Annotated in this window: 42 protein-coding genes, 1 tRNA gene, 2 pseudogenes and 1 riboswitch; of the genes and pseudogenes, 24 read left to right on the forward strand and 21 right to left on the reverse strand. The window is 70.9% G+C overall.

The features are described 5' to 3' along the window. The 8 genes from RT323_RS08415 to RT323_RS08450 all read left to right on the forward strand — a co-directional run. The coding region (locus RT323_RS08415) for a phosphotransferase (RefSeq protein WP_313407002.1) at window positions 1-465 on the forward strand (465 nt) is incomplete at its 5' end. Beyond that, entirely contained in the window at window positions 462-1,118 is a 657-nt protein-coding gene (gene aat / locus RT323_RS08420) for a leucyl/phenylalanyl-tRNA--protein transferase (protein WP_313407005.1), read from the forward strand. The genes RT323_RS08415 and aat, both read left to right, overlap by 4 nt. Window positions 1,119-1,214: 96 nt before the next feature. Continuing rightward, window positions 1,215-1,493, forward strand: coding sequence for an HU family DNA-binding protein (locus RT323_RS08425; protein ID WP_313407008.1), 279 nt, complete (start codon window positions 1,215-1,217; stop codon window positions 1,491-1,493). A 71-nt stretch (window positions 1,494-1,564) separates the two neighbouring features. Then, window positions 1,565-2,635 (forward strand): type II CAAX endopeptidase family protein, encoded by a 1,071-nt coding sequence (locus RT323_RS08430; RefSeq protein ID WP_313407010.1) that lies wholly within the window; start codon window positions 1,565-1,567, stop codon window positions 2,633-2,635. A 230-nt stretch (window positions 2,636-2,865) separates the two neighbouring features. Next, the gene (locus RT323_RS08435) at window positions 2,866-3,258 is read left to right on the forward strand and encodes an ATP-binding protein (RefSeq protein ID WP_313407013.1); all 393 of its coding nucleotides are present in this window, start codon (window positions 2,866-2,868) and stop codon (window positions 3,256-3,258) included. Window positions 3,259-3,295: 37 nt separating this feature from the next. Then, entirely contained in the window at window positions 3,296-4,135 is an 840-nt protein-coding gene (locus RT323_RS08440) for a DUF5926 family protein (RefSeq protein WP_313407015.1), read from the forward strand. Window positions 4,136-4,221: 86 nt separating this feature from the next. Beyond that, the gene (locus RT323_RS08445) at window positions 4,222-4,932 is read left to right on the forward strand and encodes a beta-phosphoglucomutase family hydrolase (RefSeq protein WP_313407017.1); all 711 of its coding nucleotides are present in this window, start codon (window positions 4,222-4,224) and stop codon (window positions 4,930-4,932) included. Then, window positions 4,929-7,436 carry a glycosyl hydrolase family 65 protein gene (locus RT323_RS08450; protein ID WP_313407020.1) on the forward strand — a complete coding sequence of 836 codons (2,508 nt, stop codon included), beginning with the start codon at window positions 4,929-4,931 and terminating at the stop codon, window positions 7,434-7,436. The genes RT323_RS08445 and RT323_RS08450 overlap by 4 nt, the downstream gene beginning before the upstream one ends. Before the next feature lie 7 nt (window positions 7,437-7,443). Here RT323_RS08450 and RT323_RS08455 read toward each other — a convergent pair whose 3' ends face one another. Then, the gene (locus RT323_RS08455; protein ID WP_313407023.1) at window positions 7,444-9,054 is read right to left on the reverse strand and encodes a YegS/Rv2252/BmrU family lipid kinase; all 1,611 of its coding nucleotides are present in this window, start codon (window positions 9,052-9,054) and stop codon (window positions 7,444-7,446) included. A gap of 110 nt (window positions 9,055-9,164) precedes the next feature. Here RT323_RS08455 and serS point away from each other — a divergent pair, with 110 nt between their 5' ends. From serS to RT323_RS08475, 4 genes are all read left to right on the forward strand, one after another. Then, window positions 9,165-10,448, forward strand: a complete 1,284-nt coding sequence (gene serS / locus RT323_RS08460) for a serine--tRNA ligase (protein ID WP_313407026.1) — start codon at window positions 9,165-9,167, stop codon at window positions 10,446-10,448. Continuing rightward, window positions 10,449-11,234, forward strand: coding sequence for an HAD family hydrolase (locus RT323_RS08465; RefSeq protein WP_313407029.1), 786 nt, complete (start codon window positions 10,449-10,451; stop codon window positions 11,232-11,234). Between the two features lie 229 nt (window positions 11,235-11,463). Continuing rightward, entirely contained in the window at window positions 11,464-13,434 is a 1,971-nt protein-coding gene (acs, locus tag RT323_RS08470; RefSeq protein ID WP_313407031.1) for an acetate--CoA ligase, read from the forward strand. Between the two features lie 69 nt (window positions 13,435-13,503). Continuing rightward, the gene (locus RT323_RS08475) at window positions 13,504-13,929 is read left to right on the forward strand and encodes a phage holin family protein (RefSeq protein ID WP_313407032.1); all 426 of its coding nucleotides are present in this window, start codon (window positions 13,504-13,506) and stop codon (window positions 13,927-13,929) included. Here the strand turns inward: RT323_RS08475 and RT323_RS08480 are convergent. The 4 genes from RT323_RS08480 to nth are packed head-to-tail and all read right to left on the reverse strand — an operon-like array spanning window position 13,907 to window position 17,263. Next, complete coding sequence (locus RT323_RS08480; protein ID WP_313407034.1) at window positions 13,907-14,719, reverse strand: hypothetical protein; 813 nt, start codon at window positions 14,717-14,719, stop codon at window positions 13,907-13,909. The two genes, RT323_RS08475 and RT323_RS08480, sit on opposite strands and share 23 nt — an antisense overlap. Beyond that, window positions 14,719-15,924 carry a MarP family serine protease gene (locus tag RT323_RS08485; RefSeq protein WP_313407037.1) on the reverse strand — a complete coding sequence of 402 codons (1,206 nt, stop codon included), beginning with the start codon at window positions 15,922-15,924 and terminating at the stop codon, window positions 14,719-14,721. The genes RT323_RS08480 and RT323_RS08485 overlap by 1 nt, the downstream gene beginning before the upstream one ends. Next, window positions 15,888-16,535 carry a CoA pyrophosphatase gene (locus tag RT323_RS08490; RefSeq protein WP_313407039.1) on the reverse strand — a complete coding sequence of 216 codons (648 nt, stop codon included), beginning with the start codon at window positions 16,533-16,535 and terminating at the stop codon, window positions 15,888-15,890. The genes RT323_RS08485 and RT323_RS08490 overlap by 37 nt, the downstream gene beginning before the upstream one ends. Further along, the gene (gene nth, locus RT323_RS08495; RefSeq protein ID WP_313407042.1) at window positions 16,532-17,263 is read right to left on the reverse strand and encodes an endonuclease III; all 732 of its coding nucleotides are present in this window, start codon (window positions 17,261-17,263) and stop codon (window positions 16,532-16,534) included. Before nth ends, RT323_RS08490 begins: the two co-directional genes overlap by 4 nt. Window positions 17,264-17,326: 63 nt before the next feature. Here nth and RT323_RS08500 point away from each other — a divergent pair, with 63 nt between their 5' ends. Together RT323_RS08500 and RT323_RS08505 are read left to right on the forward strand one after the other, a co-directional pair. After that, window positions 17,327-18,022 (forward strand): Crp/Fnr family transcriptional regulator, encoded by a 696-nt coding sequence (locus RT323_RS08500; RefSeq protein WP_313407045.1) that lies wholly within the window; start codon window positions 17,327-17,329, stop codon window positions 18,020-18,022. Between the two features lie 4 nt (window positions 18,023-18,026). Then, a complete protein-coding gene (locus RT323_RS08505; protein ID WP_313407046.1) occupies window positions 18,027-18,665 on the forward strand; it encodes a maleylpyruvate isomerase family mycothiol-dependent enzyme in 639 nt (212 codons plus the stop codon). Window positions 18,666-18,672: 7 nt separating this feature from the next. Here the strand turns inward: RT323_RS08505 and RT323_RS08510 are convergent, their stop codons facing one another. The 4 genes from RT323_RS08510 to RT323_RS08525 are packed head-to-tail and all read right to left on the reverse strand — an operon-like array spanning window position 18,673 to window position 20,860. Continuing rightward, window positions 18,673-19,434: an MBL fold metallo-hydrolase gene (locus RT323_RS08510; protein ID WP_313407049.1), complete on the reverse strand. Its 762-nt coding sequence runs from the start codon at window positions 19,432-19,434 to the stop codon at window positions 18,673-18,675. Beyond that, window positions 19,431-20,243 carry an NUDIX hydrolase gene (locus tag RT323_RS08515; RefSeq protein WP_313407051.1) on the reverse strand — a complete coding sequence of 271 codons (813 nt, stop codon included), beginning with the start codon at window positions 20,241-20,243 and terminating at the stop codon, window positions 19,431-19,433. Before RT323_RS08515 ends, RT323_RS08510 begins: the two co-directional genes overlap by 4 nt. A gap of 1 nt (window position 20,244) precedes the next feature. Further along, a complete protein-coding gene (locus tag RT323_RS08520; protein ID WP_313407053.1) occupies window positions 20,245-20,703 on the reverse strand; it encodes a RidA family protein in 459 nt (152 codons plus the stop codon). A gap of 1 nt (window position 20,704) precedes the next feature. Continuing rightward, entirely contained in the window at window positions 20,705-20,860 is a 156-nt protein-coding gene (locus RT323_RS08525) for a DUF4177 domain-containing protein (RefSeq protein ID WP_153302903.1), read from the reverse strand. A 74-nt stretch (window positions 20,861-20,934) separates the two neighbouring features. On the opposite strand from RT323_RS08525, the gene RT323_RS08530 reads away from it, so the two are divergent. Next, window positions 20,935-21,915: an ArsA-related P-loop ATPase gene (locus RT323_RS08530; protein ID WP_313407061.1), complete on the forward strand. Its 981-nt coding sequence runs from the start codon at window positions 20,935-20,937 to the stop codon at window positions 21,913-21,915. Window positions 21,916-21,968: 53 nt separating this feature from the next. Further along, on the forward strand, window positions 21,969-23,111 hold the full coding sequence (locus RT323_RS08535; protein WP_313407098.1) for an ArsA-related P-loop ATPase: 1,143 nt from the start codon (window positions 21,969-21,971) through the stop codon (window positions 23,109-23,111). 3 nt (window positions 23,112-23,114) lie between these two features. On the opposite strand, the gene RT323_RS08540 is transcribed toward RT323_RS08535, so the two are convergent. Then, the gene (locus RT323_RS08540; protein WP_313407063.1) at window positions 23,115-23,372 is read right to left on the reverse strand and encodes a WhiB family transcriptional regulator; all 258 of its coding nucleotides are present in this window, start codon (window positions 23,370-23,372) and stop codon (window positions 23,115-23,117) included. Window positions 23,373-23,613: 241 nt separating this feature from the next. Between RT323_RS08540 and RT323_RS08545 the strand changes: the two genes are divergently transcribed. After that, entirely contained in the window at window positions 23,614-25,803 is a 2,190-nt protein-coding gene (locus tag RT323_RS08545) for a transglycosylase domain-containing protein (protein ID WP_313407065.1), read from the forward strand. A gap of 5 nt (window positions 25,804-25,808) precedes the next feature. Here the strand turns inward: RT323_RS08545 and RT323_RS08550 are convergent, their stop codons facing one another. Genes RT323_RS08550 through RT323_RS08560 form a run of 3 tightly spaced genes read right to left on the reverse strand, consistent with a single transcriptional unit; the run spans window position 25,809 to window position 28,003 of the window. Then, the gene (locus RT323_RS08550; protein WP_313407068.1) at window positions 25,809-26,270 is read right to left on the reverse strand and encodes a GatB/YqeY domain-containing protein; all 462 of its coding nucleotides are present in this window, start codon (window positions 26,268-26,270) and stop codon (window positions 25,809-25,811) included. A 36-nt stretch (window positions 26,271-26,306) separates the two neighbouring features. After that, window positions 26,307-27,068: an ABC transporter permease gene (locus tag RT323_RS08555; RefSeq protein WP_313407069.1), complete on the reverse strand. Its 762-nt coding sequence runs from the start codon at window positions 27,066-27,068 to the stop codon at window positions 26,307-26,309. Then, window positions 27,065-28,003: an ABC transporter ATP-binding protein gene (locus tag RT323_RS08560; protein ID WP_313407071.1), complete on the reverse strand. Its 939-nt coding sequence runs from the start codon at window positions 28,001-28,003 to the stop codon at window positions 27,065-27,067. Before RT323_RS08560 ends, RT323_RS08555 begins: the two co-directional genes overlap by 4 nt. A 98-nt stretch (window positions 28,004-28,101) precedes the next feature. On the opposite strand from RT323_RS08560, the gene RT323_RS08565 reads away from it, so the two are divergent. The 4 genes from RT323_RS08565 to RT323_RS08580 all read left to right on the forward strand — a co-directional run bounded on the left by RT323_RS08565 (window position 28,102) and on the right by RT323_RS08580 (window position 30,835). Beyond that, entirely contained in the window at window positions 28,102-29,226 is a 1,125-nt protein-coding gene (locus RT323_RS08565; protein ID WP_313407073.1) for a histidine kinase, read from the forward strand. Beyond that, a complete protein-coding gene (locus tag RT323_RS08570) occupies window positions 29,223-29,819 on the forward strand; it encodes a response regulator transcription factor (RefSeq protein WP_313407075.1) in 597 nt (198 codons plus the stop codon). Before RT323_RS08565 ends, RT323_RS08570 begins: the two co-directional genes overlap by 4 nt. Before the next feature lie 23 nt (window positions 29,820-29,842). Beyond that, window positions 29,843-30,745 carry a metallophosphoesterase gene (locus RT323_RS08575; protein WP_313407078.1) on the forward strand — a complete coding sequence of 301 codons (903 nt, stop codon included), beginning with the start codon at window positions 29,843-29,845 and terminating at the stop codon, window positions 30,743-30,745. A 16-nt stretch (window positions 30,746-30,761) separates the two neighbouring features. Beyond that, a tRNA-Pro gene (locus RT323_RS08580) sits at window positions 30,762-30,835 on the forward strand. A gap of 56 nt (window positions 30,836-30,891) precedes the next feature. Here RT323_RS08580 and RT323_RS08585 read toward each other — a convergent pair. Continuing rightward, complete coding sequence (locus RT323_RS08585; protein ID WP_313407080.1) at window positions 30,892-31,488, reverse strand: TetR/AcrR family transcriptional regulator; 597 nt, start codon at window positions 31,486-31,488, stop codon at window positions 30,892-30,894. Window positions 31,489-31,569: 81 nt separating this feature from the next. Between RT323_RS08585 and RT323_RS08590 the strand changes: the two genes are divergently transcribed. The 3 genes from RT323_RS08590 to RT323_RS08600 are packed head-to-tail and all read left to right on the forward strand — an operon-like array spanning window position 31,570 to window position 35,527. Continuing rightward, window positions 31,570-33,060 (forward strand): carotenoid oxygenase family protein, encoded by a 1,491-nt coding sequence (locus RT323_RS08590; RefSeq protein WP_313407082.1) that lies wholly within the window; start codon window positions 31,570-31,572, stop codon window positions 33,058-33,060. A 48-nt stretch (window positions 33,061-33,108) separates the two neighbouring features. Then, window positions 33,109-35,064 carry an acetoacetate--CoA ligase gene (locus tag RT323_RS08595; RefSeq protein ID WP_313407084.1) on the forward strand — a complete coding sequence of 652 codons (1,956 nt, stop codon included), beginning with the start codon at window positions 33,109-33,111 and terminating at the stop codon, window positions 35,062-35,064. After that, window positions 35,054-35,527, forward strand: a complete 474-nt coding sequence (locus RT323_RS08600; RefSeq protein WP_313407085.1) for a GNAT family N-acetyltransferase — start codon at window positions 35,054-35,056, stop codon at window positions 35,525-35,527. The genes RT323_RS08595 and RT323_RS08600 overlap by 11 nt, the downstream gene beginning before the upstream one ends. Window position 35,528: 1 nt before the next feature. Here the strand turns inward: RT323_RS08600 and RT323_RS08605 are convergent, their stop codons facing one another. The 7 genes and pseudogenes from RT323_RS08605 to RT323_RS08630 all read right to left on the reverse strand — a co-directional run. Beyond that, window positions 35,529-36,563 carry an aspartate-semialdehyde dehydrogenase gene (locus tag RT323_RS08605; protein WP_313407087.1) on the reverse strand — a complete coding sequence of 345 codons (1,035 nt, stop codon included), beginning with the start codon at window positions 36,561-36,563 and terminating at the stop codon, window positions 35,529-35,531. After that, the gene (locus tag RT323_RS08610; protein ID WP_313407089.1) at window positions 36,560-37,849 is read right to left on the reverse strand and encodes an aspartate kinase; all 1,290 of its coding nucleotides are present in this window, start codon (window positions 37,847-37,849) and stop codon (window positions 36,560-36,562) included. The genes RT323_RS08605 and RT323_RS08610 overlap by 4 nt, the downstream gene beginning before the upstream one ends. Window positions 37,850-38,062: 213 nt before the next feature. Then, complete coding sequence (recR, locus tag RT323_RS08615; RefSeq protein WP_313407091.1) at window positions 38,063-38,659, reverse strand: recombination mediator RecR; 597 nt, start codon at window positions 38,657-38,659, stop codon at window positions 38,063-38,065. A gap of 63 nt (window positions 38,660-38,722) precedes the next feature. Beyond that, on the reverse strand, window positions 38,723-39,037 hold the full coding sequence (locus tag RT323_RS08620; protein WP_313407093.1) for an SMR family transporter: 315 nt from the start codon (window positions 39,035-39,037) through the stop codon (window positions 38,723-38,725). Between the two features lie 10 nt (window positions 39,038-39,047). Beyond that, a riboswitch (guanidine-III (ykkC-III) riboswitch) is annotated at window positions 39,048-39,112 on the reverse strand. A gap of 19 nt (window positions 39,113-39,131) precedes the next feature. After that, window positions 39,132-39,731 carry an anthranilate synthase component II gene (locus tag RT323_RS16720; RefSeq protein WP_396172174.1) on the reverse strand — a complete coding sequence of 200 codons (600 nt, stop codon included), beginning with the start codon at window positions 39,729-39,731 and terminating at the stop codon, window positions 39,132-39,134. A gap of 171 nt (window positions 39,732-39,902) precedes the next feature. Further along, window positions 39,903-41,843: pseudogene (locus RT323_RS08625) on the reverse strand (aminodeoxychorismate synthase component I); the annotation flags it as partial. After that, window positions 41,818-42,402 (reverse strand): annotated as a pseudogene (locus tag RT323_RS08630) (DNA polymerase III subunit gamma/tau); the annotation flags it as partial. The pseudogenes RT323_RS08630 and RT323_RS08625, both read right to left, overlap by 26 nt.

A 42,402-nucleotide genomic window follows, 5' to 3' on the forward strand; every position in this document is an offset into this window, starting at 1 on the left:
CCGCCCGAGCGGACCGGCCGGGTCGCGCCCGAGGTCGCGGACCAGCTGCGGGCGCGGCGCGGCGAGCTCGCCGACGCGTGTGGGCTCCTGGCCGAGTCCCCGGTCCCGTCCACCTGGCAGCACGGCGACCTCCACCAGGACAACCTGCGCGACACCGGCGACGGGATCGCGTTCTTCGACCTCGGCGACGGCATGTGGTCCCACGCCGTCGAGGTCCTGTGCGTCCCCCACGGGGTCGTGACGGACACCGGCGGCATCGACTGGGCGGACGTCGCGAGGGCCTGGTGCGAGGTCTGGGAGGTCGAGCGTCCGCACTTCGACGAGCTGTGGCGCGCCTCGGGCTTCACGCACGCGGTGAACCGCGCGGTGACGTGGCACCGCGCCCTCGCGACGGCGACCACCGAGGAGGTCCTCGAGTGGGGCAACGCCGTCGAGCACCACCTGACCTCGATGCTGGACGCATGATGCCCGTTCCCCTGCCGCCGTCCCCGTGGGCCTTCGAGCCGAGCGAGTGGCCGGACGACGACTGCATCGCCGGCGGCGCCGACCTCGAGCCCGAGACCTTGGTGGACGCCTACCGGCGCGGAGCGTTCCCGATGCCGCACGGGCGGCGGCTGCTGTGGTGGTCGCCCCTGGAACGCGGGGTGCTGGGGCCCGGCGACCTGCGGGTCTCGCGGTCGCTGCGCCGGTCGATGCGCGACTTCACGATCACGGTCGACACCGACTTCGAGGCCGTCATCGACGCCTGCGCGGATCGCCGCCGACCGGGTCGGTGGATCAACGCCGCGATCCGATCGGCCTACGTGCGACTGCACGACCTGGGCTATGCGCACAGCGTCGAGACCCGCGACGAGGACGGCGCGCTGGTGGGCGGGCTGTACGGCATCGGTGTCGGCTCGCTGTTCGCGGGCGAATCAATGTTCCACCACCGCACCGACGCCTCCAAGGCCGCTCTCGTGGCCCTCGTCGAGCGCATGTCGGCGCTGCCGGACTGGCTCGTGGACACGCAGTGGCAGACGCCGCACCTGGCCTCGCTGGGGGTGAGGGTCGTCCCACGCGGGACCTACCTCGCGCAGATCACGACCCTGGTCGACGGTCCGACACCCGTTTGGGGCTGAAATCTCGCGACACGCCGTGGGTACCCCGGGTCGGAGGGCCGCTGCGTCGTCCCTAGACTGACGAGCGACCCATCAATCCATTTCAGGAGCAGAATCGTGGCACTTTCCCGCAACGATCTCGTGGCCAAGCTGGCCGAGAAGACCGGCAGCACCAAGAAGGACGTCGACGAGTTCGTGACCGCCTTCGCCGAGCTCGTCATCGACTCGGTTGCCCAGGGCGAGAAGATCTCGATCCCGGGTGTCCTCTCGGTCGAGCGCGTCCAGCGCGCCGCCCGCACGGGCCGCAACCCCGCCACCGGCGAGACGATCGACATCCCCGCCGGCTACGGCGTGAAGGTCAGCGCCGGCTCGCGCCTCAAGGCTGCCGCGAAGTAATCCTTCGCGTTCCGACGCCCCCGCCCTGTCCCCAGGGTCGGGGGCGTCGTGCGTGTGTGAGGATTCAGGCGATGACGCCGTACCACCGTCAAGCGCGCGAGTCGCCCGACTTCGAGCACTGGCGCCTGCCCGTCGCCGCCCTCACCGGGATCGGCGCCTACGGGTTCCTGTCGGTCGTGCTGGCCGTCGTGTGGATGGTGGGACTGCTGGTCGCCGGCGTCGACGTGGATGCCTGGCTCGACCTGGCCGGCACCGAGATCGCGCTGGACCGTCCTTCCGTCCTCGCGTTCCAGCTGCTCTCGATCGCGCTGTTGATCCCGTGCGTGCTCGGGCCGATCGCGATCTTCTGGCGACGTCACGTCGGCTACGTGCACTCGGTCCAGGGACGCCTTCGGTGGAGTTGGCTCGGCCTGTGCTGCGCGCTCGCGTTCGCCGTCGTCGGCGCGAGCCTCGGGCTCACGGTGCTGGCGTCGGCGTGGACCGGTGACGAGGTCCGGGTCGACTCGCTCGACGGTGCGGGCGTGGCCGCCCTGGCCGTCGTGCTGCTCGTCGTCCCCTTCCAGGCCGCGGCCGAGGAGTACGTCTTCCGTGGCGGCCTTTTGCAGCTGGTCGGCTCGTGGACGCGCTGGGCCGCGATCCCCGTCGTGCTGACCAGCCTGCTCTTCGCAGCGGGTCACCTCTACGACTTCTGGGGCCTCGTCTCGGTCTTCCTCTTCGGCGTCGTGGCTGCGGTCATGACGATCCGCACGGGCGGTCTCGAGGCCGCGATCGCGCTCCACATCGCCAACAACGTCGTCCTGATGGTGCTGGACGTCCTGGGCCTGGTCGACTCCGGCGGTGAGGGAGCCGGCGTGCTGAACGAGGTGGTCCCCTCCACCGCGATGTGCCTGGTGTTCTGGGCGCTCGTCGAGCTCGGTGCGCGACGCCGGGGCCTGCAGCGCCGTCGTCCCCCGTTGCCCGAGCTGCCGAGGACGCCGGTCCTGCGGTTCGTGCCGCCGCCGCCGTACGTCCCGCCTCCGGGCGAGCTGTCCGCCGCGCCCGTGCCCCCGCCGGTACCGCGGACGGCGCCCACGCCTGTGCGTCCGCTCGTCCCCGAGAACGCTCCGCCGTACCCCGGCGATCCGGGCGTCTGGGGCCGTTGAGCGCCATCGACCGCAGTCGGTGCCGGGTCCCGGTCCGGCCCTGACGGGGCGAGCGAGCGGCCCGTGGGGTGGGTCACCCGCGCAGCGGCGAGGGGTGCGTAACCTCGGGAGGGGCCTTGTCTCCGAGACGGTTGAATGGTTAATTGGTACTACTCACGTTCGCGTGATTGAGGATCGTCGTGCCGCTCCGGCGCCCGGTCGCACGATCTGGCACGCCGCTAGGAGGGTTGATGGTTCACCGGCACGATGTCGTCCGTTTGCCGTTCGAGTCGTCGACCCCCGGCATCGCGCGCACGAAGCTGGCCGCCTTCCTCACCCTCAACCGCACGCCCCTGCCGGTGATCGACAACGCCCTGATCGTGCTGAGCGAGATGATCGCCAACGCCGTGTCCCACGGAGCTCCCGACGCCGACGGCACGATGGAGATCAGCTGGAGCATCCTCGACGGCCACCTGCTGCTCAGCGTGCGCGACGCCGGACACGGCACCGACCTCGTCCCGCGACCCTTCGACGAGGACTCGCTCGGCGGCCGCGGACTCTCGATCATCAGCCGGGTCGCCGACAAGTGGTCGGTCGACCTGTCCGAGGGCACCTGCGTGCGTGCCGAGCTCGCACTGGCCTGACCTCGGCCGTCCACCCCGGGGCGGATAGCGTGTCGCCATGGGCAAGAAGTCGAGACGGATCAAGCCGGCCAAGCAGCGGATGCCGTTCGTGGCGCGCACCTTCGAGGGACTCCCGTCCGAGGGTGACTGGGTCGCCCTGCGCGAGTTCGTCCCGTCGGCCACCGCGACGACGACGCTGAAGGACGGTCGCACGGTGCGCATCTGCACCCTGCTGCCGGGAGCCGGCGCGGGCCTCGTCCGCCCGGACGGCGAGATCTGGGTGGGCCTGCAGGTCATGCACAACCACGGCGACATCAGCCGCGACCTGGCCCACGTCATCGAGATCGCCGGCGACACCGAGCCGGGCACGCCGATCCGGATGACCCCGCCCGGGGTGGGTGCCCGCCTGCAGGACCTCGTCGATCCCGGTGCGGGCTTCGACGTGGAGCTGCACGACGGCTTCGACTGGTGGCTCGTGCCGGAGGACCGTGAGTCCGGTGCGGCCGCCGCGGCCCTCGAGGAGGCCAACGCCACCATCGCGCCCACCACGCGACTGGGCGCGACCGACTCGGCCTACGTCACCGACATGGGCGACCACGCGTACCTGCGCTGGATCATGCTCCACGACGAGACGCCCCTGCTGGACGCGTTCGCGCGGCTGCGGGCGGCCGACGACGACGCGATCGTCGACGGGACCACCCTGATCGGCATCTTCCGCGCCCACGGGCTGCTGGTGCCGGTGTGGGAGCTCGACGGCGTCGGCCCGGACGAGCTCGACGCCGCCGTGCCCGCGTTCGCGACGAAGCTCGACGAGGCCATGGCGGCCACCGGCGAGCTGTCGGCCGCCGAGCGCACCGCTCGGCGCGACCTCGTCAGCCGTCAGGTGACGATCCGCTGACCCGCGACCCGCAACCGGTGTGGAACGCGCCACTTCCGCCCCAGCGGGTTCGCGCCGAGCGCGGGGGTTGCCCCTAGGCTGAACGCGTGGACTGGAACGACTACGACGCCGCCCTGTTCGACCTCGACGGAGTGATCACCCCCACGGCCGAGGTCCACCAACGAGCCTGGGGCCGGATGTTCACCGACTTCCTGGCCGATCACCCGGATGCTGAGCCCTACGGCGACGACGACTACTTCGCGTACGTCGACGGCAAGCCGCGGTACGAGGGCGTCCAGTCGTTCCTCGAGTCCCGTGGCATCGACCTGCCGTACGGCGACCCGTCGGACGACCCGGCCGAGCAGACCGTCTGCGCGCTGGGCAACCGCAAGAACGACTACTTCTCCGACGTGCTGCGCACCGACGGCGTCGAGGCGTACCCGGGCTCCGTCGCGCTGCTCGATGCGCTGGAGGAACGAGGGGTGAAGGCGGCACTCGTCTCCAGCTCGCGCAACGCCCGCAAGGTGATCGAGGCGGCCGGCGTGGCCGAGCGCTTCGAGGTCGTCATCGACGGCGAGGTCGCGGCCGCCGAGGGCATCGCGGGCAAGCCCCGCCCCGACACGTACTCGGCCGCCGCAGAGCGGCTCGGCGTCCCGACGACCCGGTCGGTCGTCCTCGAGGACGCGGTCTCCGGCGTCCAGGCCGGCGCTGCCGGCGACTTCGGGCTGGTGGTCGGCGTGGATCGTGGTGCCGGGGCCGAGACGTTGCGCCGCAACGGCGCCGACATCGTCGTGAGCGACCTGGCGGAGCTGTTGTGAACCGGCGTCCCGAAGCGCCCACCGAAGAGGACTATCTCGATCGCACGCGCTGGCCGGCCGACCCCTGGCGGCTGATCGAGGCGACTCCCGACCAGACCGACCTGGGCGTCAGCGAGACCCTCTTCGCGATCGGCAACGGGTACCTGGGCATGCGGGGCAACGTCACCGAGGGACGCGACTCGCACACGCACGGCACCTTCATCAACGGCTTCCACGAGACGTGGCCCATCCACCACGCCGAGGAGGCATTCGGCTTCGCCCGCGTGGGCCAGACGATCGTCAACGCCCCCGATGCCAAGGTCATCCGCCTGTACGTCGACGACGAGCCGCTCCTGCTCAGCGTCGCCGACCTGCTGCAGTACGAGCGCTCGCTGGACTTCCGCGACGGCGTCCTGAGCCGCGAGATCATCTGGCGAACCCCGTCGAACAAGCGCGTGCACGTCGTCGCCAAGAGGATGGTGTCGTTCACCGAGCGGCATCTCGCGGTGCTCGAGTTCGAGGTCACGATGCTCGACGCCAAGGCGCCGATCGCGATCTCGTCGCAGATCCTCAACCGCCAGGACGGCGAGGACGAGTACCACGTCCGCTCCAAGGCGATGGGCGAAGGACACGACCCCCGCAAGTCCGAGGGCTTCGACCGCCGCGTGCTCGAGCCCAAGCACAGTTGGGGAGATGCCGAGGAGGCTCGCGTCTCACTCGGCTACCGCGCCGTCGAGAGCGGCATGACCCTCGCGGTGGCCGCCGACCACTTCCTCGAGACCGAGAACCAGTACACGCAGCGCGTCCACGTGGACGACGACCTGGCCAAGATGACCTACCGGATCGCCGCCGAGCCCGGCAAGACCATCCGGCTGACGAAGCTGGTCGCCTATCACACGTCGCGAGGCGTCCCCGTGCGTGAGTTGGTCGACCGGTGCCGCCGCACCCTCGACCGCGCCCACGACGCGGGCATCGAAGTGCTCTACAGCGACCAGCGCGCGTGGCTCGGCGACTTCTGGACACGGTCCGACGTCGAGGTCCCCGGCCATCTCGAGGTCCAGCAGGCGATTCGCTGGAACCTGTTCCAGGTGGCCCAGGCCAGCGCCCGGGCCGAGGGTGCCGGCATCCCCGCCAAGGGCGTGACGGGCTCCGGGTACAGCGGCCACTACTTCTGGGACACCGAGATCTACGTCCTGCCGTTCCTGACCTACACGAACCCCGACCACGCCCGCAACGCCCTGCGGTTCCGGCACAGCCTGCTCGACGCCGCGCGGCGCCGGGCCCGCGAGATGTCCCAGTCGGGCGCCCTGTTCCCGTGGCGCACGATCAACGGCGAGGAGGCGTCGGCCTTCTTCGCCGCCGGCACCGCGCAGTACCACATCGACGCGGACATCGCGTATGCCGTGACCCAGTACTACCTCGCCACGAACGACGAGGACTTCATGATCCGCCAGGGCATCGACGTGCTGGTCGAGACGGCGCGCATGTGGCTGGACCTGGGCTTCTGGCGCGACGAGGAGGTGGGCACGTTCCACATCCACGGTGTCACCGGACCCGACGAGTACACGACCGTCGTGAACGACAACCTGTTCACGAACGTGATGGCCCGGTTCAACCTGCGCGCCGCGGCGCTGGCCGTCACCCGGCTGGCCGAGCGCGACGGACCGGCCTACGACCAGATGGTCACCCGGCTCGCCCTCGACGACCACGAGGTCGCCCGGTGGGAGCGCGCCGCGCGGGACATGGCGATCCCCTACGACGAGGCCCTCGGGGTCCACCCGCAGGACCAGCACTTCCTCGAGCGCGAGGTCTGGGACCTGGACAACACTCCGGAGGACATGCGGCCCCTGCTGCTGCATTACCACCCGCTGGTGATCTACCGCTTCCAGGTGATCAAGCAGGCCGACGTGGTGCTGGCGCTGTACCTGCAGGGCAAGCACTTCACGGCCGAGCAGAAGCGGGCCGACTTCGAGTACTACGACCCGGTCACGACCGGCGACTCCACGCTGTCGGCGGTCGTGCAGTCGATCATCGCCGCCGAGGTGGGCTACCGCGACCTCGCGTTCAACTACTTCCTCGGGGCGCTGTTCGTCGACCTGGGCGATCGCCACAAGAACACCACCGACGGCGTCCACGTCGCCTCCACCGGCGGCGTCTGGAGCGTGCTGGTCGGTGGCTTCGGCGGCTTCCGCGACCACCAGGGCGAGTTCACGATCGATCCGCGCCTGCCGGACCTGTGGCACGAGCTCACGTACCGAGTGACGATCCAGGGCACCCGCGTTCGCGTGACGGTGCGCCAGGACGAGCTCGAGCTCGAGGTCGAGGACCAGCAGGAGAATGGGGTCGGCGAGCTCGTCGATCCCGTGATCAGCGTCCGCGGCGAGGCCGTCACGGTGAAGCCGGACGCACCCGTCGTGATCCCGCTCGACGGCCAGGGCCCGAACATCGCCGGCACGCCGCCGCGCGTGGCCGGCCGGCGCCGCGCCGACGGCACGATCATCACGGCGATCGTGCCGGGGGGCTGACCGACGGTCAGACGACGGGAGGCAGGACCGACGGGACGCGCACCAGCAGCTCGCCGGGGTGGATCTCGGCGGTGATCTCCTGCCCCTCGCCGGCAGGATCGCCGTCCAGCTGCATGGGCACGGGCTTCTCGGCCCGCACCAGCACGCGCTGGCCGCACAGCCGGGTCAGGCGCTTGTCGTTGCTCTTGCGGCGGGTGACCACACGCGCCACGATCGACAGCCAGCCGATGAACCGCTTCGGCGCGACCACGACGACGTCGAGCATCCCATCGTCGATCTGCGCGTCGGGCAGCAGGGGGATCCCGCCCTGCAGGAAGCCGACGTTGCCGACCACGACCGTGCGCGCCTTGAACGTCACGGGAGGCTGGTCGTCGATCGTGATCTCGACCTTCGTGCGGGGGAACGTGATCGCCTTGACGCCCGAGACGAAGTACGCGAGGTAGCCGACGCGCTTCTTCAGGTCCTCGTTGACGCCGGTCATGATCATGGCGTCCATGCCCAGTCCGGCCATGACGAGGAACGAGGTGCGGTCGCCGCCGTCGGTGGCGAAGGACGCGATGTCGATCGCGCGGTCCTGTCCGCCGAACACGACGTCGAGCGCATCGCGCGTGTTGACGGGGATGTCGAGGTTCCGCGCGAGCAGGTTGCCCGTGCCGTGCGGCAGGACGCCGATCGCGACGCCCGATCGCGCGGCGGTCTCGCACACCGCGCGCACGGTGCCGTCGCCGCCCGCGGCGATCACCAGGTCGACATCGGCCTCGAGGGCCGCACGCGTCTGACCGTGGCCCGGATCCGCGATCGAGGTCTCGTACCAGCGCGGCTCGTCCCAGCCGTGCGAGGCGCCGACCTGGCGCACCTTGGCCTTGAAGTCCTCGACGTCCCCGACCTTGCTCGGGTTGAGCACGACGGCGGCGCGACGACGGCCCGAGCCCGTCGTGACCGCCAGCTCGGACGGCAGGCGGCCCCGGCCGCTGACCAGGACCTGCCACACCGCCAGGGTCACGACGGTCCCGAAGCACAGGCCCGCCGTCACGTCGCTGAGGTAGTGCACGCCCAGGAAGACCCGGTCGGCCGCCACCAGCAGGGCCAGCACGATCCACAGCGCCAGCAGCAGGCGGCGGCGCAGTCCTCGCCCGGTCAGGACGATGGTCATCAGGGCCACGACGGTGAAGAACAGGCCCGCGCCCGCGGAATGACCGCTGGGGAACGAGTAGCCGCCGATCTCGTGCAACGGCAGGTCCCACACGGGGCGCTCGCGACGGACGACCAGCTTGATCAGGGCGTTGCCGCCCAGGACCAGGACAGCGCTGACGACGACCCAGATCGAGAGCAGCCGCTCGTTGCGCCACCACAGCAGGCCGGCCAGGATCGCCAGCACCACGCCGACCGACCAGTTGCTGGTGACGGCCGCGACGACGTCCAGCAGCGCCACGAGCCAGTCGCGCGGGGCCGAGACGTCGTAGGCCCACTCGGCGACGGACTGGTCGAGCTCCATCAACGGCTGCCACGTGGTCGCGACCATGACGGCCAGGACCAGGAAGACCACGGACCCGATCGCGAGGAGTGCGGGGGTGAGGAGCGGCCGGTCGCCGTCTGCGCGGCGCAGGTCGATCGTCACGGTGTTCCTCTCGTCGGGGTGCTCGACTCAGGGTATCGGCGCCCCGGCGACGGCGCCGTCAGGACTGCGCCGTCACGCCGGGCCCGGACCGGCCTCGCTAGGCTGGCAGCGTGATCGATCCCCGACTGTTGCGCGACGAACCCGACCTGCTGCGAGCCGCCCAGGAGCGCCGGGGCGAGTCGTCGCAGCTCGTCGACGACCTCATCACCGCCGACGAGGCCCGCCGCGCCTCCATCGTGACCTTCGAGGCGGTCCGCTCCGAGCAGAAGCAGCTCGGCAAGCAGATCCCGAAGGCACAGGGCGACGAGAAGCAGGCGCTGTTGACGCGCACCAAGGAGCTCAGCACCGAGGTCAAGGCCGCCGAGGCCGCCCAGTCCGAGGCCGCGAAGGCGTTCGAGGACCTGCTCAAGTCGCTCCCGAACGTCGCGACCGAGGCCCCGCCCGGCGGCGAGGACGACTTCGTCGTGCTGGAGGAGGTGGGCACGCCGCGCGACTTCGCGGCCGAGGGCTTCGAGCCCCGCGACCACCTCGAGCTCGGCGAGATGCTCGGCGCGATCGACATGGAGCGCGGTGCCAAGGTCAGCGGCTCGCGCTTCTATTACCTCACCGGCGTCGGGGCCCAGCTCGAGCTCGCGCTCGTGCAGCTGGCGATGTCGACCGCCGCCGAGTGGGGCTTCACGCCGATGATCCCGCCCGCGCTGGTCAAGCCGCAGGCGATGGAAGGCACCGGCTTCCTCGGCCAGGCGGCCGACGACGTGTACCGCCTCGAGAAGGATGACCTGTACCTCGTCGGCACGTCCGAGGTGCCGCTCGCGGCCTATCACGGCGGCGAGATCCTGCCGACCGAGTCGCTGCCGCGGCGCTACGCCGCCTTCAGCCCGTGCTTCCGGCGCGAGGCCGGCTCGTACGGCAAGGACACCCGGGGCATCTTCCGCGTGCACTGGTTCGACAAGGTCGAGATGTTCGTCTACACGACCCTCGAGGAAGCCGCCGCCGAGCACCAGCGCCTGCTCGGCTGGGAGAAGGCGTGGCTCGAGAAGCTCGAGCTGCCGTTCCGCGTCATCGACGTGGCCGCCGGAGACCTGGGCCTGTCGGCCGTCCGCAAGTTCGACTGTGAGGCGTGGATCCCCACGCAGGGCAAGTACCGCGAGCTGTCGTCCGCCTCGAACTGCACCGAGTTCCAGGCGCGCCGCCTCGACGTGCGCACCCGGGCGACCGGCGAGGACAGCACGTCGCACGTCGCCACCCTCAACGGCACCCTGTGCGCCATGACCCGCACGATCGTGGCGCTGCTCGAGAACGGCCAGCAGGCCGACGGCTCCGTCCGCCTGCCGGCCGCGCTCCACCCGTACCTCGGCGAGGTCCTGCGGCCCCTCGGGAACGGGGTGAGCTGAGTGACCTGGCGTCCGAAGCTCGTCGCGCTCGACGTCGACGGCACGATCGTCAACCACCTCAACGAGCTCAGCCCGTCCGTGAAGGAGGCCGTGCTGGCGATCCGCGCGCAGGGCATCCCGGTCGTCATCGCCACCGGCCGCGCCGTTCCCGGCGTCTACGACGTGTTGGACAAGCTGGGCTTCCGCGAGGGCCTGGGCATCGCCAGCAACGGCTCGGTGGTGTTCGAGGTGGACCCGTTCGAGCTCGTCCACACCACCACGTTCGACGCGCGCGAGGCGGTCCGCCGCGTGCTCGAGCGCGTGCCGGAGGCGCTGGTCGCGGTCGAGGAGGTCGGCGTCGGCTACCGCGTCAACCGCGCGTTCCCCCACGGTGAGATCACCGGCGAGATCATCCTCGACGAGGTCGAGCGCATGGTGTCGCAGCCCGTCACCCGCGTGGTCGTCCGCGCGCCCGACCACTCGCGTGAGGAGTTCTCGGCGATGGTCGAGGACCTCGGGCTCGACGGCACGAACTACTACATCGGCTACACCGCGTGGCTCGACCTCGCGCCCGAGGGCGTCTCCAAGGCCTCGGGGCTGGACGAGGTGTGCCGCCGGATGGGCCTGACCGCGGCGGACGTGCTCGCCGTCGGCGACGGCAACAACGACCTCGAGATGATCCAGTGGGCCGGTCGCGGCGTCGCGATGGCCCAGGGCTCGGCCGACCTCATCGCGGTCGCCGACGACGTCGCCGGGCCCGTTGAGGAGGACGGCCTCGCCGACGAGCTTCGTCGCTGGCTGGACTGACGGTTTCCCCGGTTAAGTAGGTTCTCTGGCACTTCACGAGGGTTGCAACCCTCGTGAAGTGCCAGGAAACGCACTTAACCGGGGAAACTTCCAGCCGCCCACCGCTCGCCGCACGACAGGGGCCGCTCGTCGGTGTGGTCTGGCGCACATGCGGGGTGATGGGGCACCGTAAAGTCGTCGGCAGTTGTGATCCGCGACACCCCACACCCCCGCGCCAGGAGGCCCACTCGTGACTCAGACCGGTATCGACAACCTCGCCCACGAGGACCGCAGCTTCGAGCCGCCGGCCGAGCTGGCCGCGAACGCCAACGTCACCGCCGAGGCGTTCGATCGCGCCGCCGAGGACCGGCTGGGCTTCTGGGCCGAACAGGCCGGTCGCCTGACGTGGGACACGCCGTTCACCGAGGTCCTCGACTGGACGAACCCCCCGTTCGCGAAGTGGTTCGTCGGCGGCAAGCTGAACGTCGCGTACAACTGCGTCGACCGCCACGTCGAGAACGGCCTGGGCGACAAGGTCGCGTTCCACTTCGTCGGCGAGCCCGGCGACACCCGCGACATCACGTACGCCCAGCTCAAGGACGAGGTCTCCAAGGCCGCCAACGCCATCACCGAGCTCGGCATCGAGGCCGGCGACCGCGTGGCGATCTACCTGCCGATGATCCCGGAGGCCGTCATCGCCATGCTGGCGTGCGCCCGCCTCGGCGCCCCGCACACGGTCGTCTTCGGCGGCTTCAGCTCCGACGCGCTGGCCAGCCGGGTCGAGGACTGCGAGGCCAAGCTGGTCATCACCGCCGACGGCGGCTACCGGCGCGGCAGTCCGTCCGCGCTCAAGCCGGCCGTGGACGAGGCGATCGCGAAGCTCGGCGACAAGAGCCCGGTCGAGAACGTGCTGGTCGTACGCCGCACGGGTCAGGAGGTCGCCTTCGACCAGGACATCGACGTGTGGTGGGACGAGCTGGTCGACGAGTCCTCGCCGGACCACACGCCGGAGGCGTTCGACGCGGAGCACCCGCTCTATGTCATGTACACGTCGGGCACCACGGGCAAGCCCAAGGGCATCCTGCACACGTCCGGCGGCTACCTGACGCAGTGCGCGTACACCTTCGACGCGGTCTTCGACCACAAGCGCGACACGGACGTGTTCTGGTGCACGGCCGACGTCGGCTGGGTCACGGGCCACTCGTACATCGTCTACGGCCCGACGGCCGAGGGCGCGACGCAGGTGCTCTACGAGGGCACCCCCGACTCGCCCCACAAGGGCCGCTGGTGGGAGATCATCCAGGAGAAGAAGGTCACGATCTTCTACACCGCTCCCACCGCCATCCGCACGTTCATGAAGTGGGGCGACGACATCCCGGCCCAGTACGACATGTCCACGCTGCGCATCCTGGGCTCGGTGGGCGAGTCCATCAACCCCGAGGCCTACGTCTGGTACCGCACGAACATCGGCGGCGACCGCACCCCGATCGTCGACACGTGGTGGCAGACCGAGACCGGCGCGCACATGCTCAGCCCGCTGCCCGGCGTCACCGTCGCGAAGCCCGGCTCGGCCATGGGCCCGCTGCCCGGGATCAGTGCCGAGGTCGTCGACGACGCCGGCAAGCCCGTGGGCAACGGCGAGGGCGGCTACCTGGTGCTCACCGAGCCGTGGCCGGCGATGCTGCGGACGATCTGGGGCGACGACCAGCGATTCAAGGACACGTACTGGTCGCGCTTCAAGGACGTCTACTTCGCGGGCGACGGCGCCAAGAAGGACGCGGACGGCGCGATCTGGCTGCTGGGCCGCGTCGACGACGTCATGAACGTCTCGGGCCACCGCCTGTCCACCACAGAGATCGAGTCCGCCCTGGTCTCGCACCCCACCGTCGCCGAGGCGGCCGTGGTCGGCGCGACGGACGACACGACGGGCCAGGCCGTCGTCGCGTTCGTCATCCTGCGCGAGTCGGCTGCCGAGTCCACCGAGGAGCACATCGCCGCGCTGCGGAACCACGTCGCCAAGGAGATCGGCCCGATCGCGAAGCCGCGCCAGATCATGGTCGTCCCCGAGCTGCCCAAGACCCGCTCGGGCAAGATCATGCGTCGCCTGCTGCGTGACGTGGCCGAGAACCGCGAGGTCGGCGACGCCACCACGCTGGCCGACTCGTCCGTGATGGAGCTCATCACCGCGGGCCTGAAGAAGCCTGCGGCGAACGACGACTGAGGCACCCACGGCGAGCGCGGCGACCATCACGGGAGGTCGTCGCGCTCGGTTGTGGGTACGCTCACCACTATGACCAAGCCTGCCGACGACCCCACGATCGGACGCCTCGTCGCGGATGTGACGCGGGACCTGTCCTCGATCGTCCAGCACGAGATCGCCTTGGCCAAGTCCGAGCTGCGCATCAGCGTGAAGGCCGGCGGCATGGGTGCCGCCCTCGTCGCGGTGGCGGCGTTCCTGCTGCTGATCGTGCTGATCCTGGCGTCCGTGACGATCGCGTACTTCATCACGATGGCCGGGCTGCACCCCGCGTGGGCGTTCCTCATCGTGACGGCGTTCTACCTCCTGCTGGCCGTCGTGCTCCTGTTCGTCGCCTGGCGCCGCTTCAAGAAGATCCGCGCGCCCGAGAAGACGATCGGCGCGGCCCGTCAGATTCCGTCGGCCCTGAAGCCGGGACCGCCCGCCGGGAACCGGATCAGGAGCGCAGCGCGCGACTAGCGAGACCCAGACCGGCGACGACGACCCCGACCAGGGCGACCCACAGGAGCGTGGGGTCCAGTGAGGCGACGACCCGCTCGGTCACCACGTTGCTGAGCGCGCGACCGTGGGCGGTCGTCTCGCTGTTGCGGTCGACGAAGGACGGCAGCAGGGTGCGTCCGGCGAGCCACCAGGCACCGGCGGCCAGGACGGCACCCAGGCCCAGCGCCGCGAGCATCGTGGAGCGCCTCCGGGCGGCGACGAGCGCGAGCAGCGCAGCCACCGCACCCACGACCGCCGCGACCAGCGCGAGCGATCCCGCACGCGACGTGGCCTCGACGAACGGGCCGGGGTCCTCCTCGTTCACCACGACCAGCAGCTCGTCCGGGGAGGGCACGGGGACCGGGATCGTCCTGCTCACCTCGTCCACCGCCACGTCGATGATGGGCGCGACGTCGACCCGCACGTCGGTGGGCGTCGGCTCCGAGTAGAGCCGGCGGTGAGTGTCCCGCACGGTGGCGCGCCACGCGTCGTCCCAGCCGTCCGAGGACGTGAGGCGCAGCACGGCGCGACTCATGGCGGTGGCCACCGGATCGTGGAACGAGGCAGGCACGGACGGCTGGTCCGCGAACGCCTCGCCCGCGAGGTCGGCCGCCGCCTCCTGGACTTCGGTGTCGTCCCCGAGCCGGGACGCCATCGCCACGAACCCGTCCTCGTCCTGCACGTTCAGGGCGGTCCACCCGGCTCCGATCGTCACGACGAGCGATGCCGTGGCGACGAGCCACATGAGGGCGGCGAATACCCCGCGCATCACGCGCAGCGCCCGGTGGAGACGGTGCGGTCGACGCCGCTGGACTTGCGCGCGATCATCCGGGCCTCCGACGCGGACACGGCGTACCCGGTCTGCCCGTCCGAGATCGACGCCGCGAAGATCACGCCGATCACGTGCCCCCGGGGCGAGATCAGGGGCCCGCCCGAGTTGCCGGACCGCACCAGCGACCGGATCGAGTACACGTCGCGCGACACCCGGCCCTGGCCGTAGATGTCCGGTCCTCGCAGGTCGAGGCGGCCCCGGATCCGCGCCGCCCGCGCGTCGAACGGGCCGTTCTCGGGGAAGCCCAGCACGACGGCCGGGTCGTCCTCCTTCGCCGTCGTGTCCCAGCGCAGCGGCGTGCCGTCGAGACCGGGCACGTCGACGACGGCCAGGTCCAGGTCGCTGTCGAACCACACGGGCCGGGCGTCCAGGCGACGGTCGCCGAGGGTGATCGTGGGCTCGTCGACGCCCGCGATGACGTGGGCGTTCGTCATGACGCGCTCGGGACCGATCACGAATCCCGATCCCTCGATCATGCGGTGGCACTGCGCGCGGCCCAGGACCCGCACGACGCTGTCCCGCGCGGCCTTGACCCCCGGCCGTTGCAGGGTGCGCTCGTCCGGAGGCGCGGTGTCGCGGATGATCTCGGTGTCGAACGGGTCGAGGTAGTGGGGGAAGACGTCGACGGTCAGGGTGTCGGTGAACGAGCGAAGGGCGTCTCCCGCCGGCCGCGGCATCAGCGAGTCCACCCGCGCCAGGACCGTCGAGTCGCGGACCGCGGTGCTGACGTACGGCAGCGTCGAGGCGCTCACGGCGTAGCCCAGCGCCCACGCCGCCGCCATCACGACCGTGGTGCTGAAGACGGCACCGAGGGCGGCGTCCACCGTGCGGGCCTTGCCCCGGCGGATCTTCGCCGCGCGACCGATCATCGTGCCGAGGAAGTTGCCGACACCCGCACAAAGGAAGACGAAGGCGATCGACATGACAGCCGACGTCGCGTCGCCCGAGCTGTCACCGAACAGCTGGGGCGCGAGGCCGATGCCGACGAGGAACCCGATCAACAGGCCACCGGCGGAGAACAGATTCGAGACGAAGCCGTGGATCCAGCCGGTCCAGGCGTACGCGGCGATCAGGACGAGCAGGACGAGGTCGAGCCAGTTCATCGTCACTCCGGCAGGGGTCGGGTCTGCGAGGCGTCCCATGGGCGGTCCCACCCGAGTCGCTCGAAGAGGCGGGAGATGATGCCGGCGGTGAAGCCCCACAGGGGGACGTCCGTGCCGATGTCGAAGCCGGGCCCGGTCCACCCGGACGGGTGCACGATGCTGAACCGGCGCTCAGGGTCGACGAGCAGGTCCAGCGGGGTCGACAGCACGCGTGCCACCTCGGCGGGGTTGTGTGCTTCGAGGGGGCCCGGGTTCGTCCAGTAGCCCAGCACCGGAGTGACGGCGTGGTTGCTGGGCGGGATCCACAGCGTGGGCAGGGTGCCGAAGACCACGACCTCGCGCGGGTCCAGGCCGACCTCCTCCTGCGCCTCGCGCAGGGCGGTGTGCACCGCGTCGCGGTCGGTGTCATCCTGGCGACCGCCGGGGAAGGAGATCTGTCGCGCGTGGCTGCGCAAGGTGGCGGCCCGCTCGGTCAGCAGCAGCTCCCGGCCGTTCTCCCCGTCCGAGAACAGCATCAGCACCGCGGCGGGGCGGGCGTCCTGCGGGGGATGCGGGAAGCGGGGGGCCAGGTGCTCGGCCTCGACGCCGTCCAGCATGTCGGCGAGGGGCTGCAACCAGTCCGGCAGCGAAGTGTGCGCGGTGTCGGTCATGCGGGCCCCTGGGTGGTGACGAGGGCCTCGGCCACCTCGGGATCCGTCGGGCCCGTTCCGTAGGAGGGGCACCACTGGGCGACGGGGCACGCGCCGCACGCGGGCTTGCGCGCGTGGCAGCGTCGCCGGCCGTGCCAGATCACGTGGTGGCACAGCATCGTCCAGTCGCGCCGGGGGAACAGCGCGCCGACGGCGTGCTCGGTCTTGACGGGGTCCTTCGAGGTGGCCTCGTCGACCCACTCCCACCGCCTGACGAGTCGCATGAAGTGCGTGTCCGCGGTGATGCCCGGCACGCCGAACGCGTTGCCGAGCACGACGTTCGCCGTCTTGCGGCCGACGCCGGGCAGCGAGACGAGGTCGGGCAGCCGGCCGGGGACCTCGCCGTCGAAGCGCTCGACGAGGGCGGACGACAGCCCGAGGATGCTCTCGGTCTTGGCCCGGAAGAAGCCCGTGGGCCGGATGATCTCCTCGACCGCGGTGCGCTCGGCACCGGCGAGCGCGGTGGCGTCCGGATAGGCGGCGAACAACGCCGGCGTGATCGCGTTGACGCGGCGGTCGGTGGTCTGCGCCGAGAGGACCGTGGCGACCAGCAGCTGGAAGGGGTCCTCGAAGTCGAGCTCGCACCGCGCGTCGGGGTAGGTCTCGGCGAGGACGCGGTTGATCTTGCGCGCGCGACGGACGAGCGAAGTCGCCGGACGCGGCGTCTCGGGACTCGTCGCAGGGGTCACGATGACACCGTATCCGGGATACGCACACACGCCCGGAGCCGTGTCGAGTGTGATTTGGCTTCCATGTGGGAAACTAACCGTGTGACCGATGATGTTCTGCGCCAAGCTCCTCTGTTCAACGGCCTCGACGACGACGCCTCCGGCGCGCTCGAGTCCTCCATGTCCACGGTGACGTTGCGCCGCGGCGAGATCCTGTTCGGCGAGGGCGACGAGGGCGACCAGCTCTATGTCGTGATCGACGGCAAGATCAAGCTCGGCCGCCGATCCGTCGACGGGCGCGAGAACCTCATCGCGATCCTCGGACCCGGCCAGATGTTCGGCGAGCTCTCGTTCTTCGATCCCGGACCCCGGTCGGCCACCGCCACCGCCGTCACCGACGTCGAGCTGCGCAGCCTCGGACACAGCGCGCTCAACCCGGTGCTGCAGTCGCACCCCGACGTCGCCTACGCCCTGCTGAACCAGCTGGCGGGCCGCCTGCGCCGCACCAACGAGGTCGTCGGCGACCTGGTGTTCTCCGACGTGCCCGGCCGTGTCTCCAAGGCGCTGCTCGACCTCGCCTCGCGCTTCGGGCGTCAGGCCGACGACGGCATCCACGTCAACCACGACCTCACGCAGGAGGAGCTGGCCCAGCTGGTCGGCGCCTCGCGCGAGACGGTCAACAAGGCGCTCGCCGACTTCGCGTCGCGCGGCTGGCTGCGCCTCGAGCCGCGCTCGGTCATCATCCTCGATCTCGAGCGACTCAAGCGCCGCTCGCGCTGAGCGCGTGGACCGAGCCGAGGTCCAGGCGCTCATCCGGGACGAGCGCGCTCGACTGCTGGGGGTCCTTGAGGCGCTGCGTCCCGAGCAGTGGCGGACGACGTCGCGGTGCCCGCGATGGTCGGTGGAAGACGTGGTGGCGCACCTGAGCGCCGCCGCGAGCACGGGCACATCGGCTTGGATCGCCAGCATCGTGCGAGCCCGGTTCGACACGGACCGGCACAACGACCGCCTCATCCGCCGTCACCGCGTAGACACCCCGGCCGAGACGCTTGCGACCTTCCGTGCGCTCGTACCCAGCCGAACCGCCCCGGCCGGCGCCCACGTGGCGATGCTCGGCGAGGTCGTCGTCCACGGCCAGGACATCGTCCGGCCGCTGGGGGTCGAGCTGGTGCCGGACCCGGCCGCCGTGCTGGAGGTCGCGCGCTTCTTCGCCTCGAAGGACTTCGCGGTCAACAGTCGCACGCTGGTCCGGGACCTGTCGCTGGCGGCGGACGACGCGGGGTTCGCCGCGGGCTCGGGACCCGCCGTCACGGGCCCGCTGCTCGAGCTGACCCTGGCGATGGCCGGGCGCTCCGAATCGATCGCGCGGCTCCGGGGGCCCGGCGTCGAGGAGCTGGGCCGCCGCATCGCGGCGGCAGCCTGATCCGGACTCAGGCCTTCAGGTGGTCCAGCTGGGCGCGCACCGACAGTTCGGCGGCGTCCCACAGGACGGGGTCCACGTCCGCGTAGACGGTCTCGACGACCTCGCGCGCGGTCTGCGCGCCGGCGGCCACGGCGGTCCGCACCTGCTCGAGGCGCTCCTCGCGGTGTGACAGGTAGTAGTCCAGCACGGCGGCCGGATCGGCGACGACCGGTCCGTGGCCGGGCAGGATCGTCTCGACCGTGCCGTCGGCGACCAGCGACCGGAAGCGGCGGATCGACTCCAGGTACGGGCCGAGCGCGCCGTCGGGGTGCGCCACGACGGTCGTCCCGGTACCCAGCACCATGTCACCCGTCAGCAGGGCGCGGTCCTGGGGCAGGACGAACGCCACCGAGTCGCGGGTGTGGCCCGGAGCCGCGACGACGTCGATGACGAGCCCGTCGACCGTGATCGTCTCGCCGTCGCGCAGCGGGTCGGCGTCGCGCGTGTACTCGGCCGAGATGGCCCGGGTGGGCGCGCCGGTGGCCGTCACGATCCGCTCGAGGGCGTCCGTGTGGTCCCAGTGGTGGTGCGTGAAGAGCACGAGGGCGACGTCGCCGGCCGCGGCCACGACCGCGTCGATGTGCTCGGCGATGTCGGGCCCGGGGTCGACCACGACCGAGCGGCCGGCGCCGGGCTCGCGCAGGATCCAGGTGTTGGTCCCGTCGAGCGTCATGATGCCCGGGTTGTCCGCCAGGATGAACGACGCTCGCGGGGTGACGACAGTGCTCAAATCTCTTCCTCACGGTTCACGTCGAGCCACCACTGGCCGTCGGCCTGGACCGGCCGCGGCTCGATGGGCCAGATCCGGCGCTCGGCGGAGGCAGGCAGGACGCTGTCGGCGGACAGCGGGGCCAGCTCGCGGCACGTGACCGCGGTGGGCGGCAGCATCGCCGCGTCGCCGGCATCGACGTGCTTCAGCACGGTCGACAACGGGGCCCACAGCGAGTGGTCGGCCTCGAGGCTGACCGAGTCGATCTGCTGGCCCTTCGGGAGCGCGGCCACGAAGAAGCGGGTGTCGTACCGGCGCGGCTCGAAGGCCGGGGTGATCCAGTGGGCCCAGGCGCCCAGCAGATCGGTCCGCAGCACCAGTCCGCGCTCGGCCAGGAAGTGCGCGAACGAGTACCGCTTCTCCTCGAGGTCGTCGCGCGCCTGGTCCATGTCGGTCGTGTCGTCGACGATCGAGTCCGCGTCGGGGCCGGCGAGCAGGACGCCGGTCTCCTCGAAGGTCTCGCGCACGGCGGCGACCACCAGGCGGCGGGCGAGCTCGGGCGTGCACGAGAAGCGCTCGGCCCACACCTCGGGCGGCGGGCCGACCCAGGTCAGCGGCTCGTCGTCGTCCTCCTGGACGCCGCCACCGGGGAACACGTACATGCCCGGCGCGAAGGCCATGCCCGAGTTCCTGCGCATGAGGAAGGCCTCGAGGCCCTCATCACCGTCACGGACGACGGCGATCGTGGCCGCGTCCTTGGTCGGTGCGGCACTGGCGGGATCGAACCCGTCGAGGCGATCCCTCAGCATCGGCGGAACGGGGACGAGCACGTCAGCTCAGCTCGACGATCGCGTCGATCTCGACCGGCGTGTCCATCGGCAGGACCGCGACGCCGACGGCGCTCCGCGCATGGGAGCCGGCCGCGCCGAAGGCGGCCGCGATCAGGTCGCTGGCGCCGTTGGCGACGGCGGGCTGCCCGGTGAAGTCCGGCGCGCTGGCGACGAAGACGCCGAGCTTGACGACCCGGACGACCCGGTCGAGGTCGGCGACCGAGGCGATCGCCGCGATGACGTTGAGCGCGCACAGCTTGGCGTACTCGGCGGCGTCCTCGGGCGAGATCTCGGCGCCGACCTTGCCGGTGGCCGGCAGGGCTCCGTTCACGAACGGCAGCTGGCCCGACGTGTGGACGTAGGAGCCGGTGACGACCGCGGGCACGTACGACGCGACGGGGGCCGCGACCTCGGGGACGGTGAGCCCCAGGGACGCCAGCCGGTCGACGACCGCGCCCATGTCAGGCCACCGGGCGCTTGAAGTAGGCGACGAGGTTCTCGGGGTTCATGCCCGGGACGATCTGCACGAGCTCCCAGCCGTCACGGCCGAAGTTGTCGAGGATCTGCTTGGTCGCATGGACGAGAACCGGTGCCGTCAGGTATTCCCACTTGGTCATGGGCCGACTGTAGCCGCAGCGCTGCGCGGCCTCGACAGAGAACATGTTCGCCCGACCGTCGCTAGGCTCGACCCGTGGCGAACTCGACCCCCCTGCACGTCGTGACGGGCAAGGGCGGCACCGGCAAGACGACGGTGGCCGCCGCGCTCGCGCTGGCCCTCGCGAGCCGAGGGTCGAAGGTCCTGTTGTGCGAGGTCGAGGGCCGCCAGGGGATCGCCCAGCTCTTCGACGTGCCGCCGCTGCCGTACGAGGAGCGACGGATCGCCACGAGTGACGAGGGCGGCCACGTGCACGCGCTCGCGATCGACCCCGAGGCGGCCCTGCTGGAGTACCTCCAGATGTTCTACCGCCTCGGCCGCGCCGGTCGCGCGCTCGACAAGTTCGGCGTCATCGACTTCGCGACGACGATCGCGCCGGGCGTCCGGGACGTCCTGCTGACGGGCAAGATCTACGAGGCCGCACGCCGTCGCACCGGCGACCGGAGCTCGCCGTTCGTCTACGACGCCGTCGTCGTGGACGCCCCGCCGACCGGCCGGATCGCCCGCTTCCTCGGTGTGAACGACGACGTCGCCGGCCTGGCGAAGGTCGGTCCCATCAAGGCCCAGTCCGAGTCGGTCATGACGATGATGCGTGCACCGCAGACCACCGTCCACCTCGTGACGGTGCTGGAGGAGATGCCCGTGCAGGAGACGCTCGACGGGATCGAGGAGCTCACCCGTGAGGGTCTGCCGGTGGGCCACGTCGTCGTCAATCTCAAACGGCCCTCGCTGCTGTCGGCCGACACGATCGAGGCGCTCGACGCCGGCCGGCTGAGCGCGAAGACCGTCGCGCCGGTGCTGGAGAAGGCCGGCCTCCCGCGCGACGCCGCGGACACGCTGGTCGCCGATGGGAAGGGACACGTCGAGCGTCAGCAGCTGCAGGACGAGCAGCAGCAGATCATCGACGGCTGCGGCCGCCCCCATGTCGAGCTGCCGCTGCTGACCGGTGGCATCGACATGGGCGCCCTGCAGGAGCTGGCCGACCTGCTCGCGCCGCTGGCGGAGGATGCGCGGTGAGCCCGGGCCCCACGACGGACGGGCGCGACCGCCGTCCCCACACCGAGCGGCACATCTCCACGCACGAGCGACCCACCCGTGTCGACGTCGACGCACTGATCGCCGACCGTCGCACCGAGATCGTCGTGTGCTGCGGCTCCGGCGGGGTCGGCAAGACCACGACGGCCGCGGCGCTCGCCCTGCGCGCGGCCGAGCAGGGACGCACGGTGTGCGTCCTGACGATCGACCCGGCGCGTCGGCTGGCCCAGTCGCTCGGGCTGGTCGAGCTGGACAACACCCCGCGGCCTGTCGCGGGCATCGACACGTCCGCCGGCGGCTCGCTCGACGCGATGATGCTCGACATGAAGACGACCTTCGACGAGGTCGTGGAGGCACACGCCTCGCCGCAGAAGGCCGCCGAGATCCTGGCCAACCCGTTCTACGTCGCGCTCTCCAGCTCGTTCGCCGGCACGCAGGAGTACATGGCGATGGAGAAGCTGGGCCAGCTGCACGCGCAGGGCCGGTGGGACCTGATCATCGTCGACACCCCACCCTCGCGGTCGGCGCTGGACTTCCTGGACGCACCTGAGCGGCTGTCCTCGCTCCTGGACGGCCGGTTCATCAAGCTGCTCCTCGTGCCGGCCCGCGGTCCGGCCAAGATGCTCTCGGCCGGACTCGGCATCGTCACCGGCGCGCTCAACAAGGTGCTGGGCGCCCAGGTGCTGACCGACATGCAGACGTTCGTCGCCGCGTTCGACACCCTCTTCGGCGGCTTCCGCCAGCGCGCCGAGGCGACGTTCTCCCTGTTGCAGGCCGAGGGGACGGCGTTCCTCGTGATCGCGGCGCCCGAGGCGGCGGCGATGCGCGAGGCGGCCTACTTCGTCGAGCGACTGGCGGCCGACGACATGCCGTTGGCCGGACTCGTGGTCAACCGGGTGCACGACGAGAACGCGGCGGGCGTCAGCGCGGCCGACGCCGAGTCGGCGTCGCCGCGGCTCGCGAGCGGCACCGCGGCGCAGCGCCGGACGGCGGAGCTGCTCGACGTGCACGCGGAGCGGATGCGCCTCGCCGAGCGGGAGAACCGGCTGCGTGCACGGTTCAGTGCCTCACACAGGAACGTCGAGGTCGTTCCCGTCCCTGCACTCGACACGGACGTGCACGACCTCGACGGTCTGAGACTGATCGGCCGGCACCTCGGTACCCCCGGGGCCGGCTAGGGGTCAACTGGCCTGGACGAGCAGCTCGCGCCACTTGCGGACGTTGGGCTTGCGGCGCAGCAGAGCACGACGCTCGCGCTCGGTCATGCCGCCCCAGACGCCCCACTCGATCCGGTTGTCGAGGGCCTCGGACAGGCACTCCGCCCGGACGCTGCAGCCGTTGCACACGAGCTTCGCGCGGTTCTGCTCAGCGCCCTTGACGAACAGATCGTCGGACTTGCCCAAGCAAGCGGCGTCCTGAGACCAGTTTTCGTTCCACATTGGCAGAGACCTTTCCCGAGATCCCCCGGTCCCCGTGACCGGCGGAAGAAGTGCTATCTGCTGCGCTCTCAGCCTAGGGAGAAGACGTGGAACCGGACAGATTCGTCCGGGTAGTTCGGGCATAGTCACGATGAGTCACTCCAGCCCCGTTGGCTCCGCCGGCCGGGCCGGGCCAGTGGCGGCGCGCGGGTCGTGATCGGGCTGCACCGGCGTCTTGCGGAACTCCCGTATTCTCGTGCCCATGGCGTGGCACGAGATGAGCGACTCGATCAAGAAGGTCGCCGAGAGCGAACCGCGGCCCGCGTCCAAGCTGGGAGCGATCGGGTCGTTGGCGTGGCTGTCGGTCCTCGCGGGCGTGATCGTCGCGGCGATCTTCATCCCCGGCACCGCCTTCATGGCGTCCACCTCGAACAAGGTGAGCAAGGACATCGTCGACCTGCCGCTCGCGCTGCAGGACCTGCCGAACCCTCAGACGACCCGAGTGCTGGCCTCCAACGGCAGGCGCATCGCGTACTTCTACCAGGAGAATCGCCAGGACGTCCCGCTCGAGCGGATCGCGCCGGTCATGCAGGAAGCCATCATCTCGATCGAGGACTACCGGTTCTACGAGCACGGTGCCCTCGACCTCAAGGGCACGCTGCGCGCGCTCATGAACAACGCGGCGGACGGCAACACCCAGGGCGGCTCCTCGATCACGCAGCAGCTGGTGAAGCTGACCCTCGTCCAGCAGGCCGCCACGAAGGAGCAGCGTGCGGCCGCCACCGAGGTCTCCACCGCGCGCAAGATCCGTGAGCTCAAGCTGGCGATCAACTACGAGAAGAAGTACGACAAGGACGAGATCCTCGAGCACTACCTGAACATCGCGTACTTCGGCGACGGTGCCTACGGCGTCAACGCGGCGGCGTACCACTACTTCTCGGTCAGCCCCGACAAGCTCTCGACGTCGCAGGCGGCCACCCTGGCCGGACTGGTGCAGAACCCCGAGCAGCACAACCCGCGGGTCTACCCCGAGCGGGCGCTGCAGCGCCGCAACACGGTGCTGGGCGTCATGGCCCGGCTGGGCAAGATCACGCGCGCCGAGGCCGACCAGCTGAGCACCACGCCGATCGGCCTGAAGATCACGTCGTTCCCGAACGGCTGCGTCGACTCGAGCGCCGCGTTCTCGTGCGACTACATCCGTCGCTACCTGCTCCAGGAGCCGGCGCTCGGTGACACCGTCAAGCAGCGCCAGGCCATGCTCGAGCGCGGCGGGCTCACGATCAAGTCCAACATCGACCTGTCGATGCAGAAGCACGTCAACGACGCCGTGTCGAAGTACGTCGCGCCCACCGACAAGGCGCTCGGCGCGATGGCGTTGGTCGAGCCCGGCACCGGCAAGGTGCGTGCGCTGGGCCAGTCGCGCCCGATGGGCCGCGACAAGAAGAAGGGCCAGACCTTCCTCAACTACGTCGTGCCCAAGCAGTACGGCGACGCGAACGGCTTCCAGGGCGCCTCGACCTTCAAGATGTTCACGACGGCGGCGGCGCTCGAGGAGGGCATCCCCACCAGCAAGAGCTACAACTCGCCTCAGACGATGACGATCCCCACGGGCGAGTACTTCGACTGCGACGGCAACGGCACCGGCGCCTGGGAGAACCTGAAGAACTCCACCGGCGCCGGCACGTTCGACATGGTCGGCGGCCTGCGCAAGTCCATCAACACCTACTTCGCGCAGCTGCAGCGCGACGTCGGCCTGTGCGAGACGGTCACGATGGCCAAGAAGATGGGCATCCCGATCACCGAGCCCGACACGAAGAAGGGCGAGCCCGGCAGCTACGTGCCCTCGTTCACGCTGGGGGTCACGGACGTCAGCCCGCTGCACATGGCCGCGGCCTACGCCGCCCCCGCGTCCGGCGGCACGTACTGTGAGCCGGCTCCGATCTCCGAGATCATCGATCGTTCCGGCAAGACCATCAAGAAGTACAAGACCGACTGCAAGCGCGTCATGAGCAAGGAGACCGCGGCGAAGGTCAACGCGATCCTCGTCGGCCTGCAGCAGCCGGGCGGCTTCGGTCACAGCAACGGCACGGCCCTGCCGATTCCGTCGGCCGCCAAGACCGGTACGAACGATGCCGCCAAGGCGGTCTGGTACGTCGGTTACACGCCAGAGCTGGTCGCGGCTTCGACGATCGCCGGACTCAACAGCAAGGGTCAGCCGACGGCGCTCCCCGGCACCACCCTGCGCGGCACGGAGATCACCTTCGGGCAGGCGGGCGGCTCGTCCCTGGCCGGTCCGCAGTGGAAGGCCGCGATGGGACCGATCTCCGAGAACCTCACGCCCGCCAAGTTCGACTCCGTGACCTTGCAGACGTACCAGCCGCCGCAGCGCTCGCGCGGCGACGATCGCGATCGCGGTCGCGGTCGCGGCCGTGGCGGGGACGACGACGACTGACCGGGTCAGGCGCCGAGCTGGCGCCTGACCTCGGCGGCGACGGCAGCGCCGTCGGCGCGACCCTTCGTCCGGGCCGTCACGATGCCCATGACCTTGCCCATGGCCTTCATGCCCTCACCGGCGGCACCGGTCTGGTCGATGGCCTCGGCGATGACGGCCGACACCTCCTCCGGGCTCAGCGCGGCGGGCAGGTACTCGGCGAGGATCTCGGCCTCGGCACGCTCCTTGGCCGCCAGCTCGGGCCGGTTGCCCTCGTCGAACGCGGTGGCGGACTCGCGGCGCTTCTTGGCCTCGCTGGACAGCACCGTCAGCACGTCGTCGTCGGTCAGCTCACGCGCCTGCTTGCCGGCGACCTCGGCATTGGTGATGGCGGCCAGCACCATGCGGATCACCGAGGTGCGAAGCGCGTCGCGAGACTTGATGGCGGTGTTGAGGTCGTCGCGGAGGCGGTCCTTGAGAGCTGACATGGCTCCATTCTCCCACCGCCGCGACGCCTCTTCGCCTCAGTGACGCGGCTCCCAGCGGAACAGGCGCTTCGTCAGGTCGTACCCGAGGTAGGTCCACAGCACGAGGCCCGCGACGGCGACGCCGACGTTGCCGTACACGTCGATGTCGTAGGCCGCCCGCACGAGCGTCACGAGGGCACCGCCGGGCGTGAGGTCGAGCCAGGGGCTCTCCGTGATGGGCGAGGCGATCAGTGTCCCGAGGGCGAGGGCCACGAACGGCATGCTCGAGATCTGAGACGCACTGGCGTTGGGGGTCAGGGCGGCGGTCGCCGTGGCCGCGGTCACGGAGGCTGCGAGCAGACCGAGGAGGGCCAGGACGAGCCACCACCAGTGGCCGGGGATGCCGTTGCCCAGGGCGATCATCACGACCATCACGACGGCGGTCTGGAGCAGGCACAGCGCCACGGGCGGCAGCAGCAGTCCGGCCAGGATGACCAGGTCGGGGGACTCGCCCGAGCGCAGCCGCTTGAGGAACAGGTCCTGTCGTCGCGTCACGAGGGTCGTCGTGGCCGTGATGTAGACGGTGAACATCACGAAGAACATGACGACCATCGAGACCATGCCCACGGACGCGACCGAGTCGCCGGAGGCCTCGACGGCGGCGTCACGCTGCACGAACAGGAACACCGCGAACATCAGGGGCAGCGCCGTCGCGCTGAACAGCACGGCCTTGGACCGGGCGATGAGGCTGAACTCGGATCCGGCGATGGCCCTGATCCGCGAGATGGACGTCGGCGATGCGGTGGTCATGGTGCTCATGAGGCATCCTCCAGTCGGGTGTGGCTGACGCGGGCGAAGATCTCGGACAGGCTGGCTTCCGAGGCGTTGAGGCGTTCGAGGCGGTGGCCGTGCTGGTCGGCCCAGTGCAGGAGGCGTCCCAGCGAGGTCTGCAGGTCCTCGACGTCGAGCCGGACCCGGTCGGCCGCGATCTGGAGGCCGACGGGATCGACGACGGTGCGCAGCTCACGGTCCAGCTCGGCACCGGGACGGTCGGCGATGCTGAACTCGATCGCGGCTGGCGCGGTGCCGACCACCTCGGACAGCGTGCCCTCGGTGGCGATGCGCCCCTCGTGCATGATCGCGACGCGATCGGCGAGGGCCTCGGCCTCCTCGAGGTAGTGCGTCGTCAGGACGACGGTCGTGCCGTTCGCCTTGAGGTCGGCGACGAAGCGCCAGGCGGACTCGCGCGACTCGGGGTCGAGGCCGGCGGTCGGCTCGTCCAGGAACAGCACGTCGGGCCGGTTCAGCGTCGCCAGGATGAGGTCGAGGCGTCGTCGTTGGCCACCGGAGAGCTGGACCACCCGGGTGCCTGCCCGGTCCGTCAGGGCGAGCCGCTCCAGCGCCTCGTCGCTCGGACCGGGATTCGTCGTCAGGCTCGCCCACAGGTCGACGGTCTCGCGCACGGTCAGGTCGCCGGCGAAGCCGGACTCCTGCAGCATGATCCCGACCCGCGGCCGCAGGGTGGCGCGTTCGCCGACGGGGTCCAGGCCCAGGATGCGCACCTCGCCTCCGTCGGCCGCGCGGTGCCCCTCCAGGGTCTCCATGGTCGTGGTCTTGCCCGCGCCGTTCGTGCCGAGCAGGGCGAACAGCTCACCACGGTGCACCGTCAGGTCCAGGTCCCGGACGGCGGTGAAGTCGCCGTACGAGCACGTGAGTCCCCGGGCCTCGATCACGGTCGTGTCGTTGGTCTCCATGCCTCCACCCTCGCGTGGCGCGACGGGTCCGGACCAGAGTGCCGTCTCACGACATCTCGTGACATCTGTCATGCGTCGTCTCGGATACCGTCGAGCCCGTGAGACCGAACCCCGACGGCTTCGTCGCGACGTGGCGCTACACGGCTTCCAGCCTGTGGTTGTACGTCGTGATGGGTTTCGCCGGGCCGGTCGCCCGCAGCGCCGTCGACCTCATGCAGGGCACCGCCGTCGTGCGGAACGCCGCACTGTTGCTGGTGATCGCCGCAGTGACGTGGTTCTCGTGCCGGCCGTTGATCGGCGCTGCCCAGTCTGGGCTGGGCCACGACCGGATGAGCCGGCACGAGCGCCTGCGGCTCCTGGCTCCGGCCCTGCTCGTGCTGCCGCTGGCCTGGATCGGCCCCGACTTCCCGGTCGGCATCGTGCTGGTGCCGTGGGTCGTCGTCTGCCTCATCGCGATCGACCTTCCGCGGTCGCAGCGCAACGCGGTGTTGCCCGTCGCGCTGGTGTTGATCTGTGGTGTGTACGCGATCGGTGGCCTCGACGGCCTGCGGGCGCTGGACTGGAGCGGCGCCTACGCGATCGGGTTCTTGGTCGCGTTCCTGCCCGTCGTCGTGATCTTCCAGGTCTGGCTGTGGCAGCTCATGCTGCAGGTGAGGTCCAGCGGCGAGGCGGAGGCCGACCTGGCGGCCGTCCGCGAGCGCCTGCGGCTGGCTGCCGACCTGCACGACGTGCAGGGCCACCACCTCCAGGTCATCGCGCTGAAGGCGGAGCTCGCCGAGCGCCAGCTCGATCGCGATCCCGAGGCCGCCCGAGCGGCGATGGGCGAGGTCCAGCTGATCGCGCGCACCGCCATCGCCGAGACGAAGGAGATCGTCCGCGGCTACCGGCGCACGAGCCTGCGCGAGGAGATGGCGAACGCCGCCGCGGTGCTCGAGGCTGCGGGGGCGGCCGTCACCGTCGAGTGCCCCGACGGGCTCGACGAGCCACTGTTCGCCCTGGCCCTGCGCGAGGCCACCACCAACGTCCTGCGCCACAGCGACGCGACGCGCGTGCAGATCGTCGCGACGCCGGATCGGTTGACGATCACGAACGACGGCGCCTCCGAGGCGGTCCCGGGCCGTGGAACGGGTCTGACGTCGCTCACCGAGCGGATCGCCGCCGGCGGTGGCCGCCTGGCGGTCGCTCGCGAGGGCGACCGCTTCACGCTCGAGGTCCAGCTGTGATCCGGGTCGTCGTGGTCGACGACGAGGAGATGATCCGCAGTGCGATCGTGGCCCTGCTCGCGCTCGAGGAGGACCTCGACGTGGTCGGCGAGGCGGCCAACGGCGCGGACGGCCTCGACCTCGTGAGGGACCAGCGGCCCGACGTCGTCCTGCTCGACCTCGAGATGCCCCCGACCGACGGGATCGAGGTGGCGACCCAGATCGAGGCGCCCATCCGCTCGGTCCTGATGACCCGTCACGCGCGGCCCGGCGTGCTGCGCCGCGCGATGGCCGCGGGGATCGCCGGCTTCGTGCCCAAGTCCAGTCCGGTCTCGGCGCTCGCACAGGTGATCCGCGAGGTCGCCGCGGGCAGGCGCTACGTCGACTCCGAGGTGGCAGCGGCCGCCCTGGACGCGGAGGCCTGTCCGCTGTCCGAGCGCGAGCTGGACGCGCTGCGCCTGACCCGGCGGCACGCGGCGGTCGCGGACATCGCCACGACCCTCCACCTGGCCGAGGGCACGGTGCGCAACTACCTCTCCAGCGCCATGACCAAGACCGGCACGTCCTCGCGTCACGAGGCCGCCGAGCACGCCTACGAGCACGGCTGGATCTGAGCGGAGTGGCTAGGCTGGCCCGCATGCGACTGGGCCGCCTGCTGACCGCCACGACCGCGCTGGGCCTGGGCACGTTGGCGTACTCGTACGTCGAGGCCACCCGTCGCTTCGTCGTGCGCGAGCTCACCGTTCCGGCGCTGCCGGCCGGGCGGGACCCGATCCGCGTGCTGCACCTGTCGGACATCCACCTCGTGCCGGACCAGGCGCCCAAGCGCGCGTGGCTCCGGTCCCTCGCGAACCTCGAGCCGGACCTGGTGATCGACACCGGCGACAACCTCGCACACCACGGCTCGGTGGGCCCGCTCGTCCAGGACCTCGGACCCCTGCTGGAGGTTCCCGGCGCCTTCGTCTTCGGCTCGAACGACTACTTCGCGCCGCACCGCAAGAACCCGGCCGCCTACCTGAGCGGGGGGACCGGGGTCGACCGGGGCGGCGAGTGGGAGCGCGAGAAGGACCTGCCGTACGAGCTCCTGCGAGCCGAGCTGTCGAGCGGCGGGTGGCTGGACCTCAACAACGCCCGGGGCGAGCTGACCGTGAACGGCACCCGCCTCGCGTTCACGGGCGTCGACGACCCCCACCTGCGGTACGACCGGCTCGATCCGACGCCTGCGGACGCATCGGCCGACCTGCGGATCGGCGTGGCGCACGCGCCCTACCTGCGCGTCCTGGACACCTTCAACGCCACCGGGAACGAGCTGATCCTGGCGGGTCACACCCACGGGGGACAGCTGCAGGTTCCCGGGTACGGCGCCCTGGTCACGAACTGCGACCTCGACACCAAGCGCGCGAACGGCCTGCACACGCACCGGACGGAGGGCAACGACGCCTCGTGGCTGCACGTCTCGGCGGGGTGCGGGACGTCGCCGTTCACCCCGTTCCGATTCTGTTGCCGACCCGAGGCGACAGTTCTCACCCTCACCGGGTAGAATTCCTGAGGTTGCACGGGGTGTGGCGCAGCTTGGTAGCGCGCGTCGTTCGGGACGACGAGGCCGCAGGTTCAAATCCTGTCACCCCGACCCAGTCGCAGGAGCCGTGATTCCTTGGAATCGCGGCTCCTGTGCGTTTGTGGAGCCTACGGCGTCAAGGCCGAGAGCAGGTTCGACAGCATGCGCCACAGGACCTCGTGCTCAGGGTCGTCGACGACCTGGTCCATGCCCGCCAGCTCCAGCATCGTGTAGCCGTGCAGGGCACTCCAGAACTGCGCGGCGACGGCCGAGGGGTCGCCCGCCCGCAGCACTCCTGCCTGCATCGCGCGCTCGATCGCGTCGGCAAGCTGGCGGAACGCGGCATGGGCGACCCCGAGGTCGGGTCCGTGGCCACCGAGCCCGCGCACGCTGACGGCGCCGAACATCACCGCGTACAGGTGCTGGTTCTCGAGTGCGTTCTGCCGGTAGGCGGCCGCCATCGCCAGCAGGTCGGCCCCCGGGTCGTCGCTCACGACCACCGTGGCGACGTGGTCGATGAGACGCTGGAAGCCCTCGGTCGCGACGGCGTCGACGACCCCGCCCATCGCGCCGAAGTGGGTGTAGACGGCCATCGTCGACGTCCCGGCCTCGTTCGCCAGCCTGCGCACGGACAGGGCGGAGGGTCCCTCCTCGTCGAGGATGCGCGCGGCTCCCTCGAGGAGCCGACGACGGACGTCCACCGGGCCGGATGGGTCGGAGCTCATGCTGGACAGCATCGCATAACGGCGTTATGGTCGAGCGATAACACCGTTATGCGGCTCGGGCGCCCACCTGCAGGAGACGTCATGACGCACACCCTCGAACCCGCTGCGGCTTCCGCGAATCGGTACCTGCGCGACACCTTCGCCCCGGTGCGCGAGGAGCTCACGGCCACCGACCTCGCGGTCGCCGGTCACCTGCCCGAGTACCTCGACGGCCGGTACCTGCGCATCGGCCCGAACCCGATCGACGATCCGGGCGACCAGCACCACTGGTTCCTGGGCGAGGGGATGGTGCACGGCGTCCGGCTGAGGGACGGCCAGGCGCAGTGGTATCGCAATCGGTGGGTGCGCTCGGCCTCGGTCGCCGAGGCGCTCGACGAACCCGTCCGGGGCGAGCCGGGTCACCTCGACTTCCCCGCCAACACGAACGTGCTGGAGCACCACGGCCGGACCCTGGCGCTCATCGAGGCCGGCGCGCCGCCCTATGAGCTGACCCACGAGCTGGAGACGGTCGGCCCGTGCGATTTCGACGGGACCCTGCCCAGCCTGCCCGGTCGACCTGGCTACGCGGCGCACCCACACCGCGATCCCGAAACGGGCGAGCTGCACGCCGTCTCCTACAACTGGATGCGAGGCAACCGGGTCGCCTACTCGGTGCTGGGCACCGACGGCCGGATCCGTCGCAGCGTCGACGTCGAGGTGCACGGCAGCCCGATGATGCACGACTTCGCGCTCACCGAGCACTACGCCGTGATCCTGGACCTGCCCGTGACCTTCGACATCGCGACGGCGACGGCGGACGTGCCCCGACTCGTCCGCCCATTGGTGCGCGGCGTGCTCAACCGGGTCATCGGCCGCAACCCGCTGCCCGAGCCCGTGATCGCGCGCATCGCCCGCGGGGGCGGCTCGGCCACGTTCCCGTACCGCTGGAACCCCGACTACCCGGCCCGGGTCGGCCTGCTCCCGCGCGACGGCGACGGCAGCACCGTCCGGTGGTTCGAGATCGACCCCTGCTACGTCTTCCACACGCTGAACGCCTACGAGGACGGCGACACCGTCGTGGTGGACGTCATCCGGCACCCGCGGATGTTCGCGACCGTCCTGAACGGCCCGGACGAGGGGCCCGCCACGATGACGCGCCTGACCCTCGACCTGCGGACGGGGTGCGCCCACGAGAGCAGCCTGGACCAGCGCTCGCAGGAGTTCCCCCGCCACGACGAGCGGCTGACGGGGCGCCGGCACCGCTACGGCTGGGCGGTCGGCTTCGACGACGGGGCCACGGGCGACACCGTCCTGAGGCACGACCTCGACGCCGGTGCCACGCAGGTGCGCAGCCTCGGCGCCGGCGCCGAGGCCAGCGAGTTCTGCTTCGTGCCGCATCCCGACGGGACCGCCGAGGACGACGGCGTGCTGCTGGGATACGTGCACGACCGAGCCGAGGGCCGCAGCCACCTGCGGGTGCTCGATGCCGCCACGCTCGAGGACGTCGCGGCGGTGCAGCTGCCCGGGCGCGTGCCGGCCGGCTTCCACGGGAACTGGGCACCGGAGGGGACGGACCCGGCCGACGCCCAGTGACGTCCGGGCCTCGTCCGGCGTGTCCCAGGCCACACCTAGACTGCGTCCATGCCCGCTGATGTCCTCTGGAACCCGCCCGCCACGGGCACGACGGCGATCGAGCGGTTCTCCTCGTGGGTGAGGGACAGCCGCGGGATCGACGTGTCCGGCTACGACGCGTTGTGGCAGTGGTCGGTCGACGACCTGGCCGGGTTCTGGGGCGCGTGGCTCGAGTACCTCGACCTGCCCTTCGACGGCGACGCCGGCACGGTGCTGGCCGACGCCTCGATGCCCGGCGCGCGGTGGTTCCCCGACCTGCGGATCAACTACGCCGAGGCGATGCTGCGCCTGCCCGGTCGCGCCGACGACGACGTGGTGATCGTCTCGCGCTCCCAGAGCCGCGCCGAGGTCACCCTGACGGCGGCCGACCTGCGGGACCAGGTCGCGCGCGCCCGACAGGGGCTGATCGAGCTCGGTGTCGGCGAGGGCGACCGGGTGGCCGCCTACTCGCCGAACATCCCCGAGACCCTGGTGATGATGCTCGCGACCGCCAGCCTCGGCGCGATCTTCTCCTCGTGCGCGCCCGAGTTCGGCACGCAGAGCGTCATCGACCGCTGGCAGCAGATCGAGCCCGTCGTCCTGCTGGCCGTCGACGGGTACCGCTACGGCGACAAGGACATCGATCGGCGCGAGCAGGTCAAGGCGATCACCGCCGCGCTGCCCAGCGTCCGGACGGTCGTGTGGCTGCCCTACCTCGATCCGCAGGCGCCCGCGCCCGCCGGTGCGATCACGTGGGAGCGATTCACCGCCCAGGCCGGTCCGCTCGAGTTCGCGCGCGTGCCGTTCGCGACGCCGCTGTACGTGCTGTTCTCGTCGGGGACCACGGGGCTGCCCAAGCCGATCGTCCACGGCCACGGTGGCATCACGATCGAGCACCTCAAGGCGCTCATCCTGCAGAGCGACATCGGTCCGACCGACCGCTTCTTCTGGTTCTCCACGACCGGCTGGATGATGTGGAACTACCTCGTGTCCGGCATCGGGTCGGGGGCGACCGTCGTGATGGTCGACGGCAATCCCGCTCATCCCGACCTCGGCGCCCTGTGGCGGATGGCGGGCGAGCTCGACGTGACCTACTTCGGCACCAGTGCCCCGTTCCTGCTGCAGTGCCGCAAGGAGGGCCTGCACCCGGCCGCCGAGGCCAACCTGTCCGCCCTGCGGGCGATCGGCTCGACCGGCGCACCGCTGCCCGAGGCGGGCTTCCGCTGGGTCTACGACGAGTTCGATCCCGGCGTGCAGCTCTCCTCGGTCTCCGGCGGCACCGACACGTGTGCGGCGTTCGTCGCCAGTGCGCCGACCGTCCCCGTGTACGCCGGCGAGATCTCCTGTCGCGCCCTGGGCGCCGACGTGGACGCGTTCGACCCGGCCGGCCAGCCGGTGCGCGACCAGCTCGGCGAGCTGGTCATCAAGCAGCCCATGCCGTCCATGCCGGTGGGCTTCTGGGGTGACGACGACGGATCGCGTTACCGGGCCGCGTACTTCGAGGACTTCCCGGGCGTGTGGCGCCACGGCGACTGGATCAGCATCACGGCGTACGGCTCGTGCACCATCACCGGCCGCAGCGACGCGACGCTCAACCGCGGCGGCGTGCGACTCGGCACCTCCGAGTTCTACTCGGTCGTCGAGTCGCTGCCCGAGGTCGCCGACAGTCTCGTCGTCCACCTCGAGGACGACGAGGGCGGTGCCGGACGCCTCATGCTCTTCGTGTCGCTCGTCGAGGGCGCGACCCTCGACGGCGCCCTGACGAAGCGGATCGCCACCGAGTTGCGCACGAAGCTGTCGCCGCGTCACATCCCCGACGAGGTGCACCAGGTGCGAGGCATGCCGCGCACGCTCTCGGGCAAGAAGCTCGAGGTGCCGGTCAAGAAGATCCTGCGCGGGACGCCGGTCGACCAGGCGGCGGCCAAGGGTGCGCTGCAGAACCCCGAGGTGCTCGACGACTTCGAGGCCTTCGGCCGTGCCCACTGACACCACGCTCGCCGTGGCGGTCGAGCCGCCGACCGCACCGGATGTCGTGGCGCTGCTGGCCGAGCACCTTGACGAGATGCACGCGACCTCGCCTCCCGAGAGCGTCCACGCGCTCGACCTCAGCCGACTGCAGGCCGACGACGTCGTGTTCGTCACGGCGCGCGACGACGACGGCCGCCTGCTCGGCTGCGGCGCGCTGAAGCTGCACGTCGGCCTGGCCGAGATCAAGTCGATGCGCACGAGCGCCGCAGCACGCGGACGCGGTGTCGCCGCGGCCGTCCTGGTGTTCCTGCTCGACCTGGCGCGGGCGCACGGTCGGGCGCAGGTCAGCCTCGAGACGGGCGTCGAGGACCACTTCGCGCCCGCGCGCCGGCTCTACGAGCGCCACGGTTTCACGCCCTGCGCGCCGTTCGCCGACTACACGGACGACCCGCTGAGCGCCTACTTCACGCGCGCGCTCTGACTTAGACCAGCAGCTCGGCGATCTGGATCGTGTTGAGCGCGGCGCCCTTGCGCAGGTTGTCGCCGCTGACGAACAGCACGAGCCCCGTGTTGCCCTCGAGCGACCGGTCCTGACGGATCCGGCCGACCAGGCTGACGTCCTTGCCGGCGGCGTCCAGCGGCGTGGGCACGTCGGTCAGCTCGACTCCCGGCGCCGACGAGAGGATCTCGACAGCCTGCTCGGGGGTGATGTCCCGGTCGAACTCCGCGTGGATCGACAGGGAGTGACCGGTGAACACCGGAACGCGCACGCACGTGCCCGCGACGCGCAGCTCGGGCAGGCCGAGGATCTTGCGCGACTCGTGGCGCAGCTTCTGCTCCTCGTCGGTCTCGTGCGAGCCGTCGTCGACGATCGAGCCAGCCATCGCGATGACGTTGAACGCGATCGGCGCGACGTACTTGTCCGGCTCGGGGAACGAGACCGCGTGGCCGTCGTGCGTGAGTGCGTCCGCCTTCTCGACGGTGGCGAGCGCCTGGGAGTGCAGCTCCTCGACGCCGGCCAGTCCCGAGCCCGAGACGGCCTGGTAGCTGCTGACCGTCAGGCGCACCAGTCCGGCCGTGTCGTGCAGCGGCTTGAGGACCGGCATCGCGGCCATCGTGGTGCAGTTCGGGTTGGCGATGATCCCGCGACCGCGGGGGCCGTCGCCCGCCGGGATGTCGTGCGGGTTGACCTCGCTCACGACGAGCGGGATGCTCGGGTCCTTGCGCCACGCCGACGAGTTGTCGATGACGGTGACGCCGGCCTCGGCGAAGCGCGGGGCCTGGACCTTGCTCATCGTGGCACCGGCGCTGAACAGCGCGATGTCGAGGTCGGACACGTCCGCCGTGGCGGTGTCCTCGACGACGATCTCCTGGCCGCGGAACGGCAGCGTCTTGCCGGCCGAACGGGCGGACGCGAAGAAGCGCACCGACTCGGCGGGGAAGTCGCGGTCCTCGAGCAGCTGACGCATGACGGTGCCGACCTGTCCGGTCGCACCCACCACTGCGATCCTGGTCATCGTCCGGTCCCTCCGTACACCACGGCCTCGGTGTCTTCGGTGCCCAGGCCGAACGCCTCGTGGGCGGCGTTGACGGCGGCATCGACCTCGTTCTCGGCGACCACCACGGAGATGCGGATCTCGGAGGTGGAGATCATGCCGATGTTGACGCCCGCGGCGGCGAGGGCCTCGAAGAACGTGGCGGTGATGCCGGGTTGCGAGCGCATGCCGGCGCCGACGATCGAGACCTTGCCGATGCTGTCGTCGTACTGCAGGCGCTCGAAGCCGATCTGATCCTTGAGCCGGGCCAGCGCGGTCATCGCGGCCTGGCCGTCATCGCGCGGCAGGCTGAAGGAGATGTCGGTCAGCGCGGTCGCGGCGGCCGACACGTTCTGGACGATCATGTCGATGTTGATCCGGGCCTCGGCGAGGGCGCGCAGGACCGCGGCGGCGTAGCCGACCTTGTCGGGGACGCCGACGACCGTGATCTTGGCCTCGCTGCGGTCGTGAGCGACCCCGGAGATGATCGCGTGCTCCATCGCCTGTCCTTCTTCCGTGTGCTTGCTGACGTCTTCGGCGGCCACGACCCACGTGCCGGTCTTGTCGCTGAACGACGACCGGACGTGGATGGGCATGTTGTTGCGGCGTGCGTACTCGACGCAGCGCAGGTGCAGGATCTTGGCGCCGTTGGCCGCCATCTCGAGCGTCTCCTCGTAGGAGATCGCCGGGATGCGGGTGGCCTCGGCCACGATCCGCGGGTCGGCGGTGAAGATGCCGTCGACGTCGGTGTAGATCTCGCAGACGTCGGCGTTCAACGCGGCGGCCAGCGCGACGGCGGTCGTGTCCGAGCCGCCGCGACCGAGCGTGGTGATGTCCTTCGTCGTCTGCGACACGCCCTGGAACCCGGCGACGATGACGATTGCACCGTCGTCGATCGCGGACTGCAGGCGGCCGGGCGTGACGTCGATGATCTTGGCCTTGCCGTGGACGTCGTCCGTCAGCACGCCGGCCTGCGAGCCGGTGAAGCTGCGAGCCTCCTGGCCGAGCGTCTCGATCGCCATCGCCAGCAGCGCCATCGAGATGCGCTCGCCGGCGGTCAGCAGCATGTCGAGCTCGCGGCCCGGGGGCAGCGGCGACACCTGGTTGGCGAGATCGATCAGCTCGTCGGTCGTGTCGCCCATCGCGGACACGACGACGACCACATCGTGACCGGCTTTCTTGGTCGCCACGATGCGTTGGGCGACTCGTTTGATGCTGGTGGCGTCGGCCACCGACGAGCCGCCGTACTTCTGCACGACGATGCCCATGGAAGATCCTTGCTCTGGGAACTTGCGAACACAGCGGGAGGACGCCACGCTGCGCCCTCGCCAGTCTAGACGAGCGCCCCGGCGCCCGGCCTTCGAGTCCGTCGCGTGGACGGGGCGAAGTTTCCCCGGTTAAGTAGGTTTTCTGTCACTTCACGAGGGTTGCGATCCTCGTGAAGTGCCAGTTTCCCCGCTTAACCGGGGAAACCGTCACGTTCAGCCGACCGACGTGCGGCCCTCGAACGCGCGACCGAGGGTGACCTCGTCGGCGTACTCGAGGTCGCCGCCGACGGGCAGGCCGCTCGCGAGCTTGGTGACCCTGAGGCCGATCGGCACCAGCATCCGCATGAGGTAGGTCGCGGTCGCCTCGCCCTCGAGGTTCGGGTCGGTCGCGATGATGACCTCGGTGACGGTGCCGTCCTGCAGGCGACCGAGCAGCTCCTTGATGCGCAACTGGTCGGGCCCGATGCCCGCGATCGGGCTGATCGCACCGCCCAGCACGTGGTACCGGCCGCGGAACTCGCGCGTGCGCTCGATCGCGATGACGTCCTTGCTCTCCTCGACGACGCACAGGACGGTCTCGTCGCGCCGCGGGTCGGAGCAGATCCGGCACGTGGTGTCGACGGTGACGTTGCCGCACACGCTGCAGAAGAGCACCTTGGTCTTGGCGTCCACGAGGGTCTGGGCGAAGCGCTTGACGTCGTCGGGGTCGGCGTCGAGCAGGTGGAAGGCGATCCGCTGGGCGCTCTTCGGGCCGATGCCCGGCAGTCGTCCGAGCTCGTCGATGAGGTCCTGGATCACGCTTTCGTACACGCGAGCCAGCCTAGTCGGCCCGGCCAGCCGGGCGGGTCCGCGCGTGCGCGAGTCCGCGCCCGGTCAGTGCGCCATCTTGAGGCCGACGATGCACCCGATGAGTCCGCCGATCAGCAGGATCTTGGTGAGCGAGACGGGCTCGGTCCCCGTCACCATCGCGAACGCCACCGTGAGGACGGCACCGATGCCCACCCACACGGCATAGGACGTGCCGATCGGCAGCTCGCGCATGGCCCACGCGAGCCCGCCCATGCTGATGACGAGGGCGCCGGCGAAGACGACCGACGGGACCAGCTTCGTGAAGCCCTCGCTGCGGCCCAGGGCGGTGGCCCACACGGCTTCGAAGACACCTGAGACGACCAGGACGATCCAGGACATGACGCGCTCCTTCGTGGCCGTCTTGTCGCGATCCGGGTACGACTCCACTCGTCCGGCGGCCTGCGCAGGCCGTGCCCCCATCATGCCAAACGGGTCAGCGGCGCAGGAAGCTCGCGAGCAGGTCGTGACCGCGCGAGGTGAGGATCGACTCGGGATGGATCTGGACGCCCTCCACCGGCAGGGTGCGGTGCCGCAGCCCCATCACGATGCCCGAGCCCGTGCGCGCGGTGACCTCGAGCCCGTCGGGGACGTCCTCGACGACCAGCGAGTGGTAGCGCGCGCAGACCAGCGGCGAGGGAAGCCCGGCGAACACTCCGCGTCCGTCGTGGTGGACGAGCGAGGACTTGCCGTGCACGACCTGATCGGCGCGGACGACCCGAGCTCCGAAGACCTCGCCGATGACCTGGTGCCCGAGACAGACGCCCAGGACGGGCGTGTGCTCGCCGAATTGCCGGACGACCTCGGCGCTGATCCCTGCCTCGGCCGGTCCCCCGGGGCCGGGCGAGACCACGACGTGGCTGAACCTGCCGTCGAGGAGGTCCTCGACGGCGGCCTCGTCGTTGCGCACGACCTCGGTGTCGGCGCCGAGCTCGCCGACGTACTGGACCAGGTTGAACACGAACGAGTCGTAGTTGTCGACGAACAGGACCCGCGGTCGCTCGGTGCGGGACGGATCCGTCGAGGCTCGGCCCACTGGGGCGGGACCGATCTTGTGCCGATTCGGCCCGTATGTGGGCTCGGCTGACCCAACATCCGTGGCGGACGTGGGCGAAAGGCCCAAAGATCCGTCCCCCCGCAGGGCCGAGGCCAGCTGGGCGGTCAGAGGTCCGGGGGGCCAGGTGCCCACGCCCTCGCACGAGGTGATCGGCACGAGTCCGCGCAGGGCGTTGGTGGCGAAGACCTCGGTGGCGTCTGCCAGGTGCGTCGTCGTCAGGCTGTGCTGGAGGACCGGGATCCCCAACGCCGTCGCCAGGTCGATCACGCGTGCGCGCGTCGTGCCCGGCAGCACTCGTCCGTCGAGCGCCGGCGTGTGCAGGCCATCGTCGAGTACGGCGAAGAGGCTGGCCCGGGCCGTCTCGAGGACCGACCCGTCCGTGTCGAGCACGAGCGGCTCACCCGCGACGTCGATCAGACGGTCGCGGTCGGCCCACTTGTGCTCACCGAGTCCTCCGGGCAGGACGAGCGGAACGACCGACCACTGGGCTTCGGTGGCACCAAGCTCGGCGACCGTCATCGACACCCGGACGTCGCCACCGGACGGCACGGCATCGATGCGGAGCCGGTGGCGGCCCGGCGATCCGGAGACGCGCAGGCGGATCGCGTCCTCGAGACCGGCTCGGACAGTGCTGCCGTAGACGGCCCGCACGCTGGCATCGAGGCGGGCCAGGTGGGCATCGAGGTCGACGGGTCGGCCGTCCTCGACGAGCAGCGTCTCGAAGACGCCGCGGTCGCGGTCGATGGCGAGAGCCGGCGCCCGGGGCGCGTGGGCGGGTGCCGCCGTGGGTGCCGCGGCCCCGGCCTCCAGGTCGAGTCGGCCGCCGATCGCCTGGATCAGCGGCCGGGCCTTGGCCAGCACCTCGGCGTACTCGTCGTCGGGATCGGAGTCGGCGACGATGCCGCCCCCCACCCCGAGCCAGACGCGGGTGGACCCGTCGGCGGCGCGGGCGAACTCGAAGGTCCGGATCGCGACGTTCAGCTCCAGCCCGGCGGTGGCGCTGACGTGACCGATCGCGCCCGTGTACGTCTCGCGTCCCGTCGTCTCGAGCTCGGCGATCAGCTCCATCGCGCGGACCTTGGGCGCTCCGGTGACCGATCCGGGCGGGAAGGTGGCGCGCAGGAGGTCGCCGTCCCCGGCATCGTGGGGGAGATGGGCCACGACGTCGGACACCAGGTGCCAGACGGTGTGCCGCTCGACCCGGTTGACCGCCGGGACACGGACCGATCCCGGCACCGCGACGCGGCCCAGGTCGTTGCGCATGAGGTCGACGATCATCACGTTCTCGGCCCGGTTCTTCGCCGAGGCGGCCAGCTCGCCCGGATCGGTGTCGAGGGCGGCGGTGCCCTTGATCGGGGAGCTGAGCACCTCGGCGCCGGTCCGCCGCAGGAACAGCTCGGGGGAGAAGCTGGCGATCACGCCCTCGGGCGACGAGACGTAGGCGGCGTAGGCGGGTCGCAGCTGCTCGACTCCGGCACAGAAGGCGTCCAGCGGGTCGCCCTCGAACGGTGCCTCGAGCCGGGCGCAGAGGTTGACCTGGAAGATGTCGCCGGCGGCGATGTGCTGGAGCGTGCGCCGGATGGCCCCTCGATGGCGTTCGGGCTCGGGCGTGAGCTCGAAGTGGCCGGCCGTGAAGGACTGGGCGGGAGCAGGGACCGCGATCGCCGCGAGCAGGTCCTCGACGCGTGACGGTGTGGGCTCGCCGAGCGACTCGAGCCACCACACGCCCCGGACGCGCCGCAGGACGAGGTCGTAGAACCCCACACGATGGTCGGGTTGCGGCAGGGGGCGGACCGGTCCGTCCGGCAGCCGTTCGACGCGCTGCCCGAGTCGATACCCCCAGGCGCCGATCCACCCGCCACCGAACCCGTCGGACTCGCGGTGTGGGAGCTCGATCCCGTCCCACGCCTCGAGCACCCGGACGGGCTCGCACGCGATGAGGGCCTCGCCCTGGTGCCACGCACCGATCAGGCCGACCAGCCGCTCGCGCCCGCGCAGGCGTCGCAGCACCTCGGCCGGGGAGGCCTCGAGGTCGAGCCGCCGCCGCGTGGGTCCCGCGGATCCGTCAGCCGCGGTGGGGAGTCTCGTCAATGATCTCGGCCCCCAGGTGCTCGGCCAGCAACGCCTCGGCGTCCTGGGAGCCGTCGTCGACGACCGGGTCGTTCGGGTCCACGTCGGCGTCGGGATCGACCGGGGCGGTCGGCACGGGACCCTGTCGCAGTGCCTCGCGGACCGACTCGGGGACGCGCGACTCCGCCGGTGCCGCCGGAGGTGTCGCGGCGGCCGCGGGGACGGAGGGAGCAGGCGTGCTGCCGGTGGGCGTCGCGGACGGGTCGACGATCGCCTCGATGCGCCACTGGACCGCCATCACATCGGACAGGGCCTGCTGGACGATCTGGTCGGACCCGCTCTTGACGAACGAGTCGCGCGCACCGGTGTTGACGAGGGCCAGGGTCAGGGTCGATCCGTCGAGCGCGGCGACCTGCGCGTTCTGGCTGAGCATCACCCACGTGAACCGGCGCAGGTGCTGGACGCGCTCGAGCACCTGGGGCCACAGCCGGCGCACGTCGGCCGTGGTGAGTGCGCCGGGCGCGGCCGGGGCCTCGGGCGCGGTTGCCTCGACCGGCGGAGCGGGCCGGGATTCGGGGGG

The organism is Aeromicrobium sp., assembly GCF_032084975.1.
GTDB lineage: Bacteria > Actinomycetota > Actinomycetes > Propionibacteriales > Nocardioidaceae > Aeromicrobium.

Coding starts and splice junctions, on each gene's coding strand:
- aat (WP_313407005.1), top strand. CDS start 462: ATGATGCCCGTTCCCCTGCCGCCGTCCCCGTGGGCCTTCGAGCCGAGC.
- RT323_RS08430 (WP_313407010.1), top strand. CDS start 1,565: ATGACGCCGTACCACCGTCAAGCGCGCGAGTCGCCCGACTTCGAGCAC.
- RT323_RS08435 (WP_313407013.1), top strand. CDS start 2,866: ATGGTTCACCGGCACGATGTCGTCCGTTTGCCGTTCGAGTCGTCGACC.
- RT323_RS08440 (WP_313407015.1), top strand. CDS start 3,296: ATGGGCAAGAAGTCGAGACGGATCAAGCCGGCCAAGCAGCGGATGCCG.
- RT323_RS08475 (WP_313407032.1), top strand. CDS start 13,504: ATGACCAAGCCTGCCGACGACCCCACGATCGGACGCCTCGTCGCGGAT.
- RT323_RS08480 (WP_313407034.1), bottom strand. CDS start 14,719: ATGCGCGGGGTATTCGCCGCCCTCATGTGGCTCGTCGCCACGGCATCG.
- RT323_RS08485 (WP_313407037.1), bottom strand. CDS start 15,924: ATGGGACGCCTCGCAGACCCGACCCCTGCCGGAGTGACGATGAACTGG.
- RT323_RS08490 (WP_313407039.1), bottom strand. CDS start 16,535: ATGACCGACACCGCGCACACTTCGCTGCCGGACTGGTTGCAGCCCCTC.
- RT323_RS08500 (WP_313407045.1), top strand. CDS start 17,327: ATGTGGGAAACTAACCGTGTGACCGATGATGTTCTGCGCCAAGCTCCT.
- RT323_RS08520 (WP_313407053.1), bottom strand. CDS start 20,703: ATGGGCGCGGTCGTCGACCGGCTGGCGTCCCTGGGGCTCACCGTCCCC.
- RT323_RS08525 (WP_153302903.1), bottom strand. CDS start 20,860: ATGACCAAGTGGGAATACCTGACGGCACCGGTTCTCGTCCATGCGACC.
- RT323_RS08540 (WP_313407063.1), bottom strand. CDS start 23,372: ATGTGGAACGAAAACTGGTCTCAGGACGCCGCTTGCTTGGGCAAGTCC.
- RT323_RS08545 (WP_313407065.1), top strand. CDS start 23,614: ATGGCGTGGCACGAGATGAGCGACTCGATCAAGAAGGTCGCCGAGAGC.
- RT323_RS08550 (WP_313407068.1), bottom strand. CDS start 26,270: ATGTCAGCTCTCAAGGACCGCCTCCGCGACGACCTCAACACCGCCATC.
- RT323_RS08555 (WP_313407069.1), bottom strand. CDS start 27,068: ATGAGCACCATGACCACCGCATCGCCGACGTCCATCTCGCGGATCAGG.
- RT323_RS08560 (WP_313407071.1), bottom strand. CDS start 28,003: ATGGAGACCAACGACACGACCGTGATCGAGGCCCGGGGACTCACGTGC.
- RT323_RS08575 (WP_313407078.1), top strand. CDS start 29,843: ATGCGACTGGGCCGCCTGCTGACCGCCACGACCGCGCTGGGCCTGGGC.
- RT323_RS08585 (WP_313407080.1), bottom strand. CDS start 31,488: ATGAGCTCCGACCCATCCGGCCCGGTGGACGTCCGTCGTCGGCTCCTC.
- RT323_RS08590 (WP_313407082.1), top strand. CDS start 31,570: ATGACGCACACCCTCGAACCCGCTGCGGCTTCCGCGAATCGGTACCTG.
- RT323_RS08595 (WP_313407084.1), top strand. CDS start 33,109: ATGCCCGCTGATGTCCTCTGGAACCCGCCCGCCACGGGCACGACGGCG.
- RT323_RS08605 (WP_313407087.1), bottom strand. CDS start 36,563: ATGACCAGGATCGCAGTGGTGGGTGCGACCGGACAGGTCGGCACCGTC.
- RT323_RS08610 (WP_313407089.1), bottom strand. CDS start 37,849: ATGGGCATCGTCGTGCAGAAGTACGGCGGCTCGTCGGTGGCCGACGCC.
- RT323_RS08620 (WP_313407093.1), bottom strand. CDS start 39,037: ATGTCCTGGATCGTCCTGGTCGTCTCAGGTGTCTTCGAAGCCGTGTGG.